General features: G+C 56.5%; 53 protein-coding genes and 2 tRNA genes (2 of these 55 running past the window's edge). 38 read left to right on the forward strand and 17 right to left on the reverse strand.

Going from position 1 to position 57095, the window contains the following annotated elements; translation table 11 throughout:
• The 3 genes from OKX01_RS05240 to phaR form a co-directional block, all read left to right on the forward strand.
• On the forward strand, nt 1-870 hold the 3' portion of the coding sequence (locus OKX01_RS05240; protein ID WP_108727909.1) for a PHA/PHB synthase family protein. It extends 762 nt beyond the left edge of the window; only the last 870 of its 1632 coding nucleotides appear in the window; its start codon lies beyond the left edge, outside the window; its stop codon occupies nt 868-870.
• A 126-nt stretch (nt 871-996) separates the two neighbouring features.
• Entirely contained in the window at nt 997-1734 is a 738-nt protein-coding gene (gene phbB, locus OKX01_RS05245; RefSeq protein WP_009457629.1) for an acetoacetyl-CoA reductase, read from the forward strand.
• Nucleotides 1735-1793: 59 nt separating this feature from the next.
• Nucleotides 1794-2336: a polyhydroxyalkanoate synthesis repressor PhaR gene (phaR, locus tag OKX01_RS05250; protein ID WP_094195972.1), complete on the forward strand. Its 543-nt coding sequence runs from the start codon at nt 1794-1796 to the stop codon at nt 2334-2336.
• A gap of 5 nt (nt 2337-2341) precedes the next feature.
• Here phaR and OKX01_RS05255 read toward each other — a convergent pair whose 3' ends face one another.
• Nucleotides 2342-3484 carry a GNAT family N-acetyltransferase gene (locus tag OKX01_RS05255; protein WP_264672580.1) on the reverse strand — a complete coding sequence of 381 codons (1143 nt, stop codon included), beginning with the start codon at nt 3482-3484 and terminating at the stop codon, nt 2342-2344.
• A 129-nt stretch (nt 3485-3613) separates the two neighbouring features.
• Between OKX01_RS05255 and OKX01_RS05260 the strand changes: the two genes are divergently transcribed.
• Nucleotides 3614-4579 (forward strand): hypothetical protein, encoded by a 966-nt coding sequence (locus tag OKX01_RS05260; protein WP_108727908.1) that lies wholly within the window; start codon nt 3614-3616, stop codon nt 4577-4579.
• Nucleotides 4580-4794: 215 nt separating this feature from the next.
• Here the strand turns inward: OKX01_RS05260 and OKX01_RS05265 are convergent.
• A tRNA-Met gene (locus OKX01_RS05265) sits at nt 4795-4871 on the reverse strand.
• Nucleotides 4872-5667: 796 nt separating this feature from the next.
• A tRNA-Met gene (locus OKX01_RS05270) sits at nt 5668-5744 on the reverse strand.
• A 132-nt stretch (nt 5745-5876) separates the two neighbouring features.
• Here OKX01_RS05270 and scpB point away from each other — a divergent pair.
• The 10 genes from scpB to OKX01_RS05320 all read left to right on the forward strand — a co-directional run bounded on the left by scpB (nt 5877) and on the right by OKX01_RS05320 (nt 19107).
• The gene (scpB, locus tag OKX01_RS05275; protein ID WP_230019160.1) at nt 5877-6806 is read left to right on the forward strand and encodes an SMC-Scp complex subunit ScpB; all 930 of its coding nucleotides are present in this window, start codon (nt 5877-5879) and stop codon (nt 6804-6806) included.
• Between the two features lie 2 nt (nt 6807-6808).
• A complete protein-coding gene (gene rluB / locus OKX01_RS05280; protein ID WP_264672581.1) occupies nt 6809-8635 on the forward strand; it encodes a 23S rRNA pseudouridine(2605) synthase RluB in 1827 nt (608 codons plus the stop codon).
• Between the two features lie 324 nt (nt 8636-8959).
• Nucleotides 8960-9451 (forward strand): ribosome maturation factor RimP, encoded by a 492-nt coding sequence (gene rimP, locus OKX01_RS05285; RefSeq protein ID WP_094195988.1) that lies wholly within the window; start codon nt 8960-8962, stop codon nt 9449-9451.
• Nucleotides 9448-10932: a transcription termination factor NusA gene (gene nusA, locus OKX01_RS05290; protein ID WP_108727906.1), complete on the forward strand. Its 1485-nt coding sequence runs from the start codon at nt 9448-9450 to the stop codon at nt 10930-10932. The genes rimP and nusA overlap by 4 nt, the downstream gene beginning before the upstream one ends.
• 67 nt (nt 10933-10999) lie before the next feature.
• Nucleotides 11000-14056, forward strand: coding sequence for a translation initiation factor IF-2 (gene infB / locus OKX01_RS05295; protein ID WP_264672582.1), 3057 nt, complete (start codon nt 11000-11002; stop codon nt 14054-14056).
• Between the two features lie 3 nt (nt 14057-14059).
• Nucleotides 14060-14473 (forward strand): 30S ribosome-binding factor RbfA, encoded by a 414-nt coding sequence (gene rbfA, locus OKX01_RS05300; RefSeq protein ID WP_094195991.1) that lies wholly within the window; start codon nt 14060-14062, stop codon nt 14471-14473.
• Nucleotides 14474-14506: 33 nt separating this feature from the next.
• A complete protein-coding gene (gene truB / locus OKX01_RS05305; RefSeq protein ID WP_022983561.1) occupies nt 14507-15259 on the forward strand; it encodes a tRNA pseudouridine(55) synthase TruB in 753 nt (250 codons plus the stop codon).
• Between the two features lie 3 nt (nt 15260-15262).
• On the forward strand, nt 15263-17080 hold the full coding sequence (gene typA / locus OKX01_RS05310) for a translational GTPase TypA (protein WP_094195992.1): 1818 nt from the start codon (nt 15263-15265) through the stop codon (nt 17078-17080).
• A gap of 363 nt (nt 17081-17443) precedes the next feature.
• Nucleotides 17444-18634 (forward strand): FAD/NAD(P)-binding oxidoreductase, encoded by a 1191-nt coding sequence (locus OKX01_RS05315; RefSeq protein WP_094195993.1) that lies wholly within the window; start codon nt 17444-17446, stop codon nt 18632-18634.
• 14 nt (nt 18635-18648) lie between these two features.
• A complete protein-coding gene (locus OKX01_RS05320) occupies nt 18649-19107 on the forward strand; it encodes a DUF1641 domain-containing protein (protein WP_203226718.1) in 459 nt (152 codons plus the stop codon).
• Between the two features lie 219 nt (nt 19108-19326).
• On the opposite strand, the gene hisM is transcribed toward OKX01_RS05320, so the two are convergent.
• From hisM to OKX01_RS05340, 4 genes are all read right to left on the reverse strand, one after another.
• Nucleotides 19327-20028, reverse strand: a complete 702-nt coding sequence (gene hisM / locus OKX01_RS05325) for a histidine ABC transporter permease HisM (protein WP_094195994.1) — start codon at nt 20026-20028, stop codon at nt 19327-19329.
• Nucleotides 20028-20717 (reverse strand): ABC transporter permease, encoded by a 690-nt coding sequence (locus OKX01_RS05330; RefSeq protein ID WP_042484236.1) that lies wholly within the window; start codon nt 20715-20717, stop codon nt 20028-20030. The genes hisM and OKX01_RS05330 overlap by 1 nt, the downstream gene beginning before the upstream one ends.
• Nucleotides 20718-20733: 16 nt before the next feature.
• Complete coding sequence (locus OKX01_RS05335; RefSeq protein ID WP_264672583.1) at nt 20734-21528, reverse strand: ABC transporter substrate-binding protein; 795 nt, start codon at nt 21526-21528, stop codon at nt 20734-20736.
• A 102-nt stretch (nt 21529-21630) separates the two neighbouring features.
• A complete protein-coding gene (locus OKX01_RS05340) occupies nt 21631-22299 on the reverse strand; it encodes a TIGR00730 family Rossman fold protein (protein WP_094195996.1) in 669 nt (222 codons plus the stop codon).
• Between OKX01_RS05340 and polA the strand changes: the two genes are divergently transcribed.
• A complete protein-coding gene (gene polA, locus OKX01_RS05345) occupies nt 22298-25015 on the forward strand; it encodes a DNA polymerase I (protein WP_264672584.1) in 2718 nt (905 codons plus the stop codon). The genes OKX01_RS05340 and polA overlap by 2 nt on opposite strands.
• 104 nt (nt 25016-25119) lie before the next feature.
• On the opposite strand, the gene OKX01_RS05350 is transcribed toward polA, so the two are convergent.
• Together OKX01_RS05350 and htpX are read right to left on the reverse strand one after the other, a co-directional pair.
• Nucleotides 25120-26784, reverse strand: a complete 1665-nt coding sequence (locus tag OKX01_RS05350) for a Na/Pi cotransporter family protein (protein ID WP_094195998.1) — start codon at nt 26782-26784, stop codon at nt 25120-25122.
• Nucleotides 26785-27027: 243 nt separating this feature from the next.
• Nucleotides 27028-27909: a protease HtpX gene (gene htpX, locus OKX01_RS05355; RefSeq protein ID WP_094195999.1), complete on the reverse strand. Its 882-nt coding sequence runs from the start codon at nt 27907-27909 to the stop codon at nt 27028-27030.
• 245 nt (nt 27910-28154) lie between these two features.
• Here htpX and OKX01_RS05360 point away from each other — a divergent pair, with 245 nt between their 5' ends.
• The 11 genes from OKX01_RS05360 to OKX01_RS05410 all read left to right on the forward strand — a co-directional run bounded on the left by OKX01_RS05360 (nt 28155) and on the right by OKX01_RS05410 (nt 37560).
• Nucleotides 28155-29063 (forward strand): DMT family transporter, encoded by a 909-nt coding sequence (locus OKX01_RS05360; RefSeq protein WP_108727903.1) that lies wholly within the window; start codon nt 28155-28157, stop codon nt 29061-29063.
• On the forward strand, nt 29056-29907 hold the full coding sequence (locus OKX01_RS05365) for a sulfurtransferase (RefSeq protein WP_376913170.1): 852 nt from the start codon (nt 29056-29058) through the stop codon (nt 29905-29907). The genes OKX01_RS05360 and OKX01_RS05365 overlap by 8 nt, the downstream gene beginning before the upstream one ends.
• 194 nt (nt 29908-30101) lie before the next feature.
• Nucleotides 30102-30368, forward strand: coding sequence for an exodeoxyribonuclease VII small subunit (locus OKX01_RS05370; RefSeq protein ID WP_094196002.1), 267 nt, complete (start codon nt 30102-30104; stop codon nt 30366-30368).
• Nucleotide 30369: 1 nt separating this feature from the next.
• Nucleotides 30370-31278: a polyprenyl synthetase family protein gene (locus OKX01_RS05375; RefSeq protein ID WP_108727901.1), complete on the forward strand. Its 909-nt coding sequence runs from the start codon at nt 30370-30372 to the stop codon at nt 31276-31278.
• 113 nt (nt 31279-31391) lie between these two features.
• The gene (gene dxs, locus OKX01_RS05380) at nt 31392-33257 is read left to right on the forward strand and encodes a 1-deoxy-D-xylulose-5-phosphate synthase (RefSeq protein ID WP_094196004.1); all 1866 of its coding nucleotides are present in this window, start codon (nt 31392-31394) and stop codon (nt 33255-33257) included.
• A gap of 149 nt (nt 33258-33406) precedes the next feature.
• Nucleotides 33407-34210 (forward strand): GTP cyclohydrolase FolE2, encoded by an 804-nt coding sequence (folE2, locus tag OKX01_RS05385; RefSeq protein WP_094198287.1) that lies wholly within the window; start codon nt 33407-33409, stop codon nt 34208-34210.
• A 143-nt stretch (nt 34211-34353) separates the two neighbouring features.
• Nucleotides 34354-34752, forward strand: coding sequence for a 30S ribosomal protein S6 (gene rpsF / locus OKX01_RS05390; protein ID WP_003802446.1), 399 nt, complete (start codon nt 34354-34356; stop codon nt 34750-34752).
• Between the two features lie 13 nt (nt 34753-34765).
• Nucleotides 34766-35083, forward strand: coding sequence for a primosomal replication protein N (priB, locus tag OKX01_RS05395; protein WP_094196005.1), 318 nt, complete (start codon nt 34766-34768; stop codon nt 35081-35083).
• Nucleotides 35084-35172: 89 nt separating this feature from the next.
• Nucleotides 35173-35445: a 30S ribosomal protein S18 gene (rpsR, locus tag OKX01_RS05400; RefSeq protein ID WP_003802444.1), complete on the forward strand. Its 273-nt coding sequence runs from the start codon at nt 35173-35175 to the stop codon at nt 35443-35445.
• Between the two features lie 18 nt (nt 35446-35463).
• On the forward strand, nt 35464-35919 hold the full coding sequence (rplI, locus tag OKX01_RS05405; RefSeq protein WP_094196006.1) for a 50S ribosomal protein L9: 456 nt from the start codon (nt 35464-35466) through the stop codon (nt 35917-35919).
• A gap of 270 nt (nt 35920-36189) precedes the next feature.
• Complete coding sequence (locus OKX01_RS05410; protein WP_094196007.1) at nt 36190-37560, forward strand: replicative DNA helicase; 1371 nt, start codon at nt 36190-36192, stop codon at nt 37558-37560.
• 304 nt (nt 37561-37864) lie between these two features.
• Here the strand turns inward: OKX01_RS05410 and OKX01_RS05415 are convergent, their stop codons facing one another.
• From OKX01_RS05415 to OKX01_RS05435, 5 genes are all read right to left on the reverse strand, one after another.
• Complete coding sequence (locus OKX01_RS05415; RefSeq protein ID WP_094196008.1) at nt 37865-38836, reverse strand: bile acid:sodium symporter family protein; 972 nt, start codon at nt 38834-38836, stop codon at nt 37865-37867.
• Entirely contained in the window at nt 38833-39828 is a 996-nt protein-coding gene (pdxA, locus tag OKX01_RS05420) for a 4-hydroxythreonine-4-phosphate dehydrogenase PdxA (RefSeq protein ID WP_264672866.1), read from the reverse strand. Before pdxA ends, OKX01_RS05415 begins: the two co-directional genes overlap by 4 nt.
• A gap of 116 nt (nt 39829-39944) precedes the next feature.
• On the reverse strand, nt 39945-41669 hold the full coding sequence (locus OKX01_RS05425) for a PhoH family protein (protein WP_108727898.1): 1725 nt from the start codon (nt 41667-41669) through the stop codon (nt 39945-39947).
• 52 nt (nt 41670-41721) lie between these two features.
• A complete protein-coding gene (locus OKX01_RS05430) occupies nt 41722-42189 on the reverse strand; it encodes a peroxiredoxin (RefSeq protein WP_108727897.1) in 468 nt (155 codons plus the stop codon).
• A complete protein-coding gene (locus OKX01_RS05435; protein ID WP_121738466.1) occupies nt 42186-42629 on the reverse strand; it encodes an Mth938-like domain-containing protein in 444 nt (147 codons plus the stop codon). Before OKX01_RS05435 ends, OKX01_RS05430 begins: the two co-directional genes overlap by 4 nt.
• 166 nt (nt 42630-42795) lie before the next feature.
• Between OKX01_RS05435 and alaC the strand changes: the two genes are divergently transcribed.
• The 5 genes from alaC (at nt 42796) to speG (ending at nt 47559) form a co-directional block, all read left to right on the forward strand.
• The gene (gene alaC, locus OKX01_RS05440) at nt 42796-43983 is read left to right on the forward strand and encodes an alanine transaminase (protein WP_094196013.1); all 1188 of its coding nucleotides are present in this window, start codon (nt 42796-42798) and stop codon (nt 43981-43983) included.
• Nucleotides 43980-45278, forward strand: coding sequence for a homoserine dehydrogenase (locus OKX01_RS05445; protein WP_264672585.1), 1299 nt, complete (start codon nt 43980-43982; stop codon nt 45276-45278). The genes alaC and OKX01_RS05445 overlap by 4 nt, the downstream gene beginning before the upstream one ends.
• The gene (gene thrC, locus OKX01_RS05450) at nt 45278-46687 is read left to right on the forward strand and encodes a threonine synthase (protein WP_249461494.1); all 1410 of its coding nucleotides are present in this window, start codon (nt 45278-45280) and stop codon (nt 46685-46687) included. The genes OKX01_RS05445 and thrC overlap by 1 nt, the downstream gene beginning before the upstream one ends.
• Nucleotides 46688-46781: 94 nt before the next feature.
• The gene (locus tag OKX01_RS05455) at nt 46782-46961 is read left to right on the forward strand and encodes a hypothetical protein (RefSeq protein ID WP_230019166.1); all 180 of its coding nucleotides are present in this window, start codon (nt 46782-46784) and stop codon (nt 46959-46961) included.
• A gap of 40 nt (nt 46962-47001) precedes the next feature.
• Nucleotides 47002-47559: a spermidine N1-acetyltransferase gene (gene speG, locus OKX01_RS05460; RefSeq protein ID WP_094196017.1), complete on the forward strand. Its 558-nt coding sequence runs from the start codon at nt 47002-47004 to the stop codon at nt 47557-47559.
• A 196-nt stretch (nt 47560-47755) separates the two neighbouring features.
• Here speG and hpnE read toward each other — a convergent pair whose 3' ends face one another.
• Genes hpnE through hpnC form a run of 3 tightly spaced genes read right to left on the reverse strand, consistent with a single transcriptional unit; the run spans nt 47756 to nt 50769 of the window.
• Nucleotides 47756-49042 (reverse strand): hydroxysqualene dehydroxylase HpnE, encoded by a 1287-nt coding sequence (gene hpnE, locus OKX01_RS05465; RefSeq protein ID WP_249461498.1) that lies wholly within the window; start codon nt 49040-49042, stop codon nt 47756-47758.
• A complete protein-coding gene (gene hpnD / locus OKX01_RS05470) occupies nt 49039-49902 on the reverse strand; it encodes a presqualene diphosphate synthase HpnD (RefSeq protein WP_125278012.1) in 864 nt (287 codons plus the stop codon). The genes hpnE and hpnD overlap by 4 nt, the downstream gene beginning before the upstream one ends.
• A gap of 6 nt (nt 49903-49908) precedes the next feature.
• Nucleotides 49909-50769 carry a squalene synthase HpnC gene (gene hpnC / locus OKX01_RS05475; RefSeq protein ID WP_249461501.1) on the reverse strand — a complete coding sequence of 287 codons (861 nt, stop codon included), beginning with the start codon at nt 50767-50769 and terminating at the stop codon, nt 49909-49911.
• A gap of 70 nt (nt 50770-50839) precedes the next feature.
• On the opposite strand from hpnC, the gene alr reads away from it, so the two are divergent.
• From alr to OKX01_RS05510, 7 genes are all read left to right on the forward strand, one after another.
• A complete protein-coding gene (gene alr, locus OKX01_RS05480; protein ID WP_249461505.1) occupies nt 50840-51970 on the forward strand; it encodes an alanine racemase in 1131 nt (376 codons plus the stop codon).
• Nucleotides 51971-51988: 18 nt separating this feature from the next.
• Nucleotides 51989-52705: an SDR family oxidoreductase gene (locus tag OKX01_RS05485; RefSeq protein ID WP_094196022.1), complete on the forward strand. Its 717-nt coding sequence runs from the start codon at nt 51989-51991 to the stop codon at nt 52703-52705.
• A gap of 9 nt (nt 52706-52714) precedes the next feature.
• A complete protein-coding gene (gene radA, locus OKX01_RS05490; RefSeq protein ID WP_094196023.1) occupies nt 52715-54100 on the forward strand; it encodes a DNA repair protein RadA in 1386 nt (461 codons plus the stop codon).
• Between the two features lie 5 nt (nt 54101-54105).
• Entirely contained in the window at nt 54106-54885 is a 780-nt protein-coding gene (locus OKX01_RS05495; protein WP_249461508.1) for a sulfite exporter TauE/SafE family protein, read from the forward strand.
• Nucleotides 54886-54894: 9 nt separating this feature from the next.
• Complete coding sequence (locus OKX01_RS05500; RefSeq protein ID WP_264672586.1) at nt 54895-55614, forward strand: 3-deoxy-D-manno-octulosonic acid kinase; 720 nt, start codon at nt 54895-54897, stop codon at nt 55612-55614.
• 89 nt (nt 55615-55703) lie between these two features.
• Complete coding sequence (locus tag OKX01_RS05505) at nt 55704-56798, forward strand: polyamine ABC transporter substrate-binding protein (RefSeq protein ID WP_395014077.1); 1095 nt, start codon at nt 55704-55706, stop codon at nt 56796-56798.
• Between the two features lie 5 nt (nt 56799-56803).
• Nucleotides 56804-57095 carry the beginning of an ABC transporter ATP-binding protein gene (locus tag OKX01_RS05510; protein WP_094196027.1) on the forward strand. It continues 839 nt past the right edge of the window, so only the first 292 of its 1131 coding nucleotides appear in the window; the start codon lies at nt 56804-56806; its stop codon lies off the right edge, out of view.

The raw sequence follows: 57095 nt of genomic DNA on the forward strand, positions 1-57095 counted from the left end.
CGCGTCAGCCAGGAACTGTCGGGACAGGAAAAAATCAATACGCTGGGCTTTTGTATTGGCGGCACCTTGCTGGCCAGTGCCTTGGCACTGGCGCGCAATAAAGGCCAGGATCCGGCCGCTTCCATGACCTTGTTGACCACCATGTTGGACTTTACTGACGTGGGTATGCTGAACGTCTTCATCGACGAGGCACAGGTCGCGTTTCGGGAGTGGCAGTTGGGGCAGGGCGGTTTGCTCAATGCCCGCGAACTGGCCAGTACCTTTTCTTTCTTGCGCCCCGCCGAGCTGGTTTGGAACTATGTGAACAGCAATTACTTGCAGGGCAAAAAACCGCCTGCATTTGATCTGCTGTACTGGAATTCCGACGGCACCCATTTGCCCGGTCCTTTCTTTACCTGGTATTTGCGTAATACCTATCTGGAAAATCGCCTGATTCAGAAGGGGGGCGTCCCCGTGGGAGAGCACCGTGCCGATCTGAGTCAGCTCGATTTGCCTGTGTACCTGTATGGCTCCAAAGATGACCATATCGTGCCCTGGCAGTCTGCCTATGCGTCCTTGCGGGCATTGCCGGCGGCCCAGCATCGGTTTGTGTTGGGAGCGTCTGGCCATATTGCGGGCGTGATCAATCCGCCTGCCAAGCAGCGTCGTAATTATTGGGTGCTGCAAGACGGCGAGCCGGTCGCCACGCTGGATGCCCAGCAGTATATGGAACGGGCTCAGTCCGTCCCCGGTAGCTGGTGGTCGGACTGGATTGCTTGGCTGGCGCCCTTGTCGGGCTCACGGCGTCGCGCAAAACGTCGATTGGGCCATGCGCGTTATCCCGTGCTGGAAGAGGCGCCCGGCAGTTATGTGAAAGTGCGCGCCAGTTAATTCTTCAGTTTTTCAGGTTTCGGGAGCAGGGTAATCAGCCTGCTTCCTTGATCCCGACGCCAGGCTTTTTCATTGCCCGGGCCGGCACAGGGATTCGAGCGTTGTCACCCCTTTCAGGAGATGGATATGAGCAGCAAAGTAGCTTACGTAACTGGTGGTATGGGAGGGATAGGGACAGTCATTTGTCAGCGCCTGGCCAAAGACGGGTTTACCGTAATTGCAGGTTGTGGCCCCAACCGTGATTTTCAGAAATGGTTGGGCGAGCAAGCCGAGCTGGGCTACACATTTCATGCTTCGGTGGGCAACGTGGCAGACTGGGATTCGACCGTCGAGACCTTTAAAAAAGTATTTGCCGATTTTGGCCGTGTCGATGTGCTGGTCAATAATGCCGGGATTACACGCGACGGAACCTTCCGTAAAATGAGCCAGGAAGATTGGCGCGCAGTGATCGACACCAACCTGAATAGCTTGTTCAACGTGACCAAACAAGTGATTGATGGCATGGTAGAGCGCCAATGGGGCCGCATCATCAACATCAGTTCGGTGAACGGGCAAAAAGGGCAATTTGGCCAGACCAACTACTCGACGGCCAAAGCCGGGATCCACGGCTTTACCATGGCCCTGGCTCAGGAGGTTGCCAATAAGGGGGTGACGGTCAATACTATTTCCCCCGGTTATATTGGTACGGACATGGTCCGCGCGATTCGTCCCGATGTGCTGGAGAAAATCGTGGCTACCATTCCGGTGGGGCGCTTGGGCACGCCCGATGAAATCGGGTCTATGGTCGCTTGGCTGGCCTCGGGTGATTCCGGCTTTGCCACTGGCGCGGATTTCTCCCTGAACGGTGGCTTGCACATGAGCTAAGGCTTGTTGCAGTGCATAGCGCGTGTTTTTGTTTTATTGATTAGGAAGTAAGCACCAGCATGGGATCCCCTCGACTCATCAAGAAATACCCCAATCGTCGCTTGTACGACACACAGGCCAGTGCTTACATCACGATGGTCGATGTCAAGCAACTGGTTCTGTCAGGCGAGGAGTTCGCGGTTGTCGATGCCAAAAGCGGCGAGGACCTGACGCGCAGTATTTTGCTGCAGATCATTCTTGAGGAAGAAAGCGGGGGTATCCCGATGTTTTCCACTCCGGTGCTGATGCAGATCATCCGCTTTTATGGCAATGCCATGCAGGGGGTCATGGGCTCGTATCTGGAAAAAAACATTCAGGCTTTCATGGAGATTCAGGAGCGCATGACCGAACAGTCCAAGGGCGTGTATGGCGGGCAGTTCGGCCCCGAGGCCTGGGCGCAATTCATGAGTCTACAGGCCCCTGTGATGCAAACCGTCATGAACAGCTACATCGACCAAAGCAAGAATCTGTTCGTGCAAATGCAGGACCAGATGCAGGATCAGACTCGGCAGATGTTCTCGGTCTTTCCCTTTGTGCCACCGGGCAAAGACAAGAAAGACTGATTTTTTTAGCCTGCCAGCGTTTTAAACGGGGTATGGCTGCTGAGAGTTTCCTGATAGCGGGCCACATGGCCCGCTTCTTCATGCACAAACGCTTCAATGGCGTGGGCAAAGCGAGGATCTGCAATCCAGTGTGCCGAGCTGGTGGGCGTGGGCAACAAGCCACGCGAGAGCTTGTGCTCGCCTTGAGCGCCACCTTCAAAAACACGCAGTTGCTGTGCAATGCAAAACTGGATTGCCTGGTTGTAGCAGGTCTCAAAGTGCAGGCCAGGCACGTAGCGGGTACAGCCCCAGTAACGTCCATAAAGCGTGTGTCCGTCTTGTAGCGACAGGGCGCAGGCGACTTCTTGTCCATGTTGTTGTGCCAGAATCAATACCAGGGATTCGGGCAACTGCTCGTGCAGGCGGGCAAAGAAATCCCGGTTTAGATAAGGATGTTGCCCGCGCTCTTGGTAGGTGTTGGCGTAGCACTGGTAAAAGTAGTCCAGATTTTGTTCGCTAATTTCTTGACCCTGCTTGTGTTCAAAGGACAGGCCTTGTTCGTAAACCTTGCGGCTGTCCTGTCGCATTTTTTTGCGCTTTTGCTGGGTCAGCGAAGCCAGAAAGTCCTCGTAGCTGGCGTAGTCCTGGTTCTGCCAGTGAAATTGCACATCATGGCGAATCATGAAGCCAGCCTGCTCCAGAGCTTGCCTGTCGTCCGGATTGGGAAAGAGCACATGTACGGAGGACAACTGATTGCTCTGTGTCAGTTGAATCAGTTGTCGGGCCAGCAGAACCCGATCTTCATGAGAGTGAGCCAAAAGACGCGGGCCGCTGACGGGCGTAAAAGGGATGGCGCACAAGAGCTTGGGGTAATAGTCCAGGCCGTGACGTTGATAGGCCTGAGCCCAGCCTTGGTCAAACACATATTCTCCCCGGGAATGGTGTTTCAGATACAGGGGCACGGCGCCACACAGCGTCTGTCCACGATGCATCAACAGGTAATGCGGTGACCAGCCTGTTTGTGGGGTGACGCAGCCAGCGTCGTCCAACGACCTTAGAAAGGCATGGCGGAGCAAGAGGTGATGATCTGATAGCGCATCCCAGCTTGCTGAGTCGAGCTTGTTCAGTTGGGTGCAAAGTGAAAACTGGATCGGTTCAGTGCTGACCATAGCAGTGGGGCCTATCTTGAAACAGGAGTAGGGCATAGGCCCTGACGGCTTTGTATACTAGCCAGCGTTTCATGCAAAGGGAAGGCTTGTTTGGCAGGGTTGCCGGCGCTTGCCCACTACGAGGGGTTCATGAAGAAAAAGATTGCCTTGATGTTGGGCAGCGCGATGGTGCTGGCCAGTTCGGTTCAAGCGGGGCCGGCTTGTGAGTATTTGCGTAATTATGTCGCTTTGCAGCCGCAATCTGGTGATGAGTTGCAGATGCAGGATGAGGATGGAGCTTGTCGAGTTCAGAATGGGCAGTGGTCGGCTGGTTTTTCGTCCATGCTGTTGGCTTTTGACGAGCTGGTGTTGCGCGATGAGGGATTAGCCTCCTATTCTGAGCAGCAAGAGATTCCTGATTCCATGGATTTAAGAATAAGCGGGATCTATGTTCTGACCGGGCTGCTGCCGGGGCAAGATTACATTATGCGTCTACAGGCAAAGCCGATGGATTTCTCCCTTGCCTACAAGTGGGACTCAGCGTCAGCGCAATTGTCTCTGGAGCAAGCGCGATTGCGTAGCCAGCACCTGAGGGAGGTTCGTGTTCAGGCACAGTTTGGTGTTGAGTCTGCAGTAGGGCGCGCCTTGGGGGCAGACGATCTTGAACAGGCGGAGCTTAAAAGCCTGAATCTGTATCTGGATAATCAAAATCTGATCCAGTCCATGGTCATGCCCGCAGTGGTCTTGAGCATGAGTATGCACGAGGACCCGCGCCCCGCTATTGAAAAGGCCTTGTTGGCAGCACGCAGTGCGGTACAACTGATGCCCGATTCGGTGGCGGATCGAGACAGTCGTGATGCCTTGCTGGCATTCATCGCCCAACTGCCCGCACCCCATGGGCGCTTGTCGTTGGAGATGAACATGGATCCCTCCTGGCCAGTGGTACGCCTGGAGCCTGGCGTGTCTGTTGATCAAGCGCGTAAATTATTAGCTGGCCTGAGCTTGCAAGCCAGATTTGATACAGGGCAGGTTCCTGCAGCCTATGTCTGGCTGCGTGATCATTTGCGCTATGGTTTGCATTTGTTCAGCCTTGGCCGAGCAGAGGCATCGAATTAGTTGACGTCAAGCACGGGGTTTTTAGGGGCCGGAGGTTCTCTTCCGGCTTTTGTGATTAGCCGTGTGAGCGCTGTTCAAGCTATAGGTATGGCTTGGGAGGACTGAACGTATCCAGGCCATGTCGCTTAACGTGTCGCAAGCAGCAACGCCTGATAAGGCGAGCACCTGGAGCAGGACAAAAAAAAACCGCCGCATAAGCGACGGTTTTTTAAATTTGGTTGCGGGGGCAGGATTTGAACCTACGACCTTCGGGTTATGAGCCCGACGAGCTACCATGCTGCTCCACCCCGCGTCAGAAAAGTAACTATAACATAGTTTTTGATTATGTACATAGTGTGGCGTGTTTATTTCATTAATATTTGTCGATGGCTACTGGGAAGGGCATGAGGGCAGGATAAAACGGCCCTCAATTTTCTTGCGTCTTGCCGGTCGCAATGGTGTAATACAGACTGTGCTTACAGGTTCAGCCGGACTGGCATTTCTAAAAGCTCAAACGCGCAAGCGGCTCCCTGTATAGCGACCAGCTCGTATTGGCTGGCATCTAGCTGTGATAGCAGTCGGCTCCCCTACTAGGCGGGATGTCCCGGCAAAACGAATTTCTCTGTTTCTGGCTTTGCTTCAGGTTTAGGCAATCGATAACCCCTGCGGTGGTCTGTTGGTGCCTTGATGTTGGTATTCGACACTATAGACCTGCATTGCCCCGATCAGTTATTGCCCCAAATGTTGTTGTGCTGTTTTCGCGCCCTGTAAATCTCAGAAGCGCCAATTCAAATCCAGTCCGATAGGGCTTGCGGACATACTCATCATCAGCATGTGTGCTTACACAAATTTTTTAATTGCGTTTAATGCTGCTGTTTCTGGCGTTGGCCAGGGCGGTGTGTTTGCGTGCGCGTCCGCTCCGGTACAAAGCTCGGTGGCGAGTCGGATGCATGCAGTGCTTGTGATTTTTGCTACGGTGTTGAAGGCTGGTCTGCGTGTTCTGGCGCTGGACTGCGCCGAGCGCAAGATTGAAGATCAAAACGGCGGGCAACAAAAAAGCCAGCGCGAATTGGCTGGCTTGTTTGATTCTGCTAAGCAGTTCCGGATGATGGTTGCGGGGGCAGGATTTGAACCTACGACCTTCGGGTTATGAGCCCGACGAGCTACCATGCTGCTCCACCCCGCGCCGGAAAAGATGAATACTAACATGGAATTTTTGTTTTATGCAAGTATCGCCAGAAAGTGAGGCTTCCCAGTAGTGACTGAAAGTGAAATAATCCGAGTCCTGGAGACGGCTTTGCTGTGTGCGCAGCAGCCCATGAACAGCGCCGAGTTGCGCAAAATGTTTGTCTCCCCGCCGCTGAGCGCGGATGATCTGCGCCGTTATCTGGCTATCTTGCAACTGGATTGGAAAGAGCGTGGCCTGGAATTGGTTCAGGTTGCCTCGGGTTGGCGCTTTCAAAGTCGCCCGGCCATGCAAGTATTTTTGTCCCGTCTTAGTCTGGAGCGCGCGCCCAAGTATTCGCGGGCCGTGCTGGAAACCTTGGCGATTATTGCTTGGCGGCAACCTGTTACCCGTGGGGACATTGAGGACATACGTGGTGTTAGTGTGTCGACTCAAATTGTGCGTACCCTGGAAGATCGGGGCTGGATTGAAGTTCTTGGCTATCGTGACGCACCCGGACGCCCGGCATTGCTGGGAACGACCCGTCAGTTTTTGAATGATCTAGGGCTGCGTTCTTTGGATGAGTTGCCCGCAGTTGAAGCTCTGGATTCCCTGGATGTGCTGTCGTCCTTGCCCAGCGAGCAAGCGGCTGCGTCGGCAGAGCAGGGTAATGCATCGGATCAAGGGCTGGGTCATCAGCAGGGTGAAGATCATCAGGATCAGAGCCGGGAGCAGGCGGCACAGCAGGCTGCAGAGCAAGCGTTTGCATCTGTGGCAACGCAGCAGGCTGGTTCTGAGGCAGGGCAAGAAATAGAACAAGAAGCAGAACAAGACGCTGCTTTGGAAGTGGGCATGGAGCCGCTGCAGGCTTCTGTTGCTCAGCTTGAGCTGGGGTCCGAAGCGGATTCCAAGTCAGGCAGTCAGGACAATTTGCTTGGGGCAGTTTCAGAAGCGGAGCTGCCACAAACTGAACAAGCTGAAGTGAATACGACACCGGACCCCGTGGATGAGGCCCAGGCTGCGGCTGGCCTATCGGATGTACAGGTACCGGATGAAATAAAAAACTCTGGAGTAAATGATTAAAAATGACTGATTCGCACGAGACGAACACAGCCTCTACGTCGGACGCCTCAGGCGCGGCCGACCCCAAGAATCCCCGCGCGAAAGGCCAAGGGCGTAAGTTGCGCACCCCGTTTCGCCGCCGTCGTGGCGATGCTGCACAAGAGTCGGCCCCTCGCCAGAATGAACAGGCTTTGGCGACCGCTCCTGACGAGGCCAAAGCCCGTCCGGCCCGCCCACAGAATAATCGACGCAAACCTGCGCCGGCGGGTCGTCGCCAAGATGCACGCGGTGGTGCCGGCAAGCGCCCCGGCAGCGCTCAGGATGCTCGCTATTCAAACGCGGCTGACGAGGCACCGGTTGTGATTCTGGATGGTGATGATGACATCGCATTCAGCCACCTGGACAAGCAAAATCGTCTGTCGCAGCGTCTGGGTAAATACATGGGTAGCGATTTGGTGCAGCCCAAATTGCACAAAGTGCTGGCTGAGGCTGGTATTGGTTCGCGCCGCGATATGGAGGAGCTGATTGTTGCGGGCCGTGTCTCTGTCAATGGCGAACCTGCTCATATCGGGCAACGTGTCAGCGCAGACGACAAGGTGCGTATTAATGGTCAGTTGATCAATCGTGCCAACACCAAGCGCCCCCCACGCGTGATTCTGTATCACAAGCCTGCTGGGGAAATCGTGACGCACGATGATCCCGAAGGTCGCGCCACGGTGTTCGGTCGCCTGCCGTCTCTGAAAGTGGGCAAGTGGTTGTCCGTCGGTCGTCTGGATCTGAATACTGAGGGTTTGTTGATTTTTACTACCTCGGGCGATATTGCTAACCGCATGATGCATCCACGCTACGGCGCCGAACGTGAATACGCAGTACGTGTTCTGGGCGAACTCAGCGAAGAGCAAATGCAGTCCATGCGCGATGGCGTGCAGTTGGAAGACGGCGTGGCCAAGTTCGGCCTGATCGAGTTCCTGGGAGGCGAGGGCAGCAATCGTTGGTATCGCGTCACGATCCACGAAGGTCGTAACCGCGAAGTGCGTCGTATGTTTGAGGCGATGGGTGTGACGGTTAGCCGTTTGATCCGGACACGTTTTGGTGATGTGGGCCTGCCTAAGAACTTGCGCCGTGGTCGTTGGGAGGAGTTGGACGCTGATGTGGTGATGGCATTTATGCTGCGTCTGGGTTTGGTGAAAGAATCGGATGACGAGGGTGGTCACCAGCGTCGCGAACGCCAGCCTCTGTCTCATGACAGTGCCTTGCCCCCCGGCTTCGGTACGCTGGAGCATAACGGCCTGAGCGGTGCTCGCATGGGCCGTGGTGGTCGTGTGGCAGGTCGCGGTCGCTCCTCGAACAATGTACGTGTGAATGAGTCCGTCAGCGGCGCCTTGTTCATCAGCGGTGGTTTGGCCAATGGTCATCCCGATGGTGGTCGTCGTGAGCACGGTGGTCAAGGGCGTGGTACTGCGCGCAGCGGGCAGGGTGTTCGTGGTCAGCAGCGCGGTCGTTCGGCAGAAGGGCGCTCTTCAGAGGGGCGTGCACACGAAGGCCGCGGTCGCGAGGGGCGTTCGCAGGAAGGTGCGCGCGTACACAATGGCCGCCGCCCAGCGCGTGGCGATCAGGCGCGCGGTGAACCGGGGCGTAATGAGCAAGCCCGTGGCCAGGCTCGCGGAGCCCAGGAAGGACGTGCGCCTTCGGCCCGCCGCAGTACTTCCGATCGCGCCGGTGCCGGGCAAGCGCCTAAGGCACATGTGAAGAAAACAACAGTGGTGCGCCGTGTCAGCCGTCGTGATGATGACTGGCAGCCAGCCGGCTCGGCCGCTCATGAGTCCCACCTGGGACGCGGGCGTCGGTAAAGCCAAGTCGCGCGGACTTTGAGTTTGTGGCCCAAACCCTGCGGTTTGGGCCTGTAAGGCCGTGTGAATGCACGTATTTTCCGGTTTTCTGGTAGAATATAGAACTTGGCTCAGAGACGTTTGTGTCGGCTGGGTCTTTTTTGATGCTGCGCGCCAGCGAATAGGGCGGTCTTTCAAAGAAAAGACCGCGTGGATCATCCGGTTCGGTTGCGCCTGCAACTATCCCGAGTTTGACGTTGGCAATGCGCAAGACCAGGGCCCGCTTGACCCTCAAGTGAGCATGGTGACCATGGGCTGGCGTACAGCCCATTTTTTTTGGATTTTATGGCAGACATTCTGGCTTTGGCACAAGAGACCCTGGCGGGTACCGAGTACGAACTGGTGGACGTGGAGCGTGCGCCGCTAGGCTTGTTACGCATCGTCATTGATCACCCGGAAGGGGTGCGTATCGAACACTGTGAATGGGTGTCTAAACAATTATCGCGCGTTTTCGAAGTGGAAAACGTGGACTATAACCGCATGGAAGTGACTTCGCCGGGGATAGATCGCCCCTTGCTGCGCATTGGTGATTACGTGCGTTTTGCGGGCAGTCGGGTGCAGGTGCGCCTGCACGAAGCACTCGATAATCGGAAAGTGTTTGTGGGTACGCTCCACGCTCCTGAAGGGGCGCTACCGACTAGTGTTCCGCTGGATACCGTTTTTAGGCTGGAACTGGACGAAGCATCGGGCAAGCTGACGCAGGTCGAATTCACCTATGACCAGGTGGATCGTGCCAAATTGGATCCCGTTCTTGATTTCAAGGGTAAGAAGCGATGAGTCGCGAAATTCTATTGCTGGTCGATGCGCTGGCGCGTGAAAAATCCGTAGCGCGTGATGTCGTGTTCACCGCGCTCGAAAGCGCCCTGGCCTCGGCCATGAAAAAGCGCTTCAAAGAGGATGTCGATATCCGTGTGGAAATCGACAGGGAGACCGGCGCCCACGAAGGGTTCCGGCGTTGGTTGGTCGTGCCCGACGAGGCCGGCCTGCAAGAGCCCGATAAACAGGAAATGTTGTCGGACGCCCAGGAAATCGATCCCGAGCTGCAAGTGGACGATTACATCGAAGAGCCGCTCGAACCTATCGAGTTCGGTCGTATCGGTGCCCAGGCGGCCAAACAGGCCATTTTGCAAAAAATCCGCGACGCCGAGCGCGAGCAGGTTCTGAACGACTTCCTGGAGCGCGGTGAAACGATTGTTTCCGGTACGGTCAAGCGCATGGATAAGGGCGATGCCATTATCGAAATGGGCAAGATCGAGGCGCGTTTGCCTCGTTCGGAAATGATCCCCAAGGAAAATATCCGTGTGGGCGATCGCGTTCGTGCCTGGGTACAGAAAGTGGATTACGCCGCTCGTGGCCAACAGGTCATCTTGTCGCGTACCGCTCCTGACTTTATTAAAGAACTGTTCGAGAACGAAGTACCCGAGATCGAACAGGGTCTGCTGGAAATCAAGGCCGCTGCCCGTGATGCGGGTGTGCGTGCCAAGATCGCCGTTATTGCTTACGACAAGCGTATCGATCCTATCGGTACTTGCGTGGGCATGCGAGGTTCGCGCGTTACTGCCGTGCGTAACGAGCTGGGCGGCGAACAGGTCGATATCGTGTTGTGGGCCGATGATCCGGCCGAGTTTGTGATCGGTGCCTTGGCCCCGGCACATGTCGAATCCATTTTGGTGGACGAAGACAAACACGCCATGGACGTGGTGGTAGACGAAGAAAATCTGCCCAAGGCGATTGGTTCGCGTGGTCAGAACGTGCGTCTGGCATCGGAGTTGACCGGCTGGCAGATCAACATCATGACACCGGAAGAAAGCCGCAACCGACAGGATGAAGAGCGCGAAGAATTGCGCGCCATGTTCATGTCCCGTCTGGATGTGGACGAAGCCGTGGCCGATATTCTGATCGACGAAGGGTTTACCGGTTTGGAGGAAATCGCTTACGTGCCTATGCAGGAATTGCAGGATATCGAGGCCTTTGACGAGGAAACCGTCAACGAGCTGCGTGCCCGCGCCCGCAATGCACTGCTGAGCGAGGCCATTGCCAAGGAAGAATTGGTACAGACCGCGGTCAAGGAACTGGCAGGAATCGAGGGCATGACGCCCGAGCTGATCGCCGTACTGGCTGAAAACGAGATTACAACGCTGGATGAACTGGCGGAACTGGCAACGGACGAACTGTCCGAGATGACCGGCCTGGCGCAAGATGCAGCCAGCGACCTGATCATGCGTGCCCGTGCCCACTGGTTTGACGACGAGGCCTGATATGTCTAGCTAGGTCCCGCGCGTTGTATTCATTAAGAATAGTTGTAGTAAAGCAAGAGAGAGTCGAATGTCGAGTAACACTGTCGCCCAGTTCGCTCAAGAACTGAAAATGCCTGCGAATGTTCTGCTGGAGCAGTTGCGTAGCGCAGGTATTGAGCTCAAATCAGTTGATGACGCCATCACTGATTCGGATAAGGCGAAGCTGCTTGAATCGTTGCGCCGCTCGCACGGCAGTCAGGAAGGTCAGAAGATCACCCTGACTCGTCGTCAAACATCGGAGATCCGTCAGGATGACGGGTCGGGTCGTTCCCGCACGATTCAGGTGGAAACACGCAAAAAACGTGTGTTTGTAAAGCGTGATCCCTCCGAGCTGGTGGCAGAAGCCAATGCGGCATTGGCACAGGAAAATGCAAAGGAGCAAGCTGCTCAGGCCCAAGCGGCCAGTCAGGAAAAGCCGGCTGTTGAACAGGCGCCCGCCGCGCCTGTCAGCGAGCCCGTGGCTCCTGTGGTCGCCGCTCCCGAGACCCCTGTGCAAGAGCAAGCCCCTGTCGAGTCCAAGCCTGAGCCCAAGCCAGAGCCTGAGCCCGAGGTGGTCGCCGCTCTTGAGCCGACTCCTGTTGTTGAGCCCGCGCCCGAACCTGCTGCTCCTGCAGAGCCCGTTGTGGCTGCGCAGGAAAACCCAAGCCAACCCGAGCCCCAGCCTCAGGAACACGCCCCTGCGGCATCGGAACCCTCCGAAGCCGCTGTAGAGCCTGTTCAGGAAAGGGTCGAATCGGCTCCCTCTCCTACGGCCCAAGAAAAGCCTGTGGAACCTACTAAATCTGTGAACGACGCCCGTCAAGCTAACTCTGTGAATAAAAATCAGCACCCTCAAGGGACAAAAACGCCCACTTCGACTGGAAAACCTCGGGATATGGCTACCAATAGCCAGCGCCGTGCCGTGCGTGGCCCGGTGATTCCTCCTGTTGCCGCCGATGTGGAGCAAGACCAGGATCGTGATCGCGCCCGTAAGGCAGCAGAGGCGGAAGCCGCTGCGTTGCGCGATATGTTGAACCGTCCTCGTAAAGTCTTGCGTGCTCCCGAGCCAGAGGCTGATAGCAAGGCAGGTGCCAAGGGCGCTCAGAAAAAAGAGGTCAAAGGCGCCAAGGCTGAGAAGGTTCCAGGCAAACCCGTCAAGACTGACAGTACGCCTGGCTGGACCAGCGATGCCAGCCGTAAGAAGCAGCCTTCCAAGGCTGATGTGGCCTCCGCCGGTGCCGGTGGTGGTCGTGAAGGCTGGAAAGCCAACGCCAAGGCAGGCCGTGGCAAGGGTGGCCGTGGTGGCCGCAATGCTCAGGCCGAGCGTCGCGAACCACAAGTGGCAGAATTCATTGCCCGTGAAGTACACGTGCCTGAAACCATTTCGGTCAGCGACCTGGCTCACCGTATGGCCGTCAAGGCAGCCGAGGTGATCAAGCACCTGATGAAACTGGGTCAGATGGTCACCATCAACCAGGTGCTGGATCAGGAAACGGCCATGATTTTGGTCGAAGAGCTGGGTCACAAGGCCATTGCCGCCAAGCTGGACGATCCTGAAGCCTTCCTGGTGGATACGGATGCCCAAAACGATGCTGAACTGAAGCCTCGTGCTCCAGTGGTAACCGTGATGGGTCACGTTGACCACGGTAAAACGTCGCTGCTGGACTACATCCGTCGCGCCAAGATCGCGTCGGGCGAAGCCGGTGGTATTACGCAGCACATCGGTGCTTACAACGTGAAAACGGATCGCGGCACTGCCACTTTCCTGGATACCCCCGGTCACGAAGCCTTTACGGCCATGCGTGCTCGCGGTACCAAGGCTACGGACATCGTGATTTTGGTGGTGGCTGCAGATGACGGCGTGATGCCTCAGACTCGTGAAGCCATTCACCACGCTCGCGCCGCTGGCGTGCCACTGGTGGTGGCGATCAACAAGATCGACAAGCCCGAAGCTAACCCAGAGCGCGTCAAGCAAGAGCTGGTAGCCGAGGAAGTGGTGCCCGAAGAATACGGTGGCGATGTGCCCTTTATTCCTGTGTCGGCCAAGAGCGGCCAGGGCATCGACGAGTTGCTGGAAAACGTCCTGTTGCAAGCGGAAATGCTGGAGTTGAAGGCTCCGATTGATGCGCCTGCCAAGGGTACAGTGATCGAGGCCCGTCTGGACAAGGGTCGCGGTCCAGTGGCCACCATTCTGGTGCAAAGCGGTACCTTGAACCGCGGTGACAGCGTACTGGTTGGCGCTTCCTTTGGTCGCGTTCGCGCCATGTTGAACGAAACCGGCAAGTCGCTGAACTCGGCTGGCCCATCGATTCCAGTGGAAATCCAGGGTCTGACCGAAGTGCCAGCAGCGGGTGACGAACTGGTTGTGATGGCTGACGAGCGTAAGGCCCGTGAGATCGCCCTGTTCCGTCAAGGCAAGTTCCGTGATGTGAAACTGTCGCGTCAACAGGCCGCCAAGCTGGAGTCCATGTTCGACAACCTGGGTGAAGGTACGCAAACCCTGTCGCTGATCATCAAAACCGACGTGCAAGGTTCGCAAGAAGCTCTGGTGCAGTCGCTGGTCAAGTTGTCTACCGACGAAGTGCGCGTGGTGGTGGTACACGCGGCTGTGGGTGGCATCTCTGAGAGCGACGTCAACCTGGCTATTGCATCGAACGCGGTGGTAATCGGCTTTAACGTCCGTGCCGAGCAAAGCGCCAAGAAACTGGCCGAAGCCAACGGCATTGATCTGCGTTACTACAACATCATTTACGATGCGGTGGACGAGGTCAAAGCGGCTCTGTCCGGCATGCTGGCTCCCGAGCAGCGCGAAGAAGTCATCGGCATGGTTGAAATTCGCGAAGTCTACAACGTGTCACGCATTGGTAACATCGCCGGGTGTATGGTTACCGAAGGCGTGGTCCGTCGCGACTCGCAAGTTCGCTTGCTGCGCAACAACGTGGTGCATTGGAGTGGCTACCTGGATTCCCTGCGCCGCTTCAAGGACGATGTCAAGGAAGTGCGTTCCGGCTTCGATTGCGGTATCACACTGCGTGGCAACAACGACATCCAAGTGGGCGACCAGCTTGAGATCTTCGAGATCAAAGAGATCGCCCGGACACTGTAATTTATGGCACGACACAAGTCCAAACCAAACCCAGGGCGCAACCTGCGCCTGGCCGACCAGATCCAGAAGGATCTGGCGGTCCTGATCCAGCGCGAGATCGACATGACCCGCGCTGGTTTGATTACCTTGACCGGCGTGGAGCTGTCTCCTGACTACGCACACGCCAAAGTGTATTACTCGGTGCTGGGCGCCGAGCCCGAAGTCGCTCAGGCGGCTTTGACCGAGAAGGCCGGTTGGTTGCACTCGCTGCTGTTCAAGCTGCTGCACATCCATACCGTTCCAACTTTGCATTTTCATCACGACCGACAGTTGGAACGCGGCATGGAGCTCTCCAAGCTCATCGACAGCGCCAACCAGGCCGATAGCCAATTGACTGGCTCCGCGTCCAAGTCGGACGAACCAGACGAACAGCCCTGACGCGGCTGTTGTTTCTTCACGGATTGACACACAATGGCTACGCGAAAACGCGGGCAGTTGATTGATGGTGTGCTGCTACTGGACAAGTCCGACGGAATGTCCAGCAACCACGCTTTGCAGCGTGCCCGCCGCACTCTGGATGCCCGCAAAGCTGGCCATACCGGAACCTTGGACCCGTTTGCGACGGGTCTGCTGGTTTGCTGTTTTGGCCGGGCTACCAAAATTTCTGCCACGATGCTGGAAGCAGACAAAGCCTATGAAGCTACCTTGCAGTTTGGACAAGAAACCGATTCAGGCGACTTGACCGGCAATGTGGTGTCTCAGGCTCCGGCAGATTTTGCCGGCGTCACCCTCGAGGCGCTGGAAGCAGTATTGCCTGCTTTCCGAGGACCCATTACGCAGGTGCCGCCCATGTATTCCGCGCTCAAGCGCGATGGCAAGCCCCTGTATGAATATGCCCGTCAGGGTATAGAGCTGGAACGTGAGGCACGACATCTCGTGATTCACGATTTGCAGGTGCAAGACTTTACGCCGCAATCGGCGCGTTTGTTTGTACGTTGCAGCAAGGGAACCTATATCCGGACCCTGGCGCAAGACATTGGACGTGCTCTGGGGTGTTTTGCCCATCTGACGGCCTTGCGCCGGACAGAATTAGGACCTTTTCATATCGACGACGCCTACACCCTGGATGGGTTGCAGGCGATGGAAGACCCGATGTCGGCCTTGCTGGCCATCGAGAGCTTGCCTACCGAGATTTTGCCCAAAAAACTTCAATCAGAAGGATGAGTTATGAGACGCGCATTGCGCAATGTGGCCATTATTGCCCACGTTGACCACGGGAAGACCACCCTGGTCGATCAATTGTTGAGACAGGCAGGTACGTTCCGTGACAACGAACATATCTCCGAACGTGTCATGGACTCGGGCGATATCGAGAAAGAACGCGGTATTACCATTCTGGCGAAGAACTGTGCCGTCGAATACGAAGGCACCCACATCAACATTATCGACACCCCCGGTCACGCTGACTTCGGTGGTGAGGTCGAGCGCGTGCTGTCCATGGTTGATGGCGTGCTGTTGCTGGTGGACGCGGTGGAAGGCCCTATGCCTCAAACCCGTTTCGTGACTCGTAAAGCGCTGGAACTGGGTTTGCGTCCGATTGTGGTGGTCAACAAAGTTGACCGCCCTGGCGCCCGTCCTGACTTCGCGATCAACGCCACCTTTGATCTGTTCGACAAATTGGGCGCTACCGACGAACAGCTGGATTTCCCCATCATTTACGCATCGGGTCTGTCGGGCTACGCCGGTTTGACCGAAGACGTGCGCGAAGGCGATATGCGTCCTTTGTTCGACGCTATTTTGGAACACGTGCCCCAACGTGAAGACGACGTCAACGCACCCCTGCAACTGCAGATCTGCTCCCTGGATTACAGCTCCTACGTGGGCAAGATCGGTGTAGGCCGTGTGAACCGTGGCCGCGTGCGCGCTGCTCAGGATGTAGTCGTGAAATTTGGTCCTGATGGCGAAGTCATCAAGGGCCGCATCAACCAGGTTCTGAAGTTCAAGGGTCTGGAGCGTGTGTCGGTAGATGAAGCCGAAGCCGGTGACATCGTGCTGATCAACGGTATTGAAGAGTTGGGCATTGGTTGCACGGTAACCGATCCTGCTCACCAGGACGCCTTGCCTTTGCTGCGCATTGACGAGCCTACCCTGACCATGAATTTCATGGTGAACACCTCGCCATTGGCTGGCCGTGAAGGCAAGTTCGTGACCAGCCGTCAGCTGCGCGACCGTCTGGATCGCGAGCTGAAATCCAACGTGGCGCTGCGCGTTAACGAAACCGACGACGATACCGTGTTTGAAGTGTGCGGTCGTGGTGAGTTGCACCTGACCATTCTGATCGAAAACATGCGTCGTGAAGGCTACGAAATGGCCGTATCGCGTCCACGCGTGCTGATTCGTGAAGAAAACGGCGTCAAGATGGAGCCCTACGAGCAACTGACCGTGGACGTCGAAGACGGCCACCAAGGTGGCGTGATGGAAGAGCTGGGTCGCCGTCGTGGTGACTTGCAGGATATGGTTGCCGATGGCCGTGGTCGTACCCGTCTGGAGTACCGTATTCCCGCCCGTGGCCTGATTGGCTTTCAGGGCGAGTTCATGACGCTGACACGCGGTACTGGCCTGATGAGCCACACCTTTGACGAGTTCCGCCCCATGCGTGAAGGCGCGGTTGGCGAGCGTCGTAACGGCGTGCTGATCAGCCAGGACGACGGTGATGCCGTGGCCTACGCCTTGTGGAAACTGCAGGATCGCGGTCGCATGTTTGTGTCTCCCGGTGATGCCCTGTACGAAGGCATGATCATTGGTATTCACAGCCGCGACAACGACTTGGTGGTTAACCCCATCAAGGAAAAGAAACTGACCAACGTGCGTGCTTCCGGCAAGGACGAGCACATTGATCTGGTTCCACCTATCCGCTTGAGCCTGGAATACGCCGTGGACTTCCTGGATGACGATGAGCTGGTTGAAGTGACTCCCAAGTCCATTCGCCTGCGCAAGCGTTACCTGAAAGAACACGAGCGCCGTCGCAGTCAACGCGAAAGTTAATTCTTCGGGTTTTGCGATAGGAGAAAACGCCTGCTTGATGCAGGCGTTTTTTTTATTCTATATTGGCAGGGTTGGGCCATATGTGAGAAAGTTATTAAGAAGCTGGGGTGTATGCATAATCGCCCCGGCTTGTTTTTTAAATCGGCAAAGGGTGTGAGATAAATAAATTTGATTGGATAACTCATCAAAAAAGAAACGGCCGTTTTAATTTCTGCTTAATACTTATTTGATACAAATTGGCTGGACACATTACTAAGCTCGCTTTGCATAGTCTCAGTGATTGCTGTGTATCATCCTGTTTTTGCTTGATTTTTTTGTGAATCAGGGTGCGCTTCACAGTTTCCCCCATTAAGGAGAATACTGATGGTGCAGCATATTGTGATTGTAGGTGGTGGTATTGGCGGTACGATGACCGCCAATCATCTGGTGACCAAGCTATACCCGGAAATTCGTTCGGGCAAAGTCCGCGTTACCCTGTTGTCCAATTCCCCCTGGCATTATTACAAGCCCGCTTTTATGTATGTGGCTTTTGATGCCTTTTTCCGGGACGAGCTGCGGCGACCGCAAATTTCCCTTTTACGCCCTGAAATTGATTTCCAGCTGGAGGAGGTCAGTGGCTTTGATTTCTCAGCCAGCCGTTTGCACTGCGCCAGCGGTAAGAAGATCGATTACGACTATCTGGTGCTGTCTACGGGTTGCGTGCCATCACCTGAAAAAATCGAGGGCCTGAAAGAGGGCGGTGATCATTTCTATCAGCACGCCCCTGCCCGTCAGTTGGCTGACCGTCTGAGCAGGCTGGAGAAAGGCCGCGTACTGGTTACCGTCACCTTCCCCAAAACCCATAATGTTCCGCATCAGTGCGGCATCGCGCCGGTAGAAACTACCTTGATGCTGGATGAATACCTGCGTCGTCGTGGCGTACGGGACAAGGTGGAGATTGCCTATACCTATCCCACCACCTCCCAGCTCCTGCGTAATTGCCTGTTCATGCAGAACGAGGTTTGCCAGGTTTTGCCGCCAATTTTTGAGGATAGGGATATCAAGCATCAACGCGGTTTTACCTTGAGCCGAGTGGACCCTGAACGCAAGATTGCGTATTCCGAGGAAGGGGCAGAAGAGCCATTTGACCTTTTGATGGCAACACCGCCAATTACGGCAGTTGCAGCGGTTCGTGATTCGGGGATCTCTCAAGCCGCCGACAACGAGGGCTGGGTCCCCACCGATCACCAAACCATGAAGGTGCTGGGCCTGGACAATGTGTACGTGCTGGGTGACACGGTGGACCTGCCCATCAGTAAAGCAGGTGGCTCATGTCACAACCAGTCGCCTGTGGTGGTCAATAATCTGGCCTCCGAGCTGCGATTCGGGCGTACTTGTGACGAATACGACGGCCGTGTGGTGGCGGTAGCCCAAATGGGTCTGGAGGGGGGGATGCCGCTCTGGTATGACTACAAGGAGGATGTGCATCCTACGCCGCCCACCAAGCTGGGTGGCCTGCTGCGCAAGGGCTTTAATCGGGGTATTTACTGGGCCGTGGCCCGTGGCTTGGTCTAAGTCAGGAGAGACAGATGAATTCGGTATCGGATAAATCCTTGAACCCCGGCGATGCGGGTGCGGCTCAGAAGTCCCCCTCTGCCCTGGAAAGCCTGCTTGGAGAGGATCCGGGCATCAAGGGCCTGGATGAGTTGATCGGCAAGATCGAACCCTTATTGGCTGGTGGTCGTTTGAATCGGGTGGTGGATGCCGTGTCCCTGCTGGCCGATCTGGTGGACATGACGGACGACTATATGCTTGAGAAGCTCATGAAGGGCTTTGAGGAGGGCGTAGGAGCCGCCTGGTCAGTTGGAAACGCGGCCCGTATGGCTGCGGATCAAGTGCGAGCCACGGAGACGACCCCGACTCTGATGGGCCTGATACGCCTGGCCAAGGAGCCAGAAGTGCGTCGCGGTCTGACTTTCTTTTTGATGATGGCCGGTGTGATGGGACGTCAGATGCGCTATCAGAACCTGGATCATACGGGCGATTGACAGGGCGCTTGTGTCGCTAAAGAAAAATGGGCCGCTTTTGCAAGCGGCCCATTTTTTTGCTCAGCACCTCAGCACCTCAGCACCTCAGCACCTCAGCACCTCAGCACCTCAGCACCTCAGCACCTCAGCACCTCAGCACCTCAGCACCTCAGCACCTCAGCACCTCAGCACCTCAGCACCTCAGCACCTCAGCACCTCAGCACCTCAGCACCTTAGCGTTTAGTGATTCAGGAACGCCATTTGGCGTTTTTCCACAATCCTGAATGCACCGACCAGAATGAAAGACACGCACAGGTAAATCAATGCGGCAATCCCGTAGGAGGTGAAGGTCTGATAGGTGGCTGCATTGGCATCACGCGCGATCTTGAGCAGGTCGGGAACCGTGGCGGTAAAGGCCAGTGAGGTGGCATGCAGCATCAGGACCACTTCATTGCTGTAAGCCGGCAGGACACGACGCAGGGCTTGCGGCAAGATTACGCGGCGGTACAAGGTCCAGCCGGACATGCCATAGGCACGGGCCGACTCGACTTCACCAGAAGGCATGGAGCGGATGGCACCGGCAAAAATTTCGGTGGTGTAGCCGACTGTATTCAAGGTCAGCGCCAGAATCATGCAGTTAAAGCCGCTCATGAAGAAAGCTTCCAGTGCAGGCACCGATTTGACAATGGCCAGCTTGTACATGGCGGTGTAGATCAGCAGGATCTGCACATACAAGGGCGTACCACGGAAAAAATAAGTGAAGGCACCGATAGGGCGCGACAGCCAGGCTTTGCCGGAAACGCGGCCAATGGCCATGAAAATCGATAGGAAAAAGCCGATCACAACCGAAATCACCAGCAGCCACAGGGTCATGGCCAGGCCCGAGAGCTGACCATTGCTTTGGTACAGATAGGCGCGCCAGAATTCGTTCAGAACATCCATTAGAACTGCGCTCCTTTCACGCCAATGTTGTAGCGTCGTTCCAGGTAGCCCAGCCCGATATTGCTCACAGCGGTCAGGCCCAGATAGATCAGGGCGGTGATGCCCACAAACAAGAAGGAATTGAAGGTCGCGTTCCCCGCGTTTTGGGCAATCTTGACCACATCGCTCAGGCCGATCAAGGACACCAGTGCGGTGGATTTGAGCAGGATTTGCCAGTTATTGCCCAGTCCGGGCAGCGCGTAGCGCATCATTTGCGGGATCTGGATGCGGTGCAGAACTTGCCAGGCGCTCCAGCCACAGGCCTTGCCCGCCTCCATCTGGCCTTTGGGGATGGCCATCAGGGCACCGCGAAAGGTCTCGGCAAAGTAGGCACCATAAATAAAGCCCAGGGTGACCACACCGGCACCGAAGGGATCGATCTCGATCATGTCCCATTCCAGCCAGTCTGTCAGTTCGTTCAACCAGATTTGCAGGCTGAAAAAGAACAACATCAAGAGCACCAGGTCCGGGACGCCCCGAATCAAGGTGGTATACAAACCGCCCACCCAACGCAGCAGCGAAGCGCGAGACAGTTTCATCAGGGCAGCGACCAGACCGAGTACCAGGGAAACCAGCAGCGAGAGCACAGCCAGTTTGATGGTTTCCCAGGTGCCGACCAGCAACTGTGGCCCATAACCGTAAAGCAACATGGTTCAGGTATCCAGGTCAGGGCGCAATGCGAATGTTTTCTTTTTGGAAGTATTTGTCGGCAAAGGTCTGCATGGTGCCATCGGCCTTCATTTCGCGCAGAACTTCATCAATGGTTTTTTTGAGTTTTTTGTTGCCTTTACGAATGCCCATGGCAATGGGTTCGTTCAAAATGGGGCTGTCGTCCACGGTGCTGCCGGTCAGCTCAAAATCGGCGCCGGCCGGTTTGCTCAAAAAGCCTTCGATGGCGTTCTGGGCTTCCTGGAAAGTGGCGTCAACCCGGCCGCCGGCCAGGTCATTGAAGGCATCGGTATAGCTGGGGTAAGCCACAATGGTGACACCGTTATTGGCCCAGTTCTGGCGCGCATAGGTTTCCATGGTGGTGCCTTGCTGCACGCCCACACGCTTGCCTTTCAGGGATTCGGCGGTGGGCTCCAGGCCGCTGCCTTTGCGTGCGGCCAGGCGCACCGGCACGATGTACATGGGCTCGCTAAAGTCGATGACCCTGGCGCGCGCCTCTGTAGCTGTCATGGTGGAATTGGCCAGATCGAACTTGCGGGCTTGCAGGCCGGGGATCAAGCTGTCAAAAGACTGGTCGATCCACACGCACTTGGCCTGCAGGCGTTTACAGATTTCGTTGCCGATATCGATATCAAAGCCTTGCAGCTCGCCACTGGGGTCCAGAAACTCGAAAGGGGGATAGCCCGCTTCCGTGGCAAAACGGATTTCGGATGGTTCGTCTGCGTGAGCGGCAACGGGTACTAAAGCACTGCAAAAAGCCACCATCAGGAGGCGGGCAATCATTTTGTTCATGTGAAGGACTCCGGCAAATATCGACTAGCTTGTGGCATTCAATACAAATTCGGCCCTGCTGATGGAGGGCCGAAGAAAGACTGCAAATTTAACCCGTACGCCTTACTGGGGCAATGCGGGTTCCGCCCTAGGCAGCACGCAGCATTGGTTGATGTAGCCCATGACCTCGTCCAAATCGTCGGTCAGGACCAGTAAATTCAGGTCTTTGGGGCCAATCAGCCCCATCTCCATTAAATGCTCACCAATCCAGTCGATCAGGCCGGACCAAAAGGAAGTGCCGATCAGTACAATGGGGGCGGGTGGGACTTTGCCTGTTTGAACCAGGGTCATGACTTCAAACAGCTCGTCCAGGGTGCCAAAGCCGCCAGGCAGGGCAATGTAGGCCCAGCTGTGCATGAAAAAGGTCGCCTTGCGCGAGTAGAAGTATTCGAACTGAAGACTGTGCGTCTGGTAAGGGTTGTTGGTGGTTTCGTGGGGCAAGCGTATATTCAGGCCAACACTTTGCCCGCCTGCTTCGTATGCGCCTTTATTGGCGGCTTCCATCAGGCCAGGGCCGCCGCCCGCAATCAGGGTGACGCCCGCTTCGGCCAGCCGACGGCCCAGTTTCTGGGCCAGTTCGTAGTAAGGATGGCCGGGTTTGATGCGTGCGCTGCCGAAAACACTTACGCCAGCACCCATTTCTTTTAATGTATCGACCGCAGTTTGCAGCTCCTTCATGATGGTAGGAATCTGCTCAGAGGCCGGTAAACGGACGATTTTATTGTTAGACATGAAAAAAACCTTGTTGCTCGTTGATGGTTCCAGCTATCTGTACCGAGCGTACCATGCGATGCCTGATCTGCGAAACGCGCAAGGCCAGCCTACAGGCGCCTTGTACGGGGTCATCAATATGTTGCGCCGCCTGCTACAGGATTATCAGGCCGACTATATGGTATGCGTTTTCGATGCCAAGGGCCGCACCTTCCGGGACGATCTGTACGATCAATACAAGGCTAACCGGCCCTCCATGCCCGAAGATATGGCGGAGCAAATAGAGCCTATTCACAAAGCGGTACGCGCCATGGGCTGGCATCTGATTTGTCAGTCCGGCGTGGAGGCTGACGATATCATCGGCACACTTTCTCGTCTGGCGGCCGAAAACGGTATCGAGACGGTGGTCTCTACCGGAGATAAGGACCTGGCCCAGCTGGTCAATGAGCATGTGCAGCTGGTCAACACCATGAGTAACGAAAAGCTGGATATAGAGGGGGTCACCAATAAGTACGGAGTACGCCCAGATCAGATTATCGATTATTTGATGCTGATTGGCGACACCTCGGACAATATTCCGGGCGTACCCAAGGTGGGCCCCAAGACAGCCGCCAAGTGGTTAGGTGAATATGGCAGCCTGGATGAGTTGTTGCAGCATGCCGACAAAATCAAGGGTGTGGCTGGCCAGAATCTGCGCGATTTCAGCGCTAACTTTGAAATGACGCGCAAGCTGGTGACGGTCAAGCTCGATTGTGAGGTGCCTGGTTTTACGGGTGACTTCGGTGCGCTGGAGCCGGAGCCCCGTGACAATGCTGTGTTGCAGGATATCTATGAAACCTATGGTTTCCGCAGCTGGTTGCGTGAATTGACGGATGATCCCAAGCGCGTGCCTGCCCAGGATGCCCGCGTCCAGGCTGAAACGCCTGCGGCACCCGCTGAGCTGGATTATCAGACCGTCACGACGAAAGAGCAATTGCAGTCCTTGCTAAGCCTGCTGGAGAAGGCCGAGCTGGTGGCGCTGGATACGGAAACCACGTCCTTGGACCCTTTGATGGCGCGTCTGGTGGGCTTGTCTGTATCGGTCAAGGCGGGCCAGGCTTTTTATGTGCCGGTCGCTCACCGTGGTTCGCTGGATGTAGAGCAGTTGGATAAAGACGATGTGCTGGAAACTCTACGTCCCTGGCTGGAAAACGCAGAGGCGGCCAAGGTCCTGCACAATGCCAAATACGATACGCATGTCCTGCTCAATGAAAAAGTCAGCTTGCGCGGTATCCGCGAGGACACCATGTTGCAGGCGTATGTCTTGCAGTCGCACAAGCGCGTCAGCATGGATGAGCTGGCCTTGCAATGGCTGGGTTTGAAAGGCACGTCTTACGAGGATATTTGCGGCAAGGGTGCCAAGCAGATCGGTTTTGACGAGGTGGACATCCCTGTTGCGTCTCACTATGCCTGTGAAGATGCGGACTACACCTTGCGTTTGCATCAGTGCCTGCGTCCTCAAGTGGCCAAGCAAGAAGGTCTGGAGCGTATTTATTTGCTGGAAGTGCAGGCTTCGGATGTGCTGACGATTGTGGAGCGCAATGGCGTCAAGATTGATGTGCCTACCTTGGCGCGTCAAAGCCACGAGCTGGGCCAAAAAATGCTGGAGCTGGAAAACAAGGCTTACGAGTTGGCCGACCAGCCTTTCAACATGAACTCCCCCAAGCAAGTGGGCGAGATTCTGTTCGGCAAGCTCGGTATTCCAGTGGTTCGTAAAACGGCCAGTGGTGCTCCGTCTACTGACGAGGACGTCTTGACCCGCTTGGCTCAGGATTACCCCTTGCCGCAGGTGCTGCTGGAGTACCGTGGTCTGGCCAAGCTCAAGTCCACTTATACGGACAAGCTGCCCAAAATGGTGAATCCGGACAGTGGCCGTGTGCATACCCGTTATGCACAGGCTGCCGTGATAACTGGGCGTCTGGCCTCCTCCGATCCTAACTTGCAGAACATTCCGGTGCGTACGGCAGAAGGGCGTCGTGTTCGTGCCGCCTTCGTGTCCGAGTTGGGCAAAGTGGTCTCGGCTGACTATTCCCAGATCGAATTGCGTGTGATGGCGCATGTATCGGGTGACGCCAATTTGCAGCAGGTCTTTGAGCAGGGTGGGGACGTGCACACAGCGACCGCTGCCGAGATTTTTGGTGTGGATGCCAAAGATGTTAGCTCTGACCAGCGCCGTGCCGCCAAGGCGATTAACTTTGGTCTGATCTACGGCATGGGTGAGTTTGGTCTGGCCAGCAACCTGGGCATTACCCGTGATGCTGCCCGTGCTTATATTGATCGCTACTTCGCTCGCTATCCTGGCGTGGCCAGCTACATGACTCGCATCAAAGCCCAGGCTCATGAGCAAGGTTATGTGGAAACCGTGTTTGGTCGCCGCCTATGGCTGCCGGAACTGAAAGGTGCAAAAGGGCCGCGCATGGCCGGTGCAGAGCGTGCCGCCATTAATGCACCGATGCAGGGCACGTCGGCTGACCTGATCAAAATGGCCATGGTGGCTGTGCAGCGTTGGCTGGAAGAAAAGGGTCTGCGCACGCAGATGGTGATGCAGGTCCATGACGAACTGGTATTCGATGTACCTGAGGACGAGCTGGATATTTTGCGTGAAAACCTGCCTGGCCTGATGTGCAATGTGGCCAAGCTGGATGTCCCACTGGTTGCCGAGGTGGGGGTGGGCGATAACTGGGAACAGGCGCACTAAAGGCTTCTGATAGACTCAACAGCAAGGCGACCTGATGGTCGCCTTGCTTGTTTTCGAGTCGCTGGAGTTTCGCGGGCCGGGTGTGGCACGCTTTGATGATGTATCTAGTCCTCGTTGGAGCGTACCCGGTTGGGAAGCAGCTCGTCGTGCTTGGCTAGAATCGGATAGGCTGCCGCGCTGACCAGATAGGAGTTAATGGTGCGTACGTCACGCAAGATCTCCAGATACAAGGAGCCTTGCTCGGCAACGTCCAACTGACCGGCCTTGATCTGGCGAAGATGACGGTCCGCAGCTGCAACTTCCAGTTCGCGGAAAAAGTCTTTTTCAAACGCCAGGAAGCGGGCCGTTTTGACGTCCTCGGCTACAAACAGAGCTGCGGCCTGACGTTGGTTTCGAATTAGCCTGTCCATGACCTTGCCGATCTCGGCTTGCTCTTCCGTTTGCAGTATCCAGCCCTGTTTGCGCAGCTTGGCCGTATGGCTGAGCAAGCCATTGACGCTGATGGTGGCGGCGTGCGAGATATTGGTGGAAAAAGTCAGAATATCGTTCAGGCGACGCGTATCTTTCTTGTTCAGGTTTTCCTGATCCATGCTGGCCAGATATGTAGTGATCAATGGCTCCAGACGGTTGACGGCATTGCTGATATAGCGCGCATGGTTAATGCTTTGGGCACTATTGCTCAGCATGTTCTGGCGGGCCGTGTCCAGGATCTCTTGCAACATATCAGACAGGCGCAGTGCTTCCCGCGCCGCATTGCCCAGGGCCACCGCAGGGACTTCCTGGGCAGATTGGTCCAGATACAAAGGCAGGCCAGGATCATCCGGGTCGGTGCGACGGGGCAGATAACGGCTCAGCAGGCGCGAATAGGGTTTGAGCAAAGGCAGGAACAAGGCCGCCACGGCCAGATTGAAGAAGGTGTGGAAGTTGGCCACGGCACGGGCGGGTTCATCGGTGAACCAGCTCATCAAATCCGGAATCCAGGGCAACACAATCATGCCAATCAGACAGCCAAACACACGTGTGCCTAAGTTGCCTATGGGCACACGTTTGTTGGCTGGGTCTTTCGTGCTGCCAGCCCCTTCCAGAATCGGATTGATGGCGGTACCCACGTTAGCACCCAGCACCAGCGCGTAGGTTAGCTGCGGGTCCATATGCTGATGGCTGGCCAGCGAGATGATCAGCACCACAATAGCCACACTGGAGTGCGCGGCCCAGGTCAGCAGTGCCGCCAGCAACATACCCGTCATGGGACTGCCTGCCAGAGCTTCCAGAATGGTTTGCAGCAGGGGGGCGTCCTGAATGGGCGAGAACAGGCCCACTAACTCATGCAAGGACAGCAGCAAAAGGCCCAGGCCAATAAAGACGCGGCCCAGGTCGCGTCGGCGTCCAGGCTCTTGCGAGCGGAATAACCAAACACCCAGAAGAATCAGGGCAGGAGCCAGCGCGGTCATCTTGAAGGACAGCAGTTGCACGATCAGCGTCGTGCCCACATTGGCGCCCAACATGGCGGCCAGGGCCGGAACCAGGGCAACCATGCCGGTGGCGGCAAAGCTGGTAATCATCAGACCGGTGGCGGTACTGCTTTGAATGGCGGCGGTAATGGCCGCACCCGCAAAAAAGGCGCGACGGGGGCGACCCAATGCGTGACCCATCCAGATGCCCAGTTCGGCACCGAAGGCGCGTTGCACACCGCTTTGCACCATGTGGATACCCCACAGGAGCAAAGCGATATATCCCCCGAAATCGAGAAGTGCGAAGATTTCTTTCATGGCTAAATAATAGCCCAGCGCATCTTACAAGCGTGAGTCTCAGAATTCAGGGGAGCACACTCAGGTCTTGGGGCTTATGCCGCGCTTGGACTGTAGGGGCAGGCCGACTCTGGTTAGTCTGATATTTTCAGGGGAGCTATGCATGGCAAGGAGGCAGTTTGCACTAAGAAATGAAAACGCCCCAAAAGCACATAGGCTTTTGGGGCGTTTTGTTGGGTTGTGCCGTTCAGGCTGCCGGTGTGCTTAGACCGATTGGGCGTTTTGCAAAGCCTGGATACGTGCCGCGATAGGAGGGTGGGATGCAAAGATCGCGCTGATCGAACGACCACCCGAAATACCGGAGGCCTCAAAGTTCTTGGGCAGCTCACCAGGAGCCATGCCACCCAGACGGGCCAGAGCATGGATCATGGGCTGGCGCGAACCCAGCAACTGGGCGGAACCGGCATCGGCGCGGTATTCACGCTGACGGGAGAACCAGGCCACGATGATGGAGGCCAGCACGCCAAAAATCAGCTCAAACACAAAAACCGAGGCGTAGTAACCCATGCCCACGTCGCGATCGTTGCGCAACAGCACGCGGTCCACAAAGTAGCCGGCCAGACGGGCCAGGAAGATCACAAAGGTATTCACCACGCCCTGGATCAAGGTCAGGGTGACCATGTCGCCGTTGGCAATGTGGGCAACCTCATGACCGAGCACCGCCATGACTTCTTCTTCGGTCATGCCGCGCAACAAGCCTGTGGACACGGCGACCAGAGCATCGTTCTTGAAGGCGCCAGTGGCAAACGCGTTGGGCTCGCCGTCGTAAATAGCCACTTCTGGGCGGCCAATACCGGCGCGGTCCGCCAGTTGGTGCACGGTATCGACCAGCCACGCTTCTTCCGCGTTGGCGGGGGCGTTGGGATCAATGACACGCGCGTTCACGCTTTGCTTGGCCATCCACTTGCTCATCAGCAAGGAAATGATGGCGCCGGTGAAACCGACCAAGGCCGAGAAAATCAGCAATTGAGTCAGATCCAGACCTTGCGCGTTCAGGTAACGTCCCACACCCAAAATATTCATGGAGGCGCTGAGCACCAGCATGACGGCCAAGTTGGTTATTAAAAAAAGGACAATTCGTTTCATGAATGCGGATTCCGGTATGACAAAAGAAATCGTGACCGTGGAAAGACGATCGGCCCGAATTTTAGCCTTGATTCCAGGCGTGATAATAAAAGATTCAGCCTTTAGTCAGCTTTTGATCAAGATAGTTTCTTGAGCTGTCTTTCAAGTTGTGGTCTAACTGGTCTGGATATGGGGTTACCGAGCCACTTTTGCAAGGCGGAGAGTATAGTAATGGCTTTCCCTTATTACTGATTTGGTCTGATCACATGCAGTCATTGTGGATGCTGGTAGCCTGCGCCATGTTTGCCATTATGGGGGCCTGTGTCAAAGTGTCCGCCGATGCTGGGGCGTCGATGGCACAAATCGTTTTGTTCCGGGGTGTGCCCTCGGTCCTGCTGTTAGTGTTCTGGGCCAAGAGCCGTGGTTTGCGGCTGGCCCCTCAAAGTTGGAAGCTGCATATCCGGCGTAACGTTTCCGGGGTCAGTTCCATGTGGTTGGGTTTTCTGGCCCTGGCAAATCTGCCCTTGTCCACGGCCGTCAGCCTGAATTACACCGCTCCCTTATTTATTGCTTTCTGGATGCTGGCCTGGGGTGGCACCCAGCGCGACCCTGTGCGTCTGATTGCGGTGCTCTTGGGTTTTATGGGTGTGATCGGTGTGCTGCGTCCCAGTATTACGCCTGATCAATGGTGGGCTGCCATGTTGGGGCTGTGTGCGGGTGCCTTAAGTGCGGTGGCCATGATGCAGGTACGTGCTCTAGGACGTTCAGGTGAGCCTGAATGGCGCACCGTGCTGCTGTTTTCCTGTTTTGTCGTATGCTCCAGTCTGGTTGGCCTTTTGTGGGAAGGTTGGCGCGAACTGAGCTGGCGCGCCTGGCTGTCCCTGTTGGGCGTAGGCTTGTCTGGTTTGTTTGGGCAACTGACCATGACGCGTGCTTTTGGACTGGGTTCGGCCTTGTTGACCGCAGCCTTGCAATACACCACCATTATTTTCGCCGCCCTGATTGGTATCGCTTTCTGGGGGGATGTGCCTGACGGGGTAGCCTGGGCAGGTATGGCATTGATTATCGGGTCTGGCCTGTTGTCAGCCTGGCGCACCTACAGCGAGGATCGTATCTTGCGAGGTCAGGCCGCGGCAGCCGAGCGGGCTCCCGTCAAGGAGGCAGAACGTGTTTGAATTTCTGATTAGCGCAGAACAAGTCCAGGCCAATCTGAATAACTCAGAGTGCTTGATTCTGGATGTACGCCATGACTTGATCGACCACCAGGCAGGACGACGCGCTTATGAGCAGGGGCATATTCCGGGTGCGGTGTTTCTGGATCACGAGGTTGATCTGGCTGCTCCCAAGACTGGGCTGAATGGCCGTCATCCTTTGCCCAGTCGTCAGGTGCTGGCCCAGCTTTTGCAGCAAAGCGGCTTGCGTGACGGCATGCAGGTTGTGGTCTACGATGCCCAGGGTTCCTTGTTTGCCAGCCATATGTGGTGGATGCTGCGTTGGTTGGGGCATCCCCAGGTCGCCATTCTGGATGGTGGCTGGCAGGCCTGGCAACAACTGGGCGGAGCCCAAGAAAGCGGCCCGGCTAGGCCCGCCCCGGCAGCGGCTGAATTGAGCATCCCTGAACAGGCGGCCATGCCTACCGTGCAAACGGATCAGGTACTGAAGAACCTGTCCAAACCTATTTTCACTGTGCTGGATGCGCGCGCTGCCGAACGATATCGCGGAGATGTGGAACCGATGGACCCGGTCGCGGGTCATATCCCCGACGCGTTGAACCGTTCGCACCTTAATAATCTGGATGAACAAGGGCGCTTCAAGCCGGCTGAGCAGCTACGTCAGGAGTATCGGGACTTGCTGGGGACGATTTCGGCAGAGATGGTGGTCCATCAGTGTGGTTCGGGTATTACGGCTTGTCACAATCTTTTTGCCATGGAATTGGCGGGGCTGTCTGGCTCCAGTATTTATCCAGGCTCCTGGAGTGAATGGGTCAGTGACGCCAGCCGGCCTGTTGCGCGCAGCTAGTCAAAGGCAAGAGACTTCTGGTGCTGAGAAAGCCGCCCCAAAGCGGCTTTTTTACTGTCAGGTGACTCCAAGGCTCGGCGCCCCCGGTAAAAAGCGTCCTCGTGGGAGGGCGGCAAGCCACAGGCTCCCGTACAATGCCACATCCAATTGTGGCCTCAGGTAGTCCGGACGGCCCTCATTGATCAGGAATAGTTATGGTTAAATCTCGCGATGATAATCAAAGTGCCCAGGCGCCAGACCAGCAGGATTTTGAGTCCGCTCTGGCGCAATTGGAAGCGCTGGTCGCTCGCATGGAAAGCGGGGCGCTGCCGCTGGAGCAGGCTTTGCAGGCTTACGAGCAGGGTGTGGAGTTAGCCCAATTGTGTCAGCGCAAACTAGACCTTGCCCAGGAACAGGTCAGTGTATTGCAGGGCAATCTGCTGCGTCCCTTGTCGGGGGATGAGGCTGTTGGAGATAGTTAAGATGAGTTCTACCAGTTTTTCTGATTGGCTGCAGGCGCGGGTTGAGCAAACTGAGACCGTACTGGATCAGTCCTTGCCCCCTGTCAGCCAGGAACCTGCTCGTTTGCACGAAGCCATGCGCTATAGTGTGCTGGGTGGTGGCAAGCGTGTGCGTGCTGCCTTGGTCTATGCCGCAGGCGAGGCCGCCCTGCAAGGCAAGCCTATGGCGGCTGCTCAACTGAAAGCATTGGAGCTGGCTGCGGCGGCGGTGGAGTTGATTCACGCCTACTCGCTGGTTCATGATGATTTGCCTTGCATGGACGACGATAAATTGCGTCGTGGTCGCCCAACTACCCATGTCCAGTTTGATGAAGCCTGCGCCATGCTGGCAGGCGATGCCTTACAGCCCTTGGCCTTCGAGCTGTTGGCGCAAATGCCGATTGCCCCTGCCTTGATCGTGCAAGCCATTACCCAATTGGCTCAGGCTGCGGGCAGTGCCGGCATGGCTGGTGGTCAGGCGATTGATTGTGAAAGCGTGGGCATTGCCCTGGACCGCGATCAACTGCAAGAAATGCACAGCATGAAAACCGGCGCCATGTTGCAGGCCAGCGTGTTGTTGGGTGGTATTGTGGCGGGTGCCTCATCCACTGTACGTAATGGTTTGGAAGAGTATGCCCAGGCCGTCGGTCTGGCTTTCCAGGTCGTGGACGATATTCTGGATGTGACAGCCGATACCGCCACGCTGGGCAAGACAGCCGGTAAAGATGCGGCCGATAACAAGCCTACCTATGTCTCCATCCTGGGTATGGACGGATCGCGCGAGTTGCTCGGTGCCCTGAATGAGCAGGCTCAGTTGGCTTTGCGTCCCTTGGGGCCTGCCGCTGCGCGCCTGATGCAACTGGCTGACTATATCGTGGGCCGCAATCATTAAGCGACGTGGGCCTGTGCTACTTTGGCACAGGCCGCGAAGCGTTTTACAATAGCCGATTGGCGATTGTCTTTGGACAGTCGTTTCACTTATTTGCCCGGATAGACGTCTTTAGTATGACAACCGTTTCCCTAGAGCAGATTCAGTCTCCCGCCGACTTGCGCCAGCTTGATCAACGTGATCTTCCCGAGCTGGCACGACAACTGCGCGAGTTTGTTCTGCAGTCCGTATCCAAAACCGGTGGGCATTTGTCGTCCAATCTGGGCACGGTTGAATTGACCACCGCCTTGCACTATGTGTTCGAGACGCCCCATGACCGTATCGTGTGGGATGTGGGTCATCAGTCCTATCCGCACAAGATTCTGACTGGCCGGCGCGATCAGATGGGAAGCTTGCGTCAGCAAGATGGCATCTCCGGTTTCCCCAAGCGTTCCGAGTCCGAGTACGACGACTTTGGCACCGCACATTCCTCGACCTCGATTTCCGCGGTATTGGGTATGGCCGTGGCCTCGCGCAATGCCGGGATCGAGCGTCAGCACATTGCCGTGATCGGCGATGGCGCGATGACCGCTGGCATGGCCTTTGAAGCCCTGAACAATGCCGGTGTCACCCCCGATGTGAATGTGCTGGTGGTGCTGAACGACAATGACATGTCGATCTCCCCGCCGGTAGGTGCCCTGAACCATTATCTGGCTCGCCTGATGTCGGGCCGCTTTTACGCCGCTGCCAAGAATGTGGGCCGTGCTGTTTTGCAGCATGTGCCGCCCGTTCTGGATCTGGCGCGCAAGTTTGAAGGCCATGCCAAGGGGATTTTGTCTCCGGCCACGCTATTTGAAGAGCTGGGCTTTAATTACGTAGGCCCGATTGACGGCCATGATCTGGACGCGCTGGTCTCTACCTTGAGCAATCTGCGTGATCTGGGTGGTTTGCAGTTCCTGCATGTGGTGACCCGTAAAGGGCAGGGTTACAAGCTGGCCGAGGCAGACCCGGTGCTCTACCACGGCCCTGGCAAGTTCGATCCTTCGGTGGGTTTGGTTAAGCCAACGACCAAGCCGCGCCCGACGTTTACGCAGATCTTTGGCCAGTGGTTGTGCGATATGGCCAAGCAGGACCAGCGCCTGTACGGTATTACCCCTGCCATGCGTGAAGGCAGTGGCATGGTGGAGTTCGAGCAGCAGTTTCCCCGTCGTTATTTTGATGTGGGTATCGCCGAACAGCACGCCGTCACGTTTGCGGGTGGCTTGGCCTGTGAAGGACAAAAACCTGTTGTGGCGATTTACTCCACTTTCTTGCAGCGTGGCTATGATCAACTGATTCACGACGTGGCTTTGCAGAATCTGGATGTTACGTTTGCGTTGGACCGTGCCGGTATTGTGGGCGCAGACGGGGCAACGCACGCCGGTAATTACGACATCGCCTTTTTGCGCTGCATTCCAAACATGGTGGTCGCCGCCCCGTCGGACGAGAACGAAACCCGCTTGTTGCTGACCTGTTGCTACCAGCATCCAGGCCCCAGCTCGGTGCGCTATCCTCGTGGAGCAGGTATCGGTGCTGAAGTAGACCAGGCGCTGAACACTGTGCCGCTGGGCAAGGCCAATTTGCGTCGCCAAGGCAAGAATCTGGCCATTTTGGCTTTCGGACCCGTGTTGCACGAGGCCCTGAAAGCGGCCGAGGTTCTGGACGCTACCGTGGTGGATATGCGTTTTGTGAAACCCATGGACGAAGCCTTGCTGCAAGAGCTGGCACAAAGCCATCAGGCTTTTGTGACGGTGGAAGAAGGCTGTTTGATGGGTGGCGCAGGCAGCGCGGTACTGGAGTTTGTCAGCCGTGATGCGCTGGTGATGCCCGTGCTGCAACTGGGCTACCCTGACGAGTTCATTGACCACGGTGATCAGAAGAAAATAGCTCAGGATCTGGGTCTGGATGCCGCAGGCATCGAGCGTTCAATTCGTGAGCGTTTCTCAAGTTTGTTTGAGGTGTAAGGCAATTGCGACGTATTTGAGGTGTTAAATACCCCAATATGCGTGTTCTTGCTAAGGTTATCGAAGCTCGCTTGCTATAAGCGTAAGATAATAATTCATTATTGTTTTTATTTGCGGTTGCGGCTTTGTCGTGGCTGAACCTGATGGATATGAATACAGTGTCGGAATCGCCTTTGGCCATGCCAGATGTGCAAAGCAGCATGGATACACGCCGTGTTGCGATTCAGCGCGTGGGTGTGCGCGGGGTGCGGCATCCGATGATGCTGGACCTGCAGGGGCAGGCCGTGCCCACCGTGGCGCAATGGGAGTTGACGGTGGCCTTGCCGCCCGAAGAAAAAGGCACCCATATGTCGCGCTTTGTGGCTTTGCTGGAAGAGTATCGTCGTCAAGCCATGACGCCTGCCGGTTTTGTGCAGATGGCCCAGACCATGTTGCCCTTGCTCGGTGCCGGGCGTGGCGACATGACGGCCACCTTCCCCGTGTTTCTGGAAAAAGTGGCGCCCGTATCGGGAGTAGCCAGCCTGATGGATTACACCGTTAGCTGGACGGCGCGCGTCGGTGTGGATGCCCAGCCCGAATTTGAATTATCTGTGCTGGTTCCCGTCACCAGCCTGTGCCCGTGCTCCAAGGCAATTTCAGAGTACGGTGCCCATAATCAACGCTCGCACGTCACTGTGCAGGCCGTGTTTGCGGATCCGGCTGCGCTGGATTTGCCTACGCTGATCAAGTCGGTTGAAGAACAGGCGTCCTGTCAGCTGTGGGGCTTGCTTAAGCGCACTGACGAAAAATACGTCACCGAATACGCTTACGACAATCCTAAGTTTGTCGAAGACCTGGTGCGTGATGTGGCCGTCAGTGTGCGTAGCCTGCCCGGAGTGTTGCGTTATAGCATCGAAGCCGAGAATTTTGAGTCGATTCATAATCACTCTGCCTACGCAAGCGTGCAGGGTTAAGGCTTTTGGCTTGTCAGCCAGCCTTTCTTGGTGCTAGTATCTATGGTTTCTTGCTCGACCCGGATTGAATGGGCGGGCTGTCGCGCTTGGTGCCTGACTGTGTTTGCAGTAGGTAGTAGGCGATATCCACAAGGAGTTGTTCCATGCGTCACTACGAAGTAGTGTTCATTGTGCATCCCGATCAAAGCGAGCAAGTGCCCGCCATGATCGAGCGCTATTCGGCGATTGTTACTTCCGAAGGCGGTGCTATTCATCGTCTGGAAGACTGGGGCCGCCGTCAACTGGCTTACCCAATCCAGAAACTGGTCAAGGCTCACTACGTGTGCCTGAACATCGAATGCGGTCAGTCCACCTTGGACGAACTGGAGCATTCCTTCCGCTACAACGACGCTATCTTGCGTTACCTCGTCGCTGGCACGAAGAAAGCCCCTGAAGGCGCTTCGGTCATGATGAAGTCCGTCGAACGCGAAGAAGCACGTAAAGCAAGTACTGAAGCCAGCGCTCCTGCAGCCGCTGACGCTGAAGCTCAAGCTGAAGAGTAATAGCTCCGACTGCGTGAACCAGTTCTCTCTTGCCGGTCAGCTTATCGACATCAAGCCCTTGCGTTATACGCCGGCGGGTGTCCCAGCTCTGGAGTTGGTTCTGGAACACGAATCTTCCGTAATGGAAGCCGGTCACTCCCGGCAAATCGCTTTGACGATGCAGGCAGTGGCTCTGGGAAATAATGCATTGGGTCTGGCAGACACTCCTTTGGGAGCCCGTTTGCAACTACAAGGTTTTATTGCTCCCGCCCGTAAAGGCTCGACGCGTCTGGTGCTGCATATACAGCACTACCAGCGCCACTTTCCGGGACAAGGCTCTGTTACGGTTTGACTGGTCTGGCTCGATCGTCGCGAAGTGTTCAACACCTCGCTTCACACTGAATTCTTCCGGGTATAGCCCGGTTACTAACGAGGCACAAAATGGCTTTCCGTAGAGGCAAAGACAAAAAACGCAAATTTGCACAACAGAACCCACTGTTCAAACGCCGCAAGTTCTGCCGCTTCACCGTCGCTGGCGTTGAAGAAATTGATTACAAAGATCTGGACACCCTGCGTGATTTCATCCAGGAAAATGGCAAGATCATCCCTGCACGTTTGACGGGCACCAAAGCCCACTACCAGCGTCAGCTGGACACCGCTGTCAAGCGCGCTCGTTTCCTGGCTCTGTTGCCGTACACCGACAACCACAAATAATCCAGAGGAACCTTAGTCATGCAAGTTATTTTGCTCGAAAAAGTCGCCAACCTGGGTAATCTGGGTGACGTTGTGCGCGTACGTGATGGTTACGCCCGTAATTTCCTGCTGCCACGCAAAGTTGCCCGCCGTGCTACGGCTGCTGCTCTGCAAGAGTTCGAAGCACGTCGTGCCGAACTGGAGAAGCTGCAAGCTGAAAAGCTGGCCGCTGCTCAGGCTCAAAACGAAAAGCTGAACGGCCAAACTTTCACCCTGGTTCAAAAAGCCGGCGTGGACGGTCGTCTGTTCGGTTCCGTGACCACCATGGACATCGCCAATGCATTGCAAAATGCGGGCTTTGCCGACCTGGTCAAGACTCAGGTTCGTCTGCCCGACGGCCACCTGAAAGCCGTTGGCGAGTACTCCGTTCAGGTTGCTCTGCACCCTGACGTGACTGCTGAAATCAACGTTGTGGTTCAAGGCGACGTAGCCTAAGACTAGCGCGTTGACGCATGGTACATTCCTTCATGGGGTGTATCTGCCAAGCTAAGAAAAAGCCGGTGCAAGCCGGCTTTTTTGTTTTCTCTTCGTTCAGTCCGAGTAGCGCCAGCACGCCTGCCGCGTGGCTGTGTCCTCGTCTTCGGTCTTGTCAGCCCACTACGCTGTTGAGCCTGACTGTTCTGCCCCCAGATACACGTTTAAGACCGCACAACAGATCCTGTTGGCTGCGGCGTCGATTTTTTTCCTTGATTTGAAGGTATATGCATGGAAAGCAAGTCAGCCAAATCCGATTCAACATTGGATTACCTGAGGGTCCCGCCTCATTCCATTGAGGCGGAGCAGTCGGTGCTCGGTGGCTTGTTGCTCGATAATGCCGCGTTTGACCGAGTGGCCGACATTGTCACCGACGAGGACTTTTATCGTTTTGATCACAAGCTGATCTGGCAACACATTACCCGTTTGATTGGTCTGGCTCGTCCTGCCGACGTGGTCACGGTGTTCGAGTCCCTGTCGGTTGCGGGCAAGCAGGAAGAGGTGGGCGGCCTGGCGTATCTGAATGCCCTGGCCCACAACACGCCATCGGCTGCCAACATTCGTCGCTACGCCGAAATCGTGCGCGAGCGCTCCACGCTGCGCAAGCTGGTCACCGTTGCTGATGATATTTCTTCAGCGGCGTTCAACCCCCAGGGCAAGGAAGCCCGCCAGATTCTGGACGAAGCGGAAACCCGTGTGTTTCAGATCGCTCAGGAAGGGGCGCGCGGCTCTCAGGGTTTTCTGGAAATCCAGCCTTTGCTCAGCCAAGTGGTAGAGCGTATTGACGAGCTCTACCATCGTGAAGGCGACTCGGAAGTGACCGGGGTGCCTACGGGTTTTGTGGATCTGGACAAGATGACCTCGGGCCTGCAAGCCGGTGACCTGGTAATTGTGGCGGGTCGTCCTTCCATGGGTAAAACCTCGTTCTCCATGAACATTGGTGAACACGTAGCCATTGCCCAGGGTTTGCCGGTGGCCGTGTTTTCCATGGAAATGGGCGCGGTGCAGTTGGCTATGCGTATGGTGGGCTCGGTCGGTTTGCTGGACCAGCACCGCATGCGTACCGGCAAGCTGACTGCCGATGATTGGCCGCGCTTGACGCACGCGGTGCAGCAGGTGCAGGAAGCCCAGATTTACATTGATGAAACGCCCGGTCTGTCCTCCATGGAAGTGCGGGCGCGGGCTCGACGATTGGCGCGGCAGTGTGGCCAGCTTGGCTTGATCATCATCGATTATTTGCAGCTGATGTCCTCAAGCGGTGGCGAAAACCGGGCAACGGAAATTTCTGAAATCAGTCGTTCCTTGAAAGGCTTGGCTAAAGAGCTGAACTGTCCCTTGATTGCCTTGTCGCAGTTGAACCGAAGTCTGGAACAACGGCCCAACAAGCGTCCTGTGATGAGTGACTTGCGGGAGTCGGGTGCTATTGAGCAGGATGCGGACTTGATCTTGTTTATTTACCGTGACGAGGTCTACAACCCTGACTCACCCGACAAGGGCACGGCAGAAATCATTATTGGTAAGCAGCGTAACGGTCCTATTGGTTCGGTTCGTCTGACCTTTGCTGGCGCCAGTACGCGCTTTTTGGATTACATGCCGACGTAGTAAAGATTGGTATGCGATGCCTACTCGCTGGTGAGTGTTGCTAGGCATCGGGAGCGGGCTACCGCAGAAGAATTAAGGGGAGGCATTTGCCTCCCCTTTGTTATGTTTTACCGGACCAGAGGCAGACCATCAGCAGCAAACGCCACCGGCTCGGCTGGGAGTGGGCTTGTTCTGGCTTTGGAAGGGTGGATCTGAGTTTTGTTGTCCACAGCCTGCAAGCAGGGGAGAAGCCGGCGCGCTGGAGGTTTGGCGATTGATGGGCATAGATAGGCATTGAGGCTGTTTAAACAGCCTCAATGCCTTTTTAATCTCCGCTGCGGGCAGCTAGTCTTTTCGCCAGCCACGCGCACACCAGTAGTTGCCACTGGTGAAACAGCATGATCGGCAAGATGATGGGCCCGACCATAGCACTGGGGAAAATGACATTGGCAATCGGGATGCCGCTGCTCAGGCTTTTATTGGAGCCGCACATCAGCAGGCTGACTCGGTCCTCAAAGGAAAAGCCCAGCCAACGCCCAAGGTTCCAGGCCAGCACTTGCGCCAAGGTCAGCAGAACGGCGTTGGACAGCACAATCAGACCCAAGGCACTCAATGGGGTGGAGGACCACAGGCCGCCCACCACCGCGCCTGAAAAGGCCGTATACACCACCAGCAGGATGGATCCCTGATCCACGACTTTCAGCAGTTGCTGACGTTTCATCACCCAGGCCCCTATCAAGGGACGCAGCAGATGCCCGAAGACAAAGGGGAAAAACAGTTGCAGCATGATCTTCCCCACCGCCTCCAGCGACACCGTTGCCTGGGCGCTGGTCGCGCCGGCCAACATGATGCCGACCAGCAGGGGAGTGATGAATACGCCCAGCAAGGTAGAAGCAGAGGCACTGCAAATTGAAACCGGTACGTTGCCACGTGCCATTGCTGTCAGGGCTACCGCAGACTGCACGGTGCTGGGCAGACAAGCCAGAAACAGAACTCCCAGGTACAGATTGTCTGTCAGCCAGGGACGCAGTACGGCGGCCACGCCACTACCCAGAATAGGGAAGAGCACAAAGGTGACGGACAGAATCAGCAGGTGCAAACGCCAGTGGGACAAGCCACCCCAGATAGCCTCGCGTGATAGGCGGGCACCATGCAGAAAGAACAGCAGGGCAATCGCAATCTGTGTGATGTGTTGAAACAAAGGCACGCCCCAGCCTTGGGCGGGCAGCAGACTGGCAAGCGCAACCGTGGCAAACAGTTTCAGCAAAAACGGGTCAATCGGTAAACGCTTGATCATGCTTGGTGAGCGCTCATGGAAAGCGCCATACGGTAGGCATAGCCCAGGGAGGAGGCATCAGCCTTGCCCTGTCCGGCAATGTCGTATGCCGTGCCATGGTCCACACTGGTGCGGATAAAGGGTAGGCCCACGGTTACGTTCACGCCTTCGTCCAGACCCAGCAGCTTGATGGGGATTAGGCCTTGGTCATGGTATTGGGCCACCACAATATCGAACTCCCCCTGACGGGCTCGCATGAAAATCGTATCGCCGGGCCAGGGGCCGCTGGCCTGGATGCCTTCGGCGCGGGCTTGTTCAATAGCCGGGCTGATCTGTTCTTTATCTTCCAGGCCAAATTTGCCGCCTTCACCGGCATGGGGGTTTAAACCGGCCACCGCCACACGGGGTTTGGCGATTCCGGCCTGGGTGCAGGCCAGTTGTGCCAGCCGTATGGTTTGCAGCACGCGCGCTTTCGTAATCAGGGAGGGGACGCGTGCCAGCGGTTCATGAATGGTGACCAGAATGGAGCGCAAGTGCTCGTTGGCCAGCATCATGGCGTAGTGCTCGGTGTGGCTGCGCTCGGCCAGAATCTCGGTATGGCCGGGGGCATCGATACCGCCTTTTTGCATGGCCAGCTTATTCAGCGGGGCGGTGACGATGGCACGGATCAGGCCAGCCTGGGCATCATCAATGGCGTGGCACAGGTATTCGTAGGCACCACGTCCAGCCAGGGCGTGAACTTCGCCATAGGGCAGATCTTCGGGCAGGGCTTGCCAGCGATTCAGTACGGCAATCACCCCTTTGGGCGTGCAAACGGGTTGCTTTACTTCTTCGACCCGCCAGTAGTCCTGGGCAGCGCCAATCAGAGTCAAGGCACGACGCATTGCACCCGGATCGCCATACACGACGGCCGGGTGGGGTAAACCTTCAACCATCAGACGGGCGATAATTTCCGGGCCTATGCCAGCGGCATCGCCCATGGTAAGCCCGATGGGCTGTGCGGTACGTTTCATAACAGTCATTAAAAATCCCCCATGCTGCGTCTTCGATCGGCTTGTTGATCGTGGTGTAGCCTGGCGGTAAAAAAAAACCGGGTTCAAGACCCGGTTTGAGTGAGTAGAGATTCGGTTTAGAGTGCGTCGCTGGCGTAATCGGCCAGACGGGAGCGCTCACCACGTTGCAAGGTAATGTGGCCTGCATGCGGCCAGCCTTTGAATCGGTCTACTACGTAGGTCAGTCCCGAACTGCCCTCGGTCAGGTAGGGCGTGTCGATCTGGGCAATATTGCCCAGGCAGACGATTTTAGTTCCAGGGCCGGCCCGCGTCACCAGTGTTTTCATCTGCTTGGGTGTCAGGTTCTGCGCCTCGTCGATGATCAGGAACTTGTTCATGAAGGTACGGCCACGCATGAAGCTCAGGGATTTGACCTTGATCTTGGAGCGCACCAGTTCCATGGTGGAGTTGCGTGGAGCCTCAGTGCCTTGGGGATTGCTCAGGTTGCCGGAGGACTTGCCGGTGCCCAGGTGCAGGACTTCCAGGTTGTCTTCCAGGGCCCCCATCCAGGGCTGCATTTTCTCTTCTTCAGTACCAGGCAGAAAACCGATGTCATCACCCACGGGCACCGTGGCACGGGTAATGATGATTTCGTTGTAGCGCTTGGTCTCCAGGGTCTGGGTCAGCGCACTGGCCAAGGCCAACAGCGTTTTACCCGTACCGGCATGACCGAGCAGGGAGATGAAATCAAAATCCGGGTTCATCAACAGGTTCAGGGCAAAATTCTGTTCGCGGTTGCGAGCAGTAATACCCCAGACATTGTTTTTGCCGTGGCTGTAGTCGCGCAAGGTCGCCAGTACTGCAGTATTGCCGGCGGTCTCACGTACCTGGGCATACAAGGGATCATCGCCTTCGGTAAACACGAACTGGTTGACCATGAACTGGCTGCATAGCGGCCCGCTGATGCGGTAGAAGGTGGTGCCACCCTGTTGCCAGGACTCCATATTCTTGCCGTGTTTGGTCCAGAAGTTGTCCGGCAAGGGCATGACACCGTCATACAGCAAGTCGGAATCATCCAGCACGTGATCGTGGCGGTAGTCTTCGGCCAGCAGGCCCAGGGCCTTGGCTTTCAGGCGCATATTGATGTCTTTGGACACCAGGACCACTTCGCGCTTGGGCATGCTTTGGGTCAGGGCATTGACCACGGCCAAAATTGCGTTGTCAGCCTTGCCCAGCGGCAGTTGGATGGGCAGGCTGGTATCCAGGGCACTGGTCTGGAAGGTAACGGCGCCCAGCGCTTCGGTATTGCCGATACCATCCAGATTAATGGGTTTGTCCAGACCATGATCGCCCACCAGACCTTCCAGGGATCGGCTAACCTGGCGCGCATTGCGAGCCACTTCTGACAGGCCTTTTTTCTGGTGATCCAGCTCTTCGAGCACCATCATGGGCAAGAAGATGTCGTGCTCTTCAAACTTGAACAGCGAATTGGAGTCGTGCAGCAAAACGTTGGTATCCAGCACAAACAGTTTGCGCTGAGTAGGGGCCAGACGAGTGCGTTTGCCCGACGTGTTGGTCGTGGGCTTGGGTTGCTGGACCGGACTGGCGGCGGCACTTTTGCTGGGAGCTGGCTTGGCGGCGCTGGCGGGAGCTGTTTTGGCCGCCGGGGCTGCCGGCGCTGTCTTGGCAGGCGCCGTCTTTTTTGCACGTGGCTCAACAGCGGCTTTGCGGGCTGGAGCGTTGGGGCTGGCAGGAGGAGATTCGGGTTCGTCTAGTGGTACGGGTGGATCGGCAAGGATGACACTGTCATCTTTTTCGCTAAGCAGGGTTCCCAGCTTGGTGGGCAACGTTGGTAGCGGCATATAACACGTACTCCTGGTTGTGTGCTGACCCGCAGGCCGGCACGGTAAGGTTTCAGGCGGCTTGCTGGACAGCCTGTAATACAGCTTGGACGTGGCCGGGCACTTTGATGCCACGCCATTCTTGAATCAACACACCTTGGGCGTCGATCAAAAAGGTGCTGCGCTCGATGCCACGTACCTGTTTACCGTACATGTTTTTCATTTTCATGACCCCAAACAGTTCGCACAAGCGCTCGTCGGTGTCGGCAAGCAAAGGGAACGTCAGGGCTTGTTTGTCGATAAAACGTTCGTGCGAGCTGAGCGAGTCGCGCGAGGCGCCAATAATTTGCGCGCCCGCCGCCTGGAACTCGGGCAGAGCGTCGCGGAAATCTTGGGACTCGGTGGTGCAGCCTGGCGTGTTGTCTTTGGGGTAAAAGTACAACACTGTCATTTTACCTTTCAGGTCAGCCGCGCTGAACTCGCCCTGGGTGGAGGGCACGGAAAAGTCGGGGATAGGGGCACCAATTTGTACGGCAGTCATGCTTTTTCCTGTATCAGTAAGGCCGCAACAACTTTGCGGCCTTCAGCCATGAGGATATTGTAGGTTCTGGCAGCGGCCTGGGTATCCATGATTTCCACACCTATGCCCCACTGCAGCATTTCCTGCGTGACAGCGGGGTGCAAAAAGTGCTGGCGCTGGCCAGTGCCAATCAAAATCAATTCGGGGGCATTGTCAGGGCGCGCTGGCGGGGCGTCGTCCAGAAAGGCCATAGGGTCTTGCTTGACCGATTCCAGTCCCGCAATCCGGCGCAGCAGCACGGCTGTCAGCTCGGATGCGCTTTGAATGGCCAGGTCCTGAACCGGACCTTCAGGGCTAAAGAAGATGGAATGATCGTGGTTTTGAAAGTTGATCGCCACGTAGTCCTCACCGTAGGCGGTGATGGCATTCATGGCTGGATTGTGTTCGCGTTGCAGTTGCACGATGAGTCTCTCCGGTTTTCAGCTTCGATGATAGCGCAAAGCGTCAGTGTCGATGCGGCACCTGATCTGTTTGCAGTGATTCTCAGTAAGTCAATCATGGATTAAACTCTTTGATTCACTTTTACCTTTTGGTCTGGGTCTTCGCTTTTTCTCATTAAGGAATACCATGATTCGCTTTCCGCGCATCGAGCGTTTGCCGCCTTACGTGTTCAATATTACTGGCGAGCTGAAAATGGCCGCCCGCCGTCGTGGCGAGGACATTATTGATATGTCCATGGGGAACCCAGACGGAGCGACACCGGCGCACATCGTGGAAAAGCTGGTCGAGGCGGCTACCCGCCCTGACACTCATGGATATTCTGTCTCCAAAGGCATCCCGCGTCTGCGCCGCGCCGTGACCAATTGGTACGAGCGCCGCTACAATGTGCACTTGGATCCGGATAGTGAAGCGATCGTTACCATCGGTTCCAAAGAAGGCCTGGCCCACTTGATGCTGGCAACGCTGGACAAGGGCGACACTGTGCTGGTGCCCAATCCCAGTTACCCCATTCATATCTATGGTGCCGTTATTGCCGGTGCCAATATTCGTTCGGTGCCCATGATCCCCGGCGTGGATTTTTTCGAGGAAATCGAAAAAGCCGTGCGGGAGTCCATTCCCAAGCCCAAAATGATGATTCTGGGTTTTCCCAGCAATCCGACAGCCCAGTGCGTGGAACTGTCCTTTTTTGAGCGTATTGTGGCGCTGGCACGCGAGCACAATATTCTGGTGGTACATGATCTGGCCTATGCCGACATTACCTTTGACGGCTACGTGGCCCCCTCCATCATGCAAGTGGAAGGCGCGCGCGATGTAGCGGTCGAGTTTTTTACCATGAGCAAAAGCTACAATATGGCTGGCTGGCGTATTGGCTTCATGGTGGGCAATGCGTCACTGGTCAATGCTCTGGCACGTATCAAGAGCTATCACGACTACGGCACCTTCACACCGATTCAGGTGGCCGCCATTGCGGCGCTGGAAGGGCCACAAGATTGTGTCAAGGAGGTGGTCGAGCAATACCGCCGCCGTCGCGACGTATTGGCCAAGGGCCTGCATGAAGCAGGCTGGATGGTCGATGTCCCCAAGGCATCAATGTATATCTGGGCCAAGATTCCCGAGTTCTACAAGGACATCGGTTCGCTGGAGTTTGCCAAGCGCTTACTGAGCGATGCCAAAGTAGCCGTATCCCCCGGCATCGGCTTTGGTGAGTATGGCGACAACTATGTGCGCTTTGCGCTGATCGAAAACGAGCAACGTACCCGTCAGGCGGTACGCGGCATCAAAGAAATGTTCCGTAAGGACGGATTTGTTCAATGAGTCCTATCAAAGTAGGTTTGCTGGGTTTGGGTGTGGTTGGCAGCGGCACCTGGAACGTATTGAAACGCAATGCAGATGAAATCGCTCGCCGCGCTGGTCGCCGTATTGAGGTGGTCGCTATTGCTGTGCGTGACCTGGAAAAGGCACGTGCGCTGGTGGGGGACGACGTAACCCTGACCACAGATGGCATGGACGTGGTGCACAACCCCGAGATCGATATTGTGGTCGAGCTGGTGGGGGGCGACACCTTGGCACGCGAATGGGTCATGGAAGCCATTGCTCAGGGCAAGCACGTGGTCACCGCCAACAAGGCGCTGTTGGCCAAGCATGGCAACGAGATTTTTGCTGCGGCTCACGAGCGCAGTGTCATGGTGGCGTTTGAAGCTGCGGTGGCTGGCGGTATTCCCATCATCAAGGCGATTCGCGAAGGCCTGACGGCCAACCGTATTCAGTGGCTGGCCGGCATTATCAATGGCACCACCAACTACATCCTGTCCGAAATGCGCAACCGTGGCGTCAGCTTTGCTGAAGCCCTGGCCGATGCCCAGCGTCTGGGTTACGCCGAAGCCGATCCTACTTTCGACATTGAAGGTGTGGATGCGGCGCACAAACTGAGCCTGCTAGCCTCCTTGGCCTTTGGTATTCCAGTGCAATTTAGCAAGGCCCACGTGGAAGGCATTACCAGCCTGGCACTGGAAGACCTGCAACACGCACAACGCCTGGGCTACAACATCAAGCTGCTGGGTATTACCCGTGCCCGCGAAGAAGGTATTGAGCTGCGCGTACACCCCACACTGGTTCCGCTGCAAAGCATGCTGGCCAATGTGCAAGGTGCCATGAACGCGGTGCTGGTGCATGGCGACGCTGTGGGTCAGACTGTGTACTACGGCGCTGGTGCCGGTGCCTTGCCAACCGCTTCGGCGGTGGTGGCCGATCTGGTAGACGTGACCCGTCTGCAAACCGCAGAACCCGAACACCGCGTGCCCTATCTGGCCTTCCAGCACAACGCCATGTCCGATACCCCCATCCTGCCTATGGATGAAGTGGTGTCCTCGTACTACCTGCGTTTGCGTGTGGACGACCGTCCTGGTGTTCTGGCTGATGTGGCCCGCATTCTGGCTCAGGCTTCGATCTCGATCGGTTCCATGTTCCAGGAACCGGCTGGCGAACAGGCCGATATCATCTTCCTGACGCACGAAGCGCGTGAAGGTGCCATCAATGGCGCGATCAGCCAGATTCAGAATCTGCCTTTTGTACAGTCCGCCGTGACCCGTTTGCGCGTGGAGAATCTGTAATGAATTACGTATCCACCCGTGGCGGCATGAAAGCCCAGCCATTTTCGGACATCTTGCTGGAAGGCTTGGCTCCGGATGGTGGCTTGGCCATGCCAGAAAGCTACCCTCAAGTCAGTGCAGAAACGCTGGAATCCTGGCGCGCACTGAGCTACCCCGAACTGGCCGCCAAAGTGCTGGGCTTGTTTGTCACCGATATTCCGGCGGACGAACTGTCCGCATTGACGGCACGTGCTTACGCCCCCGGCGTGTTCGATAGCGAGCAGGTGGTACCCGTCAAGGAACTGGAGCCTGGTTTCTCTTTGCTGGGCTTGTCTCAAGGTCCAACCCTGGCTTTTAAAGACATGGCCATGCAGTTTCTGGGCCAGGTGTTCGAGTACGTACTGACACAACGCAACAGCACCTTGAACATTGTGGGCGCCACGTCTGGTGACACGGGTTCGGCGGCTGAATATGCCTTGCGCGGTAAGCGTGGCGTCAGCGTGTTCATGCTCTCGCCTTACGGTCGCATGAGTGCTTTCCAACGCGCCCAGATGTACTCCTTGCAAGACGACAACATCCACAACCTGTCGGTAAAGGGTGTGTTCGATGATTGCCAGGACATCGTCAAGGCCTTGGCGGGCGATTTGGAGTTCAAATCCAAATGGCATCTGGGTGCCGTGAACTCCATTAACTGGGCACGTATTTCCGCTCAGGTGGTGTACTACTTCTGGGGCTGGCTGCGCAGCACGAACCAGGCCGGTCAAAAGGTCTCGTTTGCCGTTCCTTCGGGCAACTTCGGCAATATTCTGTCGGGCCACATTGCTCGTCAGATGGGTCTGCCTATCGCCAAGCTGGTTCTGGCCACCAACGAAAACAACGTGCTGGAAGAGTTCTTCCGCACGGGTGTTTATCGTCCCCGTGGTTCCGAGCAAACTTACGCTACGTCCAGCCCGTCCATGGACATTTCCCGCGCCTCCAACTTCGAGCGCTTTGTGTTTGATCTGCTGGGCCGTGATGGCAGCAAGGTCAAGGCATTGTGGGAACAGTTGAGCAAAGAAGGCCAGTTCGACCTGAGCGAGCATCTGCCACGCTTCCAGGAAGAGTTCGGCTTTGTGGCCGGTGCCAGTTCGCACCAGGATCGTCTGAACACGATTGCCCAGGTGAATCAGCAGTACCAGACTCTGATCGACCCGCACACGGCGGACGCCGTCAAGGTGGCTCAGAACTTCCGCGAGGAAGGTATCCCCATGTTGGTGCTGGAAACCGCGCTGCCTGCCAAGTTCTCCGAAATGATCGAAGAAGCAATTGGTCAGCCGGCGCCAGTGCCTGAACACTTGCGCGGTCTGGCAGATTTGCCGCAAAAAGTGGTCGTGATGGATGCCGATGTCGCTCAAGTACGTCGCTACATCGAGGAACACGCCCCCACCTGATGCCAGCTACCTGCGCGGGTTCTTTGCTGGCGCAGCCATAGCGGCTAGGTAGTCGTTTCAAACCCCGATTTTGATCTTCCTGCTGGCCTGACTGATGTTCAGTTTGCTCGGCAGGAAAGCAGAAATCGGGGTTTTTGCATTTTTGGCCGATTATGCAGCAACAAGACTGGCAGGGCTGCGGCTTGGCAGCCAACTGAACTTTTTCTATCAGGCCTTCATCAAAAGCACGGAATATGCGGGCATGATGTCTATGGCCTTTGGTATAGGCAGATAGGCGGCTCGTCTATCGAACATAGAGAAAGGATAGAAAAACCATGAGTAAAACGACCCACGTTAAATTACGCCCTCTGGAGCGTGAGGATTTGCGCTTTGTGCACTTGCTGGACAATAACGCCAGTGTGATGCGCTACTGGTTTGAAGAACCTTACGAAACCTATGGCGAGCTGGCAGCTCTGTACGATGAGCACATTCATGATCAGCGTGAGCGCCGTTTTGTGGTGGAGTGGGAAGGGCAGCCATCGGGAGTGGTGGAACTGGTGGAAATTGATTATGTACACCGCCGCGCAGAGTTTCAGATCATTATTGCGCCGGAGTTTCAGGGTAAGGGAATTGCCTCGCGGGCGACCAAGCTGGCCATCGAGTACGGCTTTGGGGTGTTGAACCTGTACAAAATCGTGCTGATTGTGGACAAGGAAAACCACAAGGCCATCCACATCTATCAGAAGTTTGGTTTTCAGGTGGAAGGTGAGCTCAAGCACGAGTTCTTCATCAACGGCCAATATCGGGATGTGGTGCGTATGCGTTTGTTCCAGGCTGATTTTTTGGCAGCCAACAAACCAGCCCAGACTTTGTTGACGCCCCTGGCGCAATAGTGCCTTGCCTCGATAGCTCGTGTTTTGAGGGGGGTTACGCGTGGTCGTCGTAGCCAAAGTGGCAACTAAAGCCGAGTCTAAAGTCCAAGCCAAGCCAAGCCAGCTTAGCGGTAAAGCAAGGACTGAATGAATGCGTAGCTGGAAAGATAGATGCTAGGAATATTCTTTCTGCCTGTGATCCGCTCAGAGCGGGTACTTACAGATGCGCCGCTTTCAGACCACTGCGTACTGCGCCTTCCAGCACACCAGGGTAGCCGGTATCGGTCCAGTCGCCCGCCAGACGAATGGCTGGCCACGGCGTTGTGACCCCAGGGCGGCGCAAGCCGGGAATGGCTGCGAAAGTGGCCCGCTTTTCGATAATCAGCTCGCTGGCGCGCACGGCTGGCATGGCGTGCAGATGCTGGGTTTGAGCGCGCACCTGCTCGATAATGGCGGCAATAGCCTGCTCACGATCCAGGGCTTGCAAACGTACCGCGTCGCTGATGACGATCCCTACCAACGTTTCGCCGCTGCCTGGTTTCAAGGCGCTGTGATCAAACAGCCATTGCCCACCGCTGCCGCTGCTATCGTCTAGCATCAACATGGAGTGGGGCAGGTTCCAGGCTTGCTCCAGTTCCAAATACAGGGTGGCGATAGGGATATAGCTAAACGCCTCCAGATCCGCCAACAACTGTTCGCTGGCTGGGCTGCTAGGCAGGCTATGCAGCAGGCGAGCAGCTTGTACGGGAGGACAAGCCACGATGGCTGCATCAAATTGCAGGCCATCAATGTGTACGCCCGATTCTGTTAGCTCCAGCCTTTGTACCCGGTGGCCTAGCTGTAGCTGAATATCGCGCAGGGCGGGTTCGCACCAGAGCTGGCTTAAGTCTGTCAGCGGGATCAAGGTTTGGCTGGCTTGTCGGGGACCGCCCAGGCTGTCGCGCAGGACATGGGCAAACAATTGGGCGCAGGCTTGTTCAATCGGGGTGTTCATGGCGGCCACACACAGCGGTTGCCAGAATAAGCGGATGACATGCTTGTCTTGTTGATGCTGCTCCAGAAGCTGCAACACGGTCAGACCGGCTGGGGTGCGCCATTGTTGTTTCATCAGCCAGCGGCACAAGCGCGCCAGCTTGATTTTTTGCGACCAGCTCAGGCCTTGGGCACCCAGCAGGCCAGTCAATACATGGAAGGGGGCGGGCAGGGGGCGATTGCGTAGGCGGAAATGCCCATCGGCCGAGATCACGTCCAGATCCTTGCGTTCCAGACGGGAAGCTTCGTCCAGGCCAATTTCCCCCATCAAGCCCAGAATGACGGCGTAGGCGCCCAGCATGATGTGCTGGCCGTTATCGGTGTCGCGCCCCAGATTGGGGCTGTGGATACGGCGGGCACGCCCGCCTATATGGCGGGAGGCTTCAAAGACACTGACTTGATGGCCTTGGGTTTTCAGTCGCCAGGCAGCGGCACAGCCCGCCCAGCCCGCCCCGATAACCGCGACTTTCATCGGCCCAGTTTGCGTTGCAAGCTGCGGCCGCCCGATACCCAGGTTTTCCAGGCCAGCCAGAACTTGCGAATGGGCGTCAGCGAAATGCGCTGTTCCAGCACATGCCAGCGATCATTGGCAATTTCCACCAGCAGGGCATGGTAGATGGCTGCCATCAACAGGCCGGGGCGTTGTGCCCGACGGTCAACAGCAGGCAGGGCGCGCATGGCTTGTCGGTACAGGTCCTGAGCACGTTCGGTTTGAAAAGCCATCAAGGCCTCGAAACGCTCCGAGTGCTGCTGGTCCAGAATCTCGTGGGGCGACACCCCAAACTTGTCCAGATCTTCCTGGGGCAAGTAGATGCGACCACGACGGGCGTCATCACCCACATCGCGGATGATATTGGTCAGTTGAAATGCCAGGCCCAGCTTCTGTGCATAGTCGCTGGTCTGTTCTTGGGTTTGACCGAAAATACGCGCCGACAGCAGCCCCACCACGCTGGCGGCGTGCCAACAGTAACGTTCCAGCTCGCTCCAACTTGGGTAGCGCATCTGGTCCAGATCCATTTCCATGCCGTCGATCACGGCCAGCAACTCGTCCTGTGGCAGACCAAACGCTTCAATATGAGGAGCCAGGGCCTGCATGACCGGGTGATGGGCACGGCCCTCATACAGATCAGCCACCTGTGTGCGCCACCACACCAGCTTCATGCGGGCGACGGACTCTTCGTGAACCTCGTCCACGACATCGTCCACCTCGCGGCAAAACGCGTACAGCGCCGTGATGGCGCGACGGCGCTCAGGCGGCAGAAACAAAAAGGCGTAGTAGAAGCTGGAGCCGCTTTGGGCTGCCTTGTTCTGACAATACTCGTCTGGGCTCATGGACGTTCAGGGTCGGTAAGAGGTACGGCTCAGGCCGCGGGTAATCAGGCGTAGCCAGTCCAGGCGGGACAGGGTGGGGCGATGGCTAAAGACATCAAACTTTACCGCTTCCAGGCGTTCCAGAATACGCAGGCCGCCCAGTACCATCATTTTCAATTCCAGGCTGATGCGCCCGGACAGGTGGGAGGACAGCAGCAGTCCGGCTTGCAGGCGCTGACGGGCATCGGTCACCAGCAGTTGCATCATTTCCTGCCAGCGTGCATCGGCCTCGGGCTGACGCAGCAGTTGCGTGCGGGCCTGGATGTAATCGTCATCCAGATCATATTGGGCCAGCAGGTCTTGCGGGATATAGACACGGTTCTTGTGCCAGTCCAGCGCCACGTCCTGCCAGAAATTAACCAGTTGCAGCCCCGTACAGGTGGAGTCGGCCAGCTCGATCAGCTCTGGGCTGTGAGCTTGATACAGATGCAGCATCAAGCGGCCAACCGGGTTGGCCGAGCGGGTACAGTAATCCAGCACCTGTGCCATATCGCGATAGCGGTGGGTGGTCACGTCCTGGCGAAACGCAGACAGCAGGTCCAAAAAAGGCTTGAGCGGCAATTGGAAGTTGCTGATGCTGCGGGCCAAGGGGATAAAAATCGCGCTGTGCGGGGTATCGGCCAGGACAGGCTGGTGATATTGCAGTTGTTCTATTCCGGCTTCGAACTGCGCCAGCAGTTCCAGGCGCTCGGCAGCGCTTAAATCGCCTTCATCGGCAATGTCGTCGGCGCTGCGGGCAAAACGATAAATATCGGTGACCGGTCGGCGTAGCCGACGAGGTAGCAGCACAGAGGCGACAGGGAAGTTTTCATAGTGCTCGATAGACATAGTCCGCCAGTATACGGCTTTCGTTTCCACTAGGGCTGGTTTAGACTTTCGTATTGCTTCGGGGAGAACCATGCCACGTCCTATCTCGGCCACCATTCATATTGCGTCACTGCGTCACAATCTCGATATGGTTATTCAGAGCCTGAATAACGCTACGGCTCCATCGGGTGTAAAACGGCCTCATATCTGGGCCGTCATGAAGGCCAATGCTTACGGTCATGACATCGAAAATGCGGTGCGGGCTTTCAGTGCCGCCGAAGGCATGGCGATGCTGGATTTAAAAGAGGCCATACGCTGTCGGGCTGCCGGTTGGACCGGCCCTATCATGTTGCTGGAAGGTTTTTTTCAGCCAGAAGATCTGGAGGTGCTGGCCGAGTTCGGTCTGACCACCGTCATCCATTGCCATGAGCAGCTCAAGATGCTGGAGCAGTGGAAAGGCGGGGTAGCCTTGAATGCCATGGTCAAGCTCAATAGCGGCATGAACCGCCTGGGTTTCAGCGTGGACGATTACCCTGGCGCGTTCGAGCGCGCCCAGCGTCTGCAAAAAGCGGGCAAGCTGGGCACGGTTGGGCGCATGACGCACTTTGCGCGCGCCGATGACAATATCGACGCCACGCTGGAGCAGATTCGCTGCTTTAACCGGATTACCGACGGTTTGCCCGGCCCGGTCAGTGTGTGCAATTCTGCCGCGACTTTAAGCCCCGACCTGGGGGCGTACATGCCCTCCGGCCCGGATCACTGGGTACGTCCCGGTATCTGCCTGTACGGCAGCTCCCCCTTTGCAGAGAGCAGTGCCGATGATTTTGGTTTGCAGCCCGGCATGACGCTGGCTGCAGAAATCATCAGTGTGCGCGGCGTCAAGCAGGGCGAGGGCATTGGTTACGGCCATACCTATCTTGCCGAGCGGGCCATGCGCATTGGCGTGGTGGCTTGCGGCTATGCCGATGGTTACCCGCGCCATGCGGGAACCGGCACCCCTATTACCGTCAATGGTGTACGTACCCGTTTGCTTGGCCGTGTCTCCATGGACATGTTGGCAGTAGACCTGACCCCGGTGCCCGCCGCCGGAGTAGGCAGCCAGGCGGTGTTGTTCGGTCAAGGCGGGCCCAGTGTGGATGAAGTTGCCGCAGCAGCGGGAACCCTGGGCTACGAATTGATTTGTGCGGTCGCGCCACGCGTGCCGCGCTTCATCCAGGATTAACACCCATAAGGCATAGCCATGAAGAATAAATGTGTACTCGTTACCGGTGCTACCAAAGGAATCGGCTGGGCAATCAGCCAAAGGCTGGCCGATGCCGGGGCCCACGTGGTGGGTCTGGCCCGTCACACGGAGAATATTGATTTCCCCGGTTATCTGTACTCCTGCGATTTGAGCAATGCAGGCGAAACCGAGGAAATGCTGCGCGTTATCCGCGAAAAATACCCCGTTGATGCGGTGGTGAACAATGTGGGTATGGTCGCACCCGAGCCGATTGGTCAGGTGGACCTGGGCAACCTCTATCAGGTGTTTGACCTGAATGTGCGTGTGGCGGTGCAAGTGGCCCAGGCGTTCATCCCCTCGATGAAAGCGCGCAAGGAAGGTCGCATCGTCAATATTTGCAGTCGTGTCGTGCACGGCGGTGCCGACCGCACCAGCTATGCCGCGGCCAAAAGTGCTTTGCTGGGTTGTACCCGCACCTGGGCGCTGGAACTGGCCCCTTACGGCATTACCGTCAATGCGGTCTCTCCTGGTCCGATCGAAACCGAATTGTTCCGTGCCAATCATCCCGTCGGCAGCGAAGCCGAACAACGCAGCCTGTCCTCCATTCCCTTGGGGCGGTTTGGGCAGGCCGCGGAAGTGGCTGCGGCGGTTACTTTTCTGCTTAGCGATGAAGCCGCTTATATCACCGGCCAGAATCTGGGCGTGGATGGCGGTGGCAGTCTGGGCGGACGTTAAGGAATTTCTATGGCCACCAGTACTCGTGCGGCCCGCAAGGCCAAAGTTGTATTTGTTTGCACAGAGTGCGGGGCAGATACACCTAAGTGGGCAGGCAAATGTCCTGCCTGTGGGGCGTGGAACAGCTTGCAGGAAACGGTGGAGACACCGGCGGCGGCCAGTGCTCACCGTTTCGCTTCCCTGGCCGGTTCCAGCCCGGTTCAAAGTCTTTCAGAGGTACAGGCACGGGAATTGCCACGTGTGCCTACCGGCATAGGTGAGTTCGATCGTGTTCTGGGCGGAGGGTTGGTGGAAGGGGGCGTCATCCTGATTGGGGGCGATCCCGGAGTCGGTAAGTCGACGTTGCTGCTACAAGCCATGGCGGCCTTGGCCCAGCAAACCAAAGTGCTGTATGTGACGGGCGAAGAGTCCGCCGAACAGGTCGCCTTGCGTGCTCGCCGTCTAGGTGTGCCTACTGAAGGCGTGGATCTGCTGGCTGAAATTCGTCTGGAATCCATCAGCCAGGCTTTGCAGTCGCATCAACCCAGTGTGGTGGTGATCGACTCGATTCAAACCCTGTATTCCGATCAGCTCAGTGCGGCTCCAGGCTCGGTGTCGCAGGTGCGCGAATGTGCAGCCCAGCTCACCCGCTTGGCCAAGCAAAGCGGCACCTCCATGATTTTTATCGGTCACGTCACTAAAGACGGGACGCTGGCCGGGCCACGAGTGCTGGAGCACATCGTGGATACCGTGCTGTATTTCGAGGGCGACACGCATTCGTCCTTTCGCATGGTGCGGGCATTCAAGAACCGCTTTGGCGCGGTCAATGAGCTGGGTGTGTTCGCCATGACGGAAAAGGGTTTGAAAGGGGTCAGCAATCCGTCGGCCCTGTTCTTGTCGCAGCATTCTCAGTCGGTCGCCGGTTCCTGCGTCATGGCCACTCAGGAAGGCACACGGCCTTTGCTGGTGGAAATTCAGGCCCTGGTGGATACAGCACATGTACCTAATCCGCGCCGCTTGTCTGTGGGCCTGGAAAGCTCCCGTTTGGCCATGTTGCTGGCCGTGATGCACCGACACGCAGGTGTGGTTACGTACGACCAGGACGTGTTTGTTAATGCCGTGGGGGGTGTCAAGATTACTGAGCCAGCCGCCGACCTGGCTGTGCTGCTGGCTATTTTGTCTTCCCTGAATAACCGTCCCTTGCCACGCGGTTTGGTGGTGTTCGGGGAAATTGGCCTGGCCGGTGAAATTCGTCCGGCCCCGCGCGGTCAGGAGCGTTTGCGCGAAGCGGCCAAGCTGGGTTTCAGCATTGCGTTGATTCCCAAGAGCAATGCCCCGCGCCAGGCGATTGAAGGCTTGGAAATCTGGGCGGTAGATCGGGTCGAGGACGCCGTCGATCGTCTGCGCAACCTGTAATTGCCATGTTAAATCTTGAGTTGATCCTGGCTTGTTTGCTGGGAGGTGCGCTTATTGGCTACGCCGGTGGCGTGCTGGGGATAGGCGGCGGTTTGCTGGCCATTCCGCTGCTGGGCCTGATTCTGGACATGGATCAGCAAACCGCTCAGGGGACGGCCTTGATCATGGTGGTGCCCGCCGTGCTGCTGACCGTGCGTCAGTATCATCGCCGCAACCATATTGATTTCCGCCGGGCTGCTCTGGGGGCGGTTTCTTCCATCATCTTTACCTGGCTGGGGGCGCGTCTGGCTCTGGGCATGGATGCGATCTTGCTGCGTCGAATTTACTCTGTATTTGTGATGGCCATTGCCCTGTATTATTTCGACCAGAGTTTGGGTTTTTCCCGGCGGCGTCGTCGCAGTGACAAGCCGCGTCCGGACCCGGAGTCGTTTGGCCAGCTGTGGTATATCGCGGTAGGCATGATGGCGGGCTTGGCCGGGGGCGTATTTGGTGTGGGCGGTGCGGTGCTGGTAGTGCCTTTTCTGACCAGTCGCATGGGTTATAGCCAGACCGGTGCGCAAGGCTTGGCGCTGTCCATGATTATTCCCGGTACGCTGGTTGCCTTGGCGACCTATGCTTTTCATGGCCAAGCAACCTGGCAGATCGGGATACCGATGGCGATAGGCAGCCTGATGCTGGTGCCGTTTGGTGTGCGTCTGGCTTATCGCCTGCCTGAGAATCGTCTGAAGTTTATTTTTGCCTGCATGCTGGTACTGATCGTGACCTTGTTGCTGGTTCGTGCCTGAGGAGCTGCTGTGAGCACCCATTCCGAAACTGTCTATGCTTTGCCCGGTGGCGGTGCCTTGTTGGCGCCGGCGTTGGCCAATCAACTGGATCTGGAACCGGCGGCCTTGCAACGTTGGTTCGAGGCGGCCTCCTATGGCGATCAGGCCAGCAAAGTCGGGCAGGGCGGCCGTCAGGCTGCCTGGTTTGTGAATGGCCCTTTTGGTCAGGCTGTATTACGTCATTATCGTCGTGGTGGTCTGGTGGCTCGCTTCAATGACTCCGGCTATCTCTGGCAAGGTGCATCCAATACCCGCAGTTGGCGAGAGTTTCAAGTGATGTCTTATTTGCACAACAAGGGTTTGGCTGTTCCCGAGGTGCTGGCAGGGGCGTGGTGGCGACAGGGTTTTTGGTACCGTGCGGCCCTGATAAGCCGGCGGGTGCCCGATGTGCAGCCTTTGACTTTGTGTCTGGATCGCGCCTGCCCTGAGCTAGTGGCGCGCGAGATTGTCCGCATGCACCAATTCGAGGTTTGGCATGCTGACCTGAACGCCTACAATATTTTGCTGGATGCGAATGACAAAGTCTGGCTGATCGATTTTGACCGTGCACGACAGGGGCCTGTCAGCCCCGCCCAGGCGCTGGGTAATGTGCACCGTCTCAGGCGATCTTTGCTCAAAGTGTGTGGGCCGCGTGGCGATAGGTGGTGGCAGCAGATGTTTTCTGCTTACCGTCACCAAACGCAGCGTTAATTACGACTACGGGCTTTAAAAAAGCTTTATCATCTCGCCTTTTGGGTTTTTCGCTTTCGATAGGAAGGGGACTCGTGATGTCTTTTGGGATGAACACACCACAGGTACTCGCCGGCCTGCTGGCCGCTGCTGCCATCATGCCTGTTGCACAGGCACAAAATCAGGTTGTTAACGTTTATAACTGGGCTGAGTACACGGCCCCCGATACCTTGTCTGGCTTTCAGGAAGCCACAGGCATTACCGTGCGTTATGACGTTTACGATAATAACGACACCTTGCAAGCCAAGTTGTTGACGGGCAAATCAGGGTACGACGTGGTGGTTCCTTCCACGCATTATGCTGCGCGTCAGATCGAAGGTGGTTTGTTCCAGAAGCTGGATAAAAGCCAGATCCCCAATTGGTCCAATCTGGACCCAGACATCATGGCCTTGCTCTCGGATGTGGACCCTGGCAACGAGTATCTGATCCCGTGGGGCTACGGCACCAATGGCTTGGGTTACAACGTCACCAAAGTCAAAGAAATCATGGGTGAACAGGTGGACCTGGGCAACTGGGACATGCTGTTCAAACCGGAAAATGCCGAGAAGCTGAAAGGCTGTGGCATTTCTATTCTGGACGAAGCCGCCCAGGTATTTCCCGCCGTGCTGCACTACATTGGCAAAGACCCCAACAGCAGCAACGAAGCGGACTACCGCGAGGCCTTGGATCTGCTCAAGACCATTCGTCCTTACGTGCGTCAGTTCAGCTCCTCGGGATATATCGACGAACTGGCTGCGGGTGATCTGTGCATGGTCTACGGTTTCTCGGGTGATGTGATGATTTCGGCTGACCGTGCGCGTCAGGCGAAAAAACCGTATGCCATCGACTACTACATTCCGCAAGGTGGGGCACCTATCTGGTTCGACACCATGGCTATTCCCAAGGGCGCGAACAATGTGAAAGAGGCCCACGCCTTTATCAATTACATTGAAACACCAGAGGTTCATGCCGCCATTACCAACACCATGTTCTACCCGAACGCCAATAAAGAGGCGCGCAAGTTCGTGGTCAAGGAAGTGGCCGACAACCCCATGATTTACCCCTCGTCTGAAGTCTCCAAGACCTTATTTGTGATCAAACCTCAGCCATTGAAAGTGCAGCGCCTGCAAACGCGCCTGTGGGCTGAACTCAAGTCTGGACGCTAGGCATCATGCAAGATATCCGTACCGGAACCTCGCCCTGGATGGATGGCGAGGATGCTTTTGTGCGTGTGGACGAAGTCGTCAAGATTTTCGGCGACACGGTGGCCGTCCAGTCGGTAAGTCTGGACGTGGCTCGTCACGAGATTTTTGCGCTGCTGGGCAGTTCGGGCAGTGGCAAGTCCACCTTGCTGCGCATGCTGGCAGGGTTTGAGGAGCCGACTTCCGGTCGGATTTACTTGGACAACGAGGACATTACTGACCTGCCGCCTTATCGGCGGCCAGTCAATATGATGTTCCAGT

The sequence above is a fragment of the Alcaligenes sp. SMD-FA genome, from assembly GCF_025960365.1.
In the GTDB taxonomy this organism is placed as follows: Bacteria; Pseudomonadota; Gammaproteobacteria; order Burkholderiales; family Burkholderiaceae_B; genus Alcaligenes; species Alcaligenes aquatilis.

What these genes read in the sequence shown, in the direction of transcription:
- phbB (WP_009457629.1), top strand. Translation starts at nt 997, where the DNA reads ATGAGCAGCAAAGTAGCTTACGTAACTGGTGGTATGGGAGGGATAGGG.
- phaR (WP_094195972.1), top strand. Translation starts at nt 1,794, where the DNA reads ATGGGATCCCCTCGACTCATCAAGAAATACCCCAATCGTCGCTTGTAC.
- OKX01_RS05255 (WP_264672580.1), bottom strand. Translation starts at nt 3,484, where the DNA reads ATGGTCAGCACTGAACCGATCCAGTTTTCACTTTGCACCCAACTGAAC.
- OKX01_RS05260 (WP_108727908.1), top strand. Translation starts at nt 3,614, where the DNA reads ATGAAGAAAAAGATTGCCTTGATGTTGGGCAGCGCGATGGTGCTGGCC.
- scpB (WP_230019160.1), top strand. Translation starts at nt 5,877, where the DNA reads ATGAACAGCGCCGAGTTGCGCAAAATGTTTGTCTCCCCGCCGCTGAGC.
- rluB (WP_264672581.1), top strand. Translation starts at nt 6,809, where the DNA reads ATGACTGATTCGCACGAGACGAACACAGCCTCTACGTCGGACGCCTCA.
- rimP (WP_094195988.1), top strand. Translation starts at nt 8,960, where the DNA reads ATGGCAGACATTCTGGCTTTGGCACAAGAGACCCTGGCGGGTACCGAG.
- nusA (WP_108727906.1), top strand. Translation starts at nt 9,448, where the DNA reads ATGAGTCGCGAAATTCTATTGCTGGTCGATGCGCTGGCGCGTGAAAAA.
- infB (WP_264672582.1), top strand. Translation starts at nt 11,000, where the DNA reads ATGTCGAGTAACACTGTCGCCCAGTTCGCTCAAGAACTGAAAATGCCT.
- rbfA (WP_094195991.1), top strand. Translation starts at nt 14,060, where the DNA reads ATGGCACGACACAAGTCCAAACCAAACCCAGGGCGCAACCTGCGCCTG.
- truB (WP_022983561.1), top strand. Translation starts at nt 14,507, where the DNA reads ATGGCTACGCGAAAACGCGGGCAGTTGATTGATGGTGTGCTGCTACTG.
- typA (WP_094195992.1), top strand. Translation starts at nt 15,263, where the DNA reads ATGAGACGCGCATTGCGCAATGTGGCCATTATTGCCCACGTTGACCAC.
- OKX01_RS05315 (WP_094195993.1), top strand. Translation starts at nt 17,444, where the DNA reads ATGGTGCAGCATATTGTGATTGTAGGTGGTGGTATTGGCGGTACGATG.
- OKX01_RS05320 (WP_203226718.1), top strand. Translation starts at nt 18,649, where the DNA reads ATGAATTCGGTATCGGATAAATCCTTGAACCCCGGCGATGCGGGTGCG.
- hisM (WP_094195994.1), bottom strand. Translation starts at nt 20,028, where the DNA reads ATGGATGTTCTGAACGAATTCTGGCGCGCCTATCTGTACCAAAGCAAT.
- OKX01_RS05330 (WP_042484236.1), bottom strand. Translation starts at nt 20,717, where the DNA reads ATGTTGCTTTACGGTTATGGGCCACAGTTGCTGGTCGGCACCTGGGAA.
- OKX01_RS05335 (WP_264672583.1), bottom strand. Translation starts at nt 21,528, where the DNA reads ATGAACAAAATGATTGCCCGCCTCCTGATGGTGGCTTTTTGCAGTGCT.
- polA (WP_264672584.1), top strand. Translation starts at nt 22,298, where the DNA reads ATGAAAAAAACCTTGTTGCTCGTTGATGGTTCCAGCTATCTGTACCGA.
- OKX01_RS05340 (WP_094195996.1), bottom strand. Translation starts at nt 22,299, where the DNA reads ATGTCTAACAATAAAATCGTCCGTTTACCGGCCTCTGAGCAGATTCCT.
- OKX01_RS05350 (WP_094195998.1), bottom strand. Translation starts at nt 26,784, where the DNA reads ATGAAAGAAATCTTCGCACTTCTCGATTTCGGGGGATATATCGCTTTG.
- htpX (WP_094195999.1), bottom strand. Translation starts at nt 27,909, where the DNA reads ATGAAACGAATTGTCCTTTTTTTAATAACCAACTTGGCCGTCATGCTG.
- OKX01_RS05360 (WP_108727903.1), top strand. Translation starts at nt 28,155, where the DNA reads ATGCAGTCATTGTGGATGCTGGTAGCCTGCGCCATGTTTGCCATTATG.
- OKX01_RS05370 (WP_094196002.1), top strand. Translation starts at nt 30,102, where the DNA reads ATGGTTAAATCTCGCGATGATAATCAAAGTGCCCAGGCGCCAGACCAG.
- OKX01_RS05375 (WP_108727901.1), top strand. Translation starts at nt 30,370, where the DNA reads ATGAGTTCTACCAGTTTTTCTGATTGGCTGCAGGCGCGGGTTGAGCAA.
- dxs (WP_094196004.1), top strand. Translation starts at nt 31,392, where the DNA reads ATGACAACCGTTTCCCTAGAGCAGATTCAGTCTCCCGCCGACTTGCGC.
- folE2 (WP_094198287.1), top strand. Translation starts at nt 33,407, where the DNA reads ATGAATACAGTGTCGGAATCGCCTTTGGCCATGCCAGATGTGCAAAGC.
- rpsF (WP_003802446.1), top strand. Translation starts at nt 34,354, where the DNA reads ATGCGTCACTACGAAGTAGTGTTCATTGTGCATCCCGATCAAAGCGAG.
- rpsR (WP_003802444.1), top strand. Translation starts at nt 35,173, where the DNA reads ATGGCTTTCCGTAGAGGCAAAGACAAAAAACGCAAATTTGCACAACAG.
- rplI (WP_094196006.1), top strand. Translation starts at nt 35,464, where the DNA reads ATGCAAGTTATTTTGCTCGAAAAAGTCGCCAACCTGGGTAATCTGGGT.
- OKX01_RS05410 (WP_094196007.1), top strand. Translation starts at nt 36,190, where the DNA reads ATGGAAAGCAAGTCAGCCAAATCCGATTCAACATTGGATTACCTGAGG.
- OKX01_RS05415 (WP_094196008.1), bottom strand. Translation starts at nt 38,836, where the DNA reads ATGATCAAGCGTTTACCGATTGACCCGTTTTTGCTGAAACTGTTTGCC.
- pdxA (WP_264672866.1), bottom strand. Translation starts at nt 39,828, where the DNA reads ATGAAACGTACCGCACAGCCCATCGGGCTTACCATGGGCGATGCCGCT.
- OKX01_RS05425 (WP_108727898.1), bottom strand. Translation starts at nt 41,669, where the DNA reads ATGCCGCTACCAACGTTGCCCACCAAGCTGGGAACCCTGCTTAGCGAA.
- OKX01_RS05430 (WP_108727897.1), bottom strand. Translation starts at nt 42,189, where the DNA reads ATGACTGCCGTACAAATTGGTGCCCCTATCCCCGACTTTTCCGTGCCC.
- alaC (WP_094196013.1), top strand. Translation starts at nt 42,796, where the DNA reads ATGATTCGCTTTCCGCGCATCGAGCGTTTGCCGCCTTACGTGTTCAAT.
- OKX01_RS05445 (WP_264672585.1), top strand. Translation starts at nt 43,980, where the DNA reads ATGAGTCCTATCAAAGTAGGTTTGCTGGGTTTGGGTGTGGTTGGCAGC.
- thrC (WP_249461494.1), top strand. Translation starts at nt 45,278, where the DNA reads ATGAATTACGTATCCACCCGTGGCGGCATGAAAGCCCAGCCATTTTCG.
- OKX01_RS05455 (WP_230019166.1), top strand. Translation starts at nt 46,782, where the DNA reads ATGTTCAGTTTGCTCGGCAGGAAAGCAGAAATCGGGGTTTTTGCATTT.
- speG (WP_094196017.1), top strand. Translation starts at nt 47,002, where the DNA reads ATGAGTAAAACGACCCACGTTAAATTACGCCCTCTGGAGCGTGAGGAT.
- hpnE (WP_249461498.1), bottom strand. Translation starts at nt 49,042, where the DNA reads ATGAAAGTCGCGGTTATCGGGGCGGGCTGGGCGGGCTGTGCCGCTGCC.
- hpnD (WP_125278012.1), bottom strand. Translation starts at nt 49,902, where the DNA reads ATGAGCCCAGACGAGTATTGTCAGAACAAGGCAGCCCAAAGCGGCTCC.
- hpnC (WP_249461501.1), bottom strand. Translation starts at nt 50,769, where the DNA reads ATGTCTATCGAGCACTATGAAAACTTCCCTGTCGCCTCTGTGCTGCTA.
- alr (WP_249461505.1), top strand. Translation starts at nt 50,840, where the DNA reads ATGCCACGTCCTATCTCGGCCACCATTCATATTGCGTCACTGCGTCAC.
- OKX01_RS05485 (WP_094196022.1), top strand. Translation starts at nt 51,989, where the DNA reads ATGAAGAATAAATGTGTACTCGTTACCGGTGCTACCAAAGGAATCGGC.
- radA (WP_094196023.1), top strand. Translation starts at nt 52,715, where the DNA reads ATGGCCACCAGTACTCGTGCGGCCCGCAAGGCCAAAGTTGTATTTGTT.
- OKX01_RS05495 (WP_249461508.1), top strand. Translation starts at nt 54,106, where the DNA reads ATGTTAAATCTTGAGTTGATCCTGGCTTGTTTGCTGGGAGGTGCGCTT.
- OKX01_RS05505 (WP_395014077.1), top strand. Translation starts at nt 55,704, where the DNA reads ATGAACACACCACAGGTACTCGCCGGCCTGCTGGCCGCTGCTGCCATC.